The sequence below is a fragment of the Ensifer sp. GW823-FHT05D09 genome, from assembly GCF_058795755.1.
On record NZ_JBXAIA010000003.1, the window covers coordinates 615,511 to 670,979 of the forward strand.

Consider the following 55,469-nt stretch of genomic DNA (forward strand, 5'->3'; position numbering starts at 1 on the left):
CCTGCGAACGCAACTTGCGCGGCCACTCAGCTTTCTTCTTCATGTTGTCCTTCCTTGAGCGGCCCGCGCCGAAACGCGGGCCCTGGACGGCGCCCTTATGCCAGGGTGTAGGCCGTCTTGACGGTTGTGTAGAATTCGGCGGCATAGCGCCCCTGCTCGCGCGAGCCATGGGAGGAGCCCTTGCGGCCGCCGAAGGGCACGTGGAAATCGACGCCGGCGGTCGGCAGGTTGACCATCACCATGCCGGCCTCGGCATTGCGCTTGAAATGCGTCGCGTGTTTCAGGCTGGTGGTGGCGATGCCCGACGACAGGCCGAACGGTGTGTCGTTGGCGACGGCAAGCGCCTCGTCATAGTCCTTCACCCGGATCACCGAAGCGACCGGTCCGAAGATCTCCTCTTGGCTGATGCGCATCTGGTTGGTCGCCTCGGTAAACAGCGCCGGCTGCAGATAGAAGCCGGGCGTGTCGCGCTTCAGGAGTTCGCCGCCGAAGGCGAGTTTCGCGCCTTCCTGTTTGCCGATAGCGATATAGTCGGTGTCCTGGTTGAGCTGGCTCTGGTCGACCACCGGGCCGATATGCGTGCCGGCCTTCAAGGCATCGTCGATAACAAGACCCTTCATGCGCTCGCCCATCGCCTGAACGAAGCGGTCGTGAATGCCTTCGGTCACGATCACCCGCGACGACGCGGTGCAGCGCTGGCCGGTGGAGAAGAAGGCGGAGTTGACGGCAGCCTCGACGGCAACATTGAGATCGGCATCGTCGAGCACCACGAAGGGGTTCTTGCCGCCCATCTCCAGCTGGTACTTGCGATTGTGCTCGACTGAGGCGAGCGCGACGCGTTTGCCGGTGCCGGTCGAGCCGGTGAAGGTGATCGCCTGGACGTCTGGGCTGTCGAGCATCGTCTGGCCGACGACGGAGCCCTTACCCATGACCAGGTTCAAGACGCCCTTCGGCAGGCCGGCGCGCACGAGGATGTCGACGATTGCCCATGAGCAGCCGGGCACCAGTTCGGCCGGCTTGAAGACGATGGTGTTGCCGTAGCAGAGCGCCGGCGCGATCTTCCAGGCGGGAATGGCGATCGGAAAATTCCAGGGCGTGATAATGCCGACGACGCCGACCGGCTCGCGGGTGATTTCGACGCCGATACCAGGTCGCACCGAGGGGATGACCTCGCCGGCCAGCCTCAGCGCCTCGCCGGCGAAGAAGTCGAAGATCTGGCCGGCACGCACGGTCTCGCCGATGCCCTCGGCCAGCGTCTTGCCCTCTTCGCGCGACAGAAGCCGCCCGAGTTCGTCCTTGCGCGCCAGGATCTCGTCGGCGGTCTTTCGAAGGATGGCGTGGCGCTCGAGAATGCCGGAGCGCGACCAGGCCGGAAAGGCGGCTTTCGCCGCGGCAATCGCGGCCTTCGCATCCTCGACCGAGGCGCGGGCGTACTCCCCGATCACGTCATTGGTGTCGGACGGATTGATATTGGCAACGCCATCACCGCCAACCCACTCGCCGGCAATCAGGTTCTGGTGCAATGTCATGGGCCTCAGCCTCCTTCATCTTGTTTTCGCGGGCAGCCGCTGCTCGGCGGCCTGCCGCTGGCATACCAGATATATCAGAGCTGATGTATGGCGACCTGCTCGTCGCCGGCGATCGCCAGCGGGTTCCGCAGGGCGAGGCCGAATTCGGCAGCCTCGATCTCGAAGACATCCCCCTCCTCGGTGCGGATGCCATCACCGAAGGACAGCGTCGCCGTGCCGAACATGTGCACGTGGACGTCGCCGGGCTGGCGGAACAAGCCGTATTTGAAGTGGTGGTGTTCGAGGTTGGCAAAGCTGTGCGACATGTTGGCTTCGCCCGAAAGGAACGGCTTTTCCCAAAGAACTTTGCCGCCACGCAGGATGCGCGAGGTGCCCCTGACATCCTCCGGCGCCGCACCGACGCGAATTTCAGGGCCGAAGCTTGCCTGACGCAGCTTCGAGTGGGCGAGCCAGAGGTAGTTGACCCGCTCGGTCTTGTGGTCGGAGAACTCGTTGGCAACGGCAAAGCCGATGCGGAACGGCACGCCCTTGTCGGAGATCACGTAGATGCCGGCCATCTCCGGCTCCTCGCCGCCGTCCTCGGCAAAGGCAGGCGAGACGAGCGCCGAGCCGGGCGCGACGGCGGAGGTGCCGTTGCCCTTGTAGAACCATTCCGGCTGCGCACCGATTTCGCCGGGCTTCGGTTTGCCACCTTCGAGCCCCATGCGGAACATCTTCATGGAGTCGGTCAGCGTCTCCACTGCCGTCTCGGTGGTCTTCTTGTGCATGGCGTCGCGGGTTGCAGCCGAACCCAGATGTGTCAGCCCCGTGCCGGTCAGATGCAGATGCGCCGGGTCGGGATGGGTGATCGGCGGCAAGAAACGTCCATCGGCATAGGCGGTTTCGAGATCAATCGAAGCGCCAAGGCCCTTGGCCTCGATCGTATCCTTGAGGCTGCGACCGGCATTGGCCGCTTCCATCGCCAGCGCATAGACGCTCGTTGCACCGTTGACGGCACGGGCCGTTTCACCCGCAGCACGCACGGCGACCGTTATCGATCCGTCTTCGTTTCTGACTTGAGAAATCAGCACGATCCTGTCCTTTCTTGCATCGTTCGGCCGTTGCGCTCACCTGATTTCAGGCAAAACGCCGCCCCTCGGGTGGCTCGCACCGCCCAATCCGACAGCTTCGCTGTCAACCTTGGCGGCCGAGGCCGCCGGTTCCTTGTTACTGGTTCGATCCGGGCTGTTCGGTCGCTCGTCAGCCCTTGTTCTTGTTGTAGACGTCGAAGAACACGGCAGCGAGCAGCACCAGACCCTTGATCAGTTGTTGGTAATCGATGCCGATGCCCATGATCGACATGCCGTTGTTCATCACGCCCATGATGAAGGCGCCGATCACCGCGCCTGTGATCTTGCCGACACCGCCCGAGGCCGACGCGCCGCCGATGAAGCAGGCCGCGATGACGTCGAGTTCGAAGCCGACGCCGGCCTTCGGTGTCGCCGAATTAAGCCGTGCGGTGATGATCATGCCGGCGAGTGCTGCCAAAACACCCATGTTGATGAAGGTATAGAAGGTCAGTCGCTCGGTATTGATGCCCGAGAGTTTCGCTGCCTTGACGTTGCCGCCCATGGCATAGATGCGACGGCCGACCGTCGAACGCGTGGTGACGAAGGTGTAGAGGGCAATCAGCACGCCCATGGCGATGAGAACGTTGGGCAGGCCGCGATAGGTCGAAAGCTGGTAGCCGATGAAAAGCGCGACGACGGCGATGACCGCCATCTGGATCGCAAAGAAGACGAAAGGCTCGTTTTCGCTGCCATGCTGCTCGTTGACCCGGCGATTGCGCACGCCTGCATAGATGGCGTAGCCGACGAGAGCCAGCACCGCCACCAGTGCCACCATGTTCTGGATCAGGTCGGGCTTGGGGTTGAGGAAGTAGAGGAAATCCGGAACGAAGCCGGTCGAAAGCAGCTGGAATTCCTTCGGGAACGGGCCGATCGGCCGGCCGCCGAGCACCACATAGGTAAGCCCGCGGAAGACAAGCATGCCGGCGAGCGTGACGATGAACGACGGAATCTTCTGATAGGCGACCCAATAGCCCTGCGCCGCCCCCATGATGCCGCCAACGATCAGACAGGCGGGAATGACGACGATCGCCGGCAGGCCCCATTTCACCAGCATGATCGCCGATATCGCCCCGATGAAGGCGACGATGGAGCCGACAGAAAGATCGATATGCCCGGCGACGATGATCAGGAGCATGCCCAGCGCCATGATGACGATGAACGAGTTCTGCAGCACCAGATTGGTGATGTTGACCGGGCGAAACAGGACGCCGTTGGTGACGAACTGGAAGAACAGCATGATGACCACGAGCGCGACCAGGAGGCCGTATTCGCGGATGTTGTTCTTGAGATAGTCCCCGATCGAGGGTTTGTTTGCTTGGTTGCTCGTATCGGCGACCATTAGTGTTTCTCCCCTGAACGCATGATGGCACGCATGATGGATTCCTGGCTCGCTTCCGCCTTCGAAAGCTCGGCGACGATGCGGCCCTCATTCATGACGTAGATGCGGTCGCAGGTTCCAAGCAGTTCCGGCATCTCCGATGAGATCATCAGGATGCCTTTGCCCTCGGCTGCAAGCTGGTTGATGATGGTATAGATCTCATACTTCGCGCCGATATCGATACCGCGTGTCGGCTCGTCGAGGATGAGGACTTCCGGGTTGGTGAACAGCCACTTCGACAGCACCACCTTTTGCTGGTTGCCGCCGGAGAGATTGACCGTTTCCTGATAGATCGAGTGCGAACGGATGCGCAGCTTCGAACGATAGTCGGAGGCGACCTTGACCTCCTTGCGATCGTCGATGACGCCATTCGACGCCACGGCCTTCAGGTTGGAGAGCGTGGTGTTCTCCTTGATGTTGTTGATCAGCACGAGACCCAGCTGCTTGCGGTCTTCGGTGACATAGGCAAGGCCGGCATCGATGGCGCGCGGGATGGTGCTGACATCGACCGGCTTGCCGCGCATCAGCACGTCGCCGGTGATCTTGTGACCCCAGGACTTGCCGAAGATGCTCATCGCCGTCTCGGTGCGCCCTGCGCCCATCAATCCGGCAATGCCGACGACCTCGCCGGCGCGCACGGTGAAATTGACGTCGTGCAGGAACTGCCGGTCGCGGTGATGCTGGTGGAAAACGTTCCAGTTCTTCACCTCCAGCAGCGTCTCGCCAATCTTCGGCTCGCGCGGCGGATAGCGGTCTTCCATGGCGCGGCCGACCATGCCCTTGATGATCCGGTCTTCGCCGACATCCTCGGTCTGACAGTCGAGCGTCTCGACCGTTCCGCCATCACGCAGGATGGTGATCTGGTCGGCAACCTTGCGGATCTCGTTCAGCTTGTGCGAGATGATGATCGACGTCATGCCCTGGGTGCGAAACTCCATCAGGAGCTTCAAGAGCGCGTCGGAATCGTTTTCGTTGAGCGAGGCGGTCGGCTCGTCGAGGATCAGGAGCCGCACCTTCTTCGACAGCGCCTTGGCGATCTCGACCAGCTGCTGCTTGCCGACGCCGATATCGGTGATCAGCGTCGCCGGCGGTTCGCTTAAGCCCACCTTCTTCAGAAGTTCCTGTGTGCGTGCAAAGGTCTGCGGCCAGTGGATGACGCCATTGGTGGCGATCTCGTTACCGAGAAATATGTTTTCGGCGATCGACAGCAGCGGGACCAGTGCCAGCTCCTGGTGGATGATGATGATACCCAGATGTTCGCTGTCGGAGATGGTCGAGAAGCGGCGCGGCTCGCCGTCGTAGTAGATCTCGCCGTCATAGGTGCCGGCGGGATAAACACCGCTCAGGACCTTCATCAGCGTCGATTTGCCGGCGCCGTTTTCACCGACCAGCGCGTGGATCTCACCTTCGCGAACCTTGAAGCTGACATTGTCCAGCGCCTTGACGCCCGGAAACGTCTTGGTGATGCCACGCATTTCGAGAATGATATTGTCCATGTTCAGTCATTCCAGCGGCAGTCGGCAAGAGAGTACAGGCTCCCTCACCCGGATAAAAGGGCCCGCGACGGATCGCGGACCCCGATGCATGGCCTGATCAGTTGTTGATCTGATCTTCGGTGTAGTAACCGGACGAAACCATCACGTCCTTGATGTTGGACTTGTCTACGGCGACCGGCTTCAGGAGATAGGACGGAACGACCTTGACGCCGTTGTCGTAGGTCTTGGTGTCGTTCACTTCAGGCTCCTTGCCTTCCATGATCGCGTTGACCATGCCGACCGTGACCTTGGCGAGTTCGCGCGTGTCCTTGAAGACCGACGAGTACTGCTCGCCGGCAAGGATCGACTTGACCGAAGGCAGCTCGGCGTCCTGGCCGGTAACGGCAGGCATCGCCATGTCGCCCGAGCCGTAGCCGACGCCCTTCAGCGCCGAGATGATGCCGATCGACAGGCCATCATAGGGCGACAGAACGCCATCGACCTTGGCGTCGGTGTAGTTCGACGACAAAAGGTTCTCCATGCGAGCCTGGGCAACAGCACCGTCCCAGCGCAGCGTGCCGACCTGGTCCATGCCCTTCTGGCCGGACTTGACGACGATCTTGTTGCTGTCGATCAGCGGCTGCAGAACCGACATTGCGCCATCGTAGAAGAAGAAGGCGTTGTTATCGTCGGGCGAACCGCCGAACAGTTCGACGTTCTTCGGCTCGGTCGCGCCGTCGAGCTTCAGGCCCTGCACCAGCGAGGTTGCCTGCAGCACGCCGACCTGGAAGTTGTCGAAGGTGGCGTAGTAGTCGACATTGCCCGAATCGCGGATCAGACGGTCATAGGCGATGACCTTGACGCCGGCGTCGTGGGCCTTCTGCAGGATGTCGGAAAGCGTCGTGCCGTCGATGGCGCCGATGACGAGAACCTTGGCGCCCTTGGTCACCATGTTTTCGATCTGGGCGAGCTGGTTCGGAATGTCATCATCGGCGAACTGCAGGTCAGGTGTGTAGCCTGCTTCCTTGAACAGCTTCTCCATGGTCTCGCCATCGGAGATCCAGCGGGTCGAGGTCTTCGTCGGCATGGAGATGCCGACCGTGCCCTTGTCCTGCGCGAAGGCGGGTGCAGCAAACGACGCGACGGATATCGCAGCCGCTGCGAGAAGCGAGGTAATCAATTTCATCTGGTCTCTCCCAAAAATGTTGAAGCCGGCAGGCCCGCAGCCTCCCCGTCTATGCGCAGCGATCCACCGGCCCGGAGATCTTAGTCTCCGGCGGTGGATCAAGGTGAAGGAAAACCTCCCCGCCCGCATGCTCCCACATGCACTGGCACATGAGGAAAAACTGGAATCAAAAGCCATAACTGTCAAATACAATATCGCTTTGCATGCATACCATAATTGATATAATCATCAAAAACAGTGTGATTTTTGAAACATCCTGAAAACTGGATTGCCTACGATGATCAAGGACGGAAAGCCAGGCGCGACAGGGATTGCCGCCGAACAGTTCGACAGCGGACTGTTTCGCTCGGGCCTGAAGATCAATCACCTCCGGCTGATCCTGGCGATCGACGATCATCGTCGCATCAGTGCGGCTGCAGAGACCCTCGGCATCTCCCAGCCGGCCGCATCGCGCATGCTCGCGGAGATCGAGACGATCCTGAAGGCGCCGATCTGCGAGCGAGTCGCGCGCGGCGTGGAACTGACCCGCTACGGCCAGGCACTGGCGCGCCGCGCGCGCACGATCTTTCTGGAACTGCGCGAGGCCTCACGCGAAATCAATGAATTGAAGACCGGCAGCGGCGGCTCGGTGTCGATCGGCTCGGTGACCGGACCAGCACTCAACCTCGCCGTACCGGCGATCCGCCAGGTTATCACCGCCTATCCCGGCATCGAGATCAACATACAGATCGAAAACAGCAACGTGCTGACACGCGAGCTGCTTGCCGCCCGCCACGACTTCGTCGTCGGGCGCATTCCGGACGATCTCAACCCGCGGCTCTTCAACATGGTCGAGATCGGCTACGAAGAGGTCTGCCTGATCGTGCGCGACGGCCACCCGCTACTCGAAAAACCTGTCGCCGATGCCGAGGACCTCCCCGCCTACGACTGGGTGTTCCAGCCGCCGGGTACGCTGCTGCGGCGCGCGGTCGAAGACAGTTTCATCTCTGCCGGCGTAAGGCTGCCGGCAACCGTCATCAACACGTCCTCGATCATCCTGACACTGTCGATCGTGCGCAATACCAACGCGATTGCCCCGGTGGCGCTCGACGTCGCCAACCTGATCGCCGACAACGGCACGCCGGCCGGCGAGATCCGCATCCTCAAGACCGAGATCCCGATCCGCATCAAACCCTACGGCTTGATCACCGCCGAGGGACGCGCTCTGCCGCCGAGCGCCAAGCTGCTTTACGATCTCATTCTCAAGCAGGGGCGAGCCTGACCTGACTGATCAGCCCGGCATGATCACACGGACTGATCAGCCCGGCATGATCAACCATGTTGATCAGCCCGGCATGATCAACGTTGCTGATCAGCCTGGGATAATCTCCATCCGGCATTTTGCGCCGGGATAACGGAGGGCTGCATGTTTGGAATGTCGGTGTTTCAGTCCGTGCTTGAACGGCTGAAGACGGAAGAGGACGAAGGAGAGACCGCAGCGACGGCATTGGCCGCCACGCCGCGCGCGCCGTCTTGCGCAACCCCGTTCGTTGCCGGTGCCAACGAGAACGGGTCGGCTGCGCACAGCGCTGTCGAGCGCGCCTATTTCGACGCGTCCTTCATCGAGCCTCCCCCGACAGAGCCGATGCCGGCGTTTCTCAATCGCACCAGTCTTGAAGAGGTCGCCGAAGAACTGGACCTCGACGAACGGGAAACGCTCGGAACACTTGCCGCCAAGCGACGAATCTTTGCCGCGGCCAATCATCCCGACCGCCTGCCGCAGGACTATCGCGCCAATGCCACGGTGCGGATGAAACTCGCCAACATGCTGATTGACGAAGCGTCACGTCAGTTGCAGGCGGCCTGACTGTCGCTCACGCGTCGTTGTCAGCCTTGGGCGTTTCGTCCTTTGACGCGGTACTCTCGGCGCCTGCAACCTTGTCGGTCGGCTTGTAGAAGAGCAGCAGCGAAGAGCCGACATAGGCGGCGATCGCGAGCGCAATGATGCTGAAGAACGGTTGATCGTGATAGAATTCAAGCGCCGCCCATCCGGCGCAGACCAGGAAAATCAGGATCCGGCGCCACAAGGGACGGTAAAAGGCGTGGTCCGGGTCGATGAGTTTGATCATCCTGTCCTCTGGCTGTCATGCGCTTGTGATCGGCAAAGGATGTCTTGTAGGGGAAATGCACCCGCCGCCGCAAGCCCGCGGCCGCGGCACGCCCTTGACGAACGCCACCAAAATAGAATAAAAATTCCGAAAATAATTTCATCGGCCATTTCATTCCGAACAGACGGCGCGACGCGCCGCACGGGGAAAGGGTCGAGCGAGGGAGAGGAACGCGCGCGCCATCCGCTTGCGCAACAGTACCGCCAGCCGCCTTGCAACCAATTCGTGGAATTGCCCTTCCGCGGCGCCTTTGCGCGATGAGCGCTGATCATCACGCACCTTCCCGGTCACGGACCGGATTTCGAGAGAGACAGAGATGACAGTGAGATTTGGTCTTCTGGGCGCCGGACGCATCGGCAAGGTTCACGCAAAGGCCGTCAGCGGCAATCCCGATGCCGTGCTCGTCGCCGTGGCCGATGCCTTCCCGGCGGCTGCCGACGCCATTGCCAAGGCCTATGGCTGCGAAGTCCGCACCATCGAGGCGATCGAAAAGTCGGCCGACATCGACGCCGTCGTCATCTGCACGCCGACCGACACCCATGCCGACCTGATCGAGCGTTTCGCCCGCGCCGGCAAGGCAATCTTCTGCGAAAAGCCCATTGATCTCGACGTCGATCGCGTCCGGGCCTGCATGAAGGTGGTGGCCGAGACCAAGGGCAAGCTGATGGTTGGCTTCAACCGTCGCTTCGACCCGCATTTCATGGCCGTTCGCAAGGCCATCGACGCCGGCAAGATCGGTGACGTCGAAATGGTGACGATCACCTCGCGCGACCCCGGCGCACCGCCGGTCGACTACATCAAGCGCTCGGGCGGCATCTTCCGCGACATGACCATCCATGACTTCGACATGGCGCGCTTCCTGCTGGGTGAAGAGCCGGTATCGGTCACGGCGACCGCAGCCGTGCTCGTCGACAAGGCAATCGGCGAAGCCGGCGACTACGACAGCGTGTCGGTCATCCTGCAGACCGCATCCGGCAAGCAGGCGATCATCTCCAACTCGCGTCGCGCCACCTACGGTTATGACCAGCGTATCGAGGTTCATGGCTCCAAGGGCGTCGTCTCGGCGGAGAACCAGCGCCCGGTTTCGATCGAGATCGCCAATGGCGACGGCTACACCCGCCCGCCGTTGCACGACTTCTTCATGACCCGCTACACCGAAGCCTATGCCAACGAGATCGAGAGCTTCATCTCCGCGATCGAAAAGGGCACCGAAATCACCCCTTCGGGCAAGGATGGCCTCGCGGCGCTTGCACTTGCCGACGCTGCCGTGAAGTCGGTTGTGGAAAAGCGCCAGATCAGCGTCGGTTAAGGCGCAGGCATGCCCCAGAATCGAACGGCCGGGCGCGTTGCGCTCGGCCGTTTGCATTCCGGGCTACCGCTTCAGCCGTCGGCGCGCAGCGCCTCAGTCGCCCACTCGCGCGCCTGTTCCTCCTGCCCGGTGCTGGGCGCAACTCCGGGCCTGCCGGTCAGAAACCCCTGGACCTGCAGGCAGCCTTCTTCGACCAGGATCTGTCTTTGCCGCTCCGTTTCCACGCCCTCGGTCACGACAGGCAGGTTGAGGCTGTTACCAAGCGCGATGATCGCCCTGACGATGGCGTGCGCTGAAGGGTCCTTGTCGATCAGGGCCGTAAAGCTGCAATCGATCTTCAGCTTGTCGAACGGGAAGGTCTGCAGGTTGCTGAGGGAGGAATGCCCGGTTCCGAAGTCGTCCATGACGATGTGAACCCCGTGGATGCGCAGCCGTCCGAGGGTGGCAAGGACGTCTTCGCGATTGTGCAGAAGCGCAGCCTCGGTGATCTCCAGCTCCAGCCTGCGCGGCTCCAACCCCGTGCGCCGCAGGATGCCGAAGATCTGGTCGAACAGATTGGGAAGCAGGAACTGCACCGGCGAGATATTGACCGACACCGGCAAGGGCTCGTTCCATTTCGCCGCCTCCCTGCAGGCCTGCTCCAGCACCCATTCGCCGATCTGGATGATCGAACCGCTTTGCTCGGCAATGGGGATGAAGACATCGGGACTGATCAGGCCACGCTCGGGGTGCATCCAGCGCAACAGCGCTTCATAGCCCAGAACCCGGTCGCCACGCAGATCGACAATGGGTTGATATTCAAGGAAGAGTTGCCGCCGAAGCACGGCGTGACGCAAGTCGTTTTCAATCTGCCGGCGGGTGCGCACGGCTTCGTCCATCTCCGTATCGAAGAAGCAGGCAATCCCCTTGCCGGATTGTTTGGCGCGGTAGAGAGCGGTATCGGCGTTGTTGCGCAGTCGGTCGGCGGTGTCGCCGTCGATCGGGTAGATCGCGGCACCGATGCTGACGCCAACGGCGGTCGGATCGCGGTTCGTATCCATCTCCGCGGCAAAAAACGTCAGGATGCGGTCAGTCAGGTGACGGGCGGCCTCCGGTTGCTCGCCCCCGACCTGAAGGATGGCAAACTCGTCACCGCCCAGCCGGGCGACGGTATCCCCCTCGCCGACCGCCTTGCGCAGGATGTCGGCAACCTTCTTGAGGATGCGATCACCTTCGCCGTGGCCGAAGATGTCGTTGACCGCCTTGAACCGATCGAGGTCGAGGCAGAGGATGGCGAGGTGCTCGTCCTTCGCCGCCGCCGCCGCCATGGCCTGGCCAAGGCGAAGATCGAAGAAACCGCGGTTGGGAAGATCGGTCAGGGCATCGTGGTGCGCCAGATGTTCGATGGTGCGTTCTGCTTCCTTGCGCGCGCTCAGATCGCGCACGAAGATCACCTCGCATTCGCGCCCGCGATATTCGATCGTCCGGCAGGTGAACTCGACAGGAACGGACTGCCCGGCCACATCGACCAGGTCGATCTCCCCCGGGCCGTCGCCGCGATGATGGCCCTCCAGCCCTTCCTTGCCGAAGGCGAAAATGTCTGCGGGATCTCTGGCGACAAGCTCGGGAACCTTGCAGCCCGCCAAGCGTGCGAAGCGTTCATTCGCGTCAATGATGCGGCCTTCATGCACGATGGCCATGCCTTCCAGCGATGCATTGGAAAGACCGCGCAGGTCGGTCAGATGGCGGTCGACGAACACCGCGCCGAAAGCCAGGATGATCAGCATGGTCGAGGCAGCGATGACCCCACCGGCAAGCCAGGCGGGATGGATGACATCGGTTGCCGGAATATCCGGCGCCGGCACCAGCGTCGCGCCGCTCATCGAGGTGAAATGGAGGACGCAGATGGCAACGACGAGCAGCAAGGTCGAAACCACCAACCGGCGGACATTGCGCAACACATGAAAGGCATGAAGCGCTGCAGATGCCAGCAAGGTACCGGCAACCATGGCGAAGGCGGTGAACCTGGTGTCGTAGACGATGTGACCGGGCATCTCGAGCGCCTGCATGCCGGTAAAGTGCATGGCGGCGATGCCGACACCCAGGATGACGCCACTTGACGCAAGCGCGTAATGCGAGCGCGCACCAAGCCCGACGGTGAACGCGACCCAGGCAGCCGCGACGGCAACCGCAACGGAGAGCGCTGTCCCGGAGGCGCCGTAGGAAACCGTCATCCCGCCATCATAGGCAAGCATGGCAATGAAATGGGTGGACCAGACGCCGATGCCGCAGGCAAAACCACTGGCAGCGACCCAGAGATCGCGCTGATTGCCTTCACTTCGCTGGGCACGCAGCAGCAACAGCATGGTAGCCACACAGCCGGCCAGGCAAACCACGGCAGCCACCAGCACCAGACGCCAATCGTGGTCATCGCGTATGCATGCAATCACTGAAAACATGATCGTCTCCCGCGTCAATGCCACATTGACAAGGAGTTGCTAAATAACCGTAAATTGCATTAGCGTGCTTGTTCGCCCTTGATACAACCCCAAGAATGGTTGTCTCATCCCGCGCCTCACGCGCGTGCCAGTCAGGCCGTGGCGATCTCGCTATCGATCACGCCCAAGGCGCGCTCGAGATGTCCATCGAAAACGAGCCGTTGCTCGTCTAGCACAACAGATATTTCAGGCGGGCCCTGAAGCCGGAGCTGGAGTGACTGGGACACACCCTCCATCAACCCACCCTGCAGCAGATCGAAGTAACGCGTCCCGGGGCCGGTGACGTAGATCGGCATGCGCTCGTAAAGACTGAGCATGCGCGATATGCCGTTGCCGAGAGCAAGACCCGCCTGTCGAAAGGCATAGCCCGCCATCCGATGCCCCTGGCGCGCACTCGCCGCGATCTTGTCCATCTCGGCGATCGGCACGAACTTTGCCGGGATCGTGTCGGGCGGCACTTCGAAAGCTGCTCGAAGGATGCCGTAGAACCCGGCGGCCGCTTCAATGCAGCCATAGGCGCCGCACCGGCACAATCCCGCCGATGGCGCATGCAGCATGTGCCCGAAGTTTGGCGCGGTCACGTCGATCTCGCCGAACCTGCCCTTGCGGGCAACTCCGAGGCCGATGCTGTGGCCGAGCGAGATGGCGGCAAGCGATCGGAAACCGGCCTCTGGCGCGCGTTCCGCTTCCGCAGCCAGCGCCTGCGCCACCAGCAAGGTCTCATTGTTGAGCATCACCTTCGCCCGCCATTCCGGGGCAAGCAGTGCGGCAAAGTCGAGTTGTTCGCTGCCGAAGACCGGCGACCAGAGCAGACGCGCCGCGTCGTTGTCGACATCGACCAGTCCCTTGCTGCTGATGGAGACGGCAAGCACACGGTCACGCGTCAGGCGCGAACGCTGCAGCAAGCGCTCCAGCGCATCGACGAAGATCTGCGCGAAGGCGGATGTGCCGCGTTGATCGTGATTGCGGCTCTCCTCGAAACGGTCGAGCAGCGTGCCGCCGTAATCGGTCAGCGAATATTGCACTACATCGGAAGAGATGCGCACGACGATAACATAGCCGCAGTCGCGGCGCGGCGTGAACAACACACGCGGACGCCCTCGCCCGCCCTGCACCTGCTGCTCCGCTTTGACGATGACGCCTGCCCGCTCGAGCTCGGCCGTGATCGCCGAAACGGTCGCAGACGCAAGCCCGGTCGCAGCAGAAATCTCCGTATGGGAAAGATTGCGGGCACGCCTGAGCGCGGCAAGAACCAGGGCGCTGTTTTGCTGACGCACGAGCTCAGTGCTGGACTTGGTCAGCATCATACGTCCTTGCCGGTGGCGGGTCCTTCGAACACATGCCCTCCCAAAGCATCTGCCGTGCGGCGAAGCAAGGCGCTGACGGCCTTGTCGATAGCCTTGCCAATCTCTGCCACTGATTTTCTCGACTGTCGAGAAATAATCCACAGGCCATTTCGCGAGCCAGGCAATCGCAATCGCGCCGTTCGGCGTCGACAGGAGAGGTCTTGCCGCAAGTTGCATTGCACGGTCGCCGGGCAAAATCCACCGAGCCAACGGACAAGCCACCTGGAACCTTCCCGGAGATCGCTCCGGGCGTTGGTTGAAATGAAACGACAATCCTTTTCCGACTGGCCGCGGGATCACGCATTCCCTTGTGACGCTGCGGTTGTGCGCGCTGCGCGTCGGTGCATCCAGGTGTCGAATGCAACCGGGTCGCCCGTGTTGACAGGTCCGGGATTCTCTGACATTCATTTTCTCGACTGTCGAGAAAATAAAGCCGAACGATGTTACGGTGGCGTTTCGACAGCGTTGCAAGGCTGGTCGAGGATGGTGCGGGAGGTTCGCACGCTCAGCCGGCCGCCACTCGGGAGGATGAAATGAAAACCGTTTTGAAGCTGATGGCAGGGGCTGCCATCATCGCGTCGATGCATTCCGCCGCGATCGCCAAGGACCTGGTGGTCGGCGTTTCCTGGTCCAACTTCCAGGAAGAGCGTTGGAAAACCGACGAAGCCGCCATCAAGGCAGCGCTTGAGGCATCCGGCGACAAGTACATTTCCGCCGACGCACAGTCTTCCGCTGCCAAGCAGCTGACCGACGTCGAGTCGCTGATCGCCCAGGGCGCCAACGCTCTGATCGTGCTGGCGCAGGACAGCGACGCCATCGGCCCGGCCATCGAAAAGGCTGCCGCCGAAGGCATCCCGGTCGTCGGCTACGACCGCCTGATCGAAAACCCGGCCGCCTTCTATATCACCTTCGACAACAAGGAAGTGGGCCGCATGCAGGCTCGCGAAGTGTTCAAGGTCAAGCCGGAAGGCAACTATGTCTTCATCAAGGGCTCGTCTGCCGACCCGAACGCCGACTTCCTGTTCTCCGGACAGATGGAAGTGCTGAAGGAAGCCGTCGACGCCGGCAAGATCAAGAATGTCGGTGAAGCCTATACCGACGGCTGGAAGCCGGAAAATGCCCAGAAGAACATGGAGCAGTTCCTGACCGCCAACGACAACAAGGTCGATGCGGTCGTCGCTTCCAACGACGGCACCGCCGGCGGCGCGATCGCAGCCCTCGACGCACAGGGCCTCGCCGGTTCCGTTCCTGTCTCCGGCCAGGACGCCGACAAGGCAGCTCTCAACCGCGTAGCCCTCGGCACCCAGACCGTGTCGGTCTGGAAGGACAGCCGAGAACTCGGCAAGCGTGCAGCTGAGATCGCCGCGGAACTGGCAAGCGGCAAGAAGATGGAAGAAATCGCCGGCGTGACCGCCTTCAACGGCGGCCCGAAGGGCGTCGCCATGCAGTCGGTCTTCCTCGCACCGCTGCCGATCACCAAGGAGAACCTCAACGTCGTCATCGACGCCGGCTGGATCTCCAAGGACGAAGCCTGCCAGGGCGTCAAGGGCGACGTGGCTGCGTGCAAGTAAGCCACCCGGACAGGGTTGAGCTCTGACCTCAAGACAAGCGCCGCAACGCACCCCGTTGCGGCGCTTGCGCAAGGTGCGGCCGGGGCGGACAATGCGGCAAGACCTTCGGGCGCGCATTGACGAACGAGAGAAGCGCTCGACAGCTGTCTTCATCATCAGACTTGTCGCGTCCCACCCGGCCGTTTCGTGCCGGCAGACGCGATGACATCAACGAAAGAGTGGGGGGAAGGCACGTCCATGGCCGACATCACACAGGGCAACCAGACACAAAGAACCCAGGCCAACCGGGCCCGCAATGCGGACGAAAACCCGGTGAAGCGCTTTTTCCGCGCCACCGAGATCGACACCCGCCTGCTCGGCATGGTCGGCGCGCTGGCCATCATCTGGCTCGGCTTCGAGATCATGACCGGCGGGCTATTTCTGACGCCGCGAAACCTTTGGAACCTGACGGTTCAGACCTCGTCCGTCGCCGTGATGGCGACCGGCATGGTGCTGATCATCGTCACCCGCAACATCGATCTGTCGGTCGGCTCCGTGCTCGGCTTCTGCGGCATGATCATGGCGGTGATGCAGGTGAAAGTCCTGCCGCAATATCTCGGGCTCGAGCATCCTGCCATCTGGATCATCACGCTTGCCTGCGGCATTGCCGTCGGTGCTGCGATCGGCGCGCTCCAGGGTTCGATCATCGCCTTCCTCAACGTGCCGGCCTTCATCGTCACGCTCGGCGGCCTTCTCGTCTGGCGCGGCGCCACATGGTTCGTCACCAGCGGCCAGACGGTCGCGCCGATGAACTCCACCTTCCGCCTGATGGGCGGCGGCACCGAGGGATCGATCGGCGCGACAGCCAGCTGGATCGTCGGCATCATCGCCTGTATCGCCATCGTCGGGGCCATCCTTAACTCACGCAAACAACGCAAGCGCTTCGGCTTTCCGCTGCGCCCGGTCTGGGCTGAATACTTCCTCGGCATCCTCGGCTGCATCCTGGTGATGGGTGCCGTGGCGATCGCCAACAACTATTACTGGCCGGTCAACATCGCCCGCAAATATGCCGACGCCAACGGCATCGCCTGGCCGGATGGCGGCCTCCTGATCTCGCATGGCATCGCCATCCCCGTGCTGGTCGCCATCGCGGTCGGCATCGTCATGACCTTCATCGCCACCCGCCTGCGCTTCGGCCGTTACGTCTTTGCACTCGGCGGAAACCCTGAGGCAGCCGAACTTGCCGGCATCAAGACCCGCTGGGTCACCGTCAAGATCTTCATGCTGATGGGCGTGCTTTGCGCCATCGCCGCCGCGATCTCGACCGCCCGCCTCAACGCCGCGACCAATGCGCAAGGCGAACTCGACGAGCTCTACACGATCGCAGCCGCTGTTATCGGCGGCACGTCGCTTGCCGGCGGTGTCGGCACGATCGCCGGCGCGATGATCGGCGCCCTCGTCATGCAATCGCTGCAGTCGGGCATGGTGCTGCTCGGGATCGACAGTCCGTTCCAGCGCATCGTCGTCGGCGTGGTTCTTGTCGTCGCCGTCTGGCTCGACACCATCTACCGCGCCCGTGCCAAGTAAGAAGGGGTCCGACCAATGAAAGACCAACGCACTCCGCTCGTGGAAATGAAGAACATTTCCATCTCCTTCGGCGGCATCCATGCGGTCGACAACGCCTCCGTCGACCTCTATCCCGGCGAGGTGGTGGCACTTCTCGGCCACAACGGCGCCGGCAAGTCGACGCTGATCAAGATCCTGTCAGGCGCCTACAAGCGCGATGGCGGCGAGATCCTGATCAATGGCGAAGCCGCCGACATCAGCAATCCGCGCGACGCCAAGAAATATGGCATCGAGACGATCTACCAGACGCTTGCCGTCGCCGACAACGTCGACGCGGCCGCCAACCTCTATCTCGGCCGCGAGCTCAGAACGCCCTGGGGCACGCTCGACGACGTTGCGATGGAGGCCAAGGCCCGCGAAGTCATGGGGCGCCTCAACCCCAACTTCCAGCGCTTCAAGGAGCCGGTGAAGGCGCTCTCGGGCGGCCAGCGGCAATCGGTGGCGATCGCCCGCGCCATCCTGTTCGACGCCCGCATCCTGATCATGGACGAGCCGACGGCAGCCCTCGGGCCCCAGGAAACCGCCCAGGTCGGCGAACTGATCAAGCAGCTGAAGCGCGAAGGCATCGGCATCTTCCTGATCAGCCACGACATCCACGACGTCTTCGACCTTGCCGACCGCGTGTCAGTGATGAAGAACGGCCAGGTCGTCGGCCAGGCCCGCACCGAGGATGTGACCAAGGACGAGGTGCTCGGCATGATCATCATGGGCAAGGTCCCGCCCAAGGCGATCCCCGGCCCCGGCGCCATGCAGACCGCCTGACAGAAGATACCGAATGGCCCGGCAATTGCCGGGCCATTCATTTTGAAGCCGAAGTGCTCCGCCTCGGAGTAGGGAAGTGCCGCGTGAGGACGCGAAGGCAAGCCGCGGCAAGGCCCTGCCTGCCTTCCGGGCTAGCGGCACGCCCCTCGCCCGCGCAGCACGTCGATACATGTCGCAAGGCGACGCTCGCCCCTCCTCTCACCACCTGTCGAGACGTGTTCAACGGCCCGTTCGACCCGTTGCCCCGGCAGCAATTTGCAGTCCTTCGCAAATTCCCCTGCGAACTCCGTCATTTCACCATTGAAGCGGCGCGCAAGCTAAGCTATGAACCGCTCACAGCCCGCTTCGGCGGCCTCGCTGCAAACGGATGCACCCGTAGCTCAGCTGGATAGAGTGTTGGATTCCGATTCCAAAGGTCACAGGTTCGAATCCTGTCGGGTGCGCCATTTTACTCAAAAAAATCAATACCTTAGGCCAAGGGCACGGCTTCTCTTCGCTTATTGCTACGTTTTCGCCTCGTTTCACCAGGCGGAAACAGCCTCTCTCCGGCTCCGCTTGGAAAATTAAGCCCGCCTTGCCGCAAAGCAAGCATAGCGAAGTTTATACCAGCGAGCACTGATCGCGACTTGTTATGGGATTCCCTAATAGGCTGATTTCTGACGCATTGTGCCAAACGGAAGTTTGGCATGACAAGTGCGGTATCGTTACGTGGAGATTTTGACGCGCCTGCGCTCCGGCGGCTGGCGAAGAAGGCAAAGGATGCCGCCCAGGCTCGGCGGCTGTTGGCGGTGGCCTCGGTTTATGATGGCGGCTCCCGGCAGTATGCATCCGAGGTCGGCGCAGTGACGGTTCAGACCGCCCGTGATTGGGTCATTCGCTTCAACGAACGCGGCCCTATCCCTGCCGTGCGGCGTCGTGCGCTGGTGCAGAAATGATCTGGTGCAGTGGCTCGTCCAGGAGTTCAGGCTATCCCTCGACGAGACAACGACCGGCAGGAGTTGAGGGCGTTGGACTTTGCCAAGCTTCCCGCCCGTCCACCTGCCCTGCACGACCGGCGAACCATGCGGGTTATCTTCGGCGCGATCTGCCCGAAAAAGAGCAATGGTTATGGCAGCGCCGTGCAGGAAATTGCCGTTCACGTCGATAGAGAGCGCGCAGCAGAGGTGGGGCCCTCCGCGGCACCCCTCCTACAAAGAGGATGGAAATCCGCCCCGCACGTAATTCTTATTTGATCGCAACACTGTTCGACCCGGCAACGACGAGGATACAGCCTTCGACTTGTGGAAAGACTTGGGCGGCCACCGTGAAAAGTTCGGGTGGGAAATAGACTGGCAATCCTCACAATACCGATAATCGTGATTGCCGGATCGCCTTGCTTTTGTTCACGCAATGTTTGAAATATGCCGTATACAACCGTAGCAGAGCACAGTGGCGCGCGTTTCGCGTTGCCACCGTGATGAAGAAGCAAGACAAGGTCCAATCATTTTACCGGGGGAATATCGTGGGCGGCTTTTCGATATGGCATTGGCTGATCGTCTTGATCGTTTTTGTTGTGGCAATCTTCTTAATCGTCAAGTCGCGTCCGCCCGGTCCTAATCGGTTCGGTGAGATGCCCTCGTCAATGAGCTTCGGCGAGGCTATTTGGAGCTTCTTCAAGAACTACGCAAGGTTTTCAGGAAGAGCGAGCCGTTCCGAATTCTGGTATTCAATGCTCTTCGTAGTCGCCGTACTGGTGACATTGAACATCGGAGACCCAAGCGAACTTTTGGGCGCTTTGTTCTTTTGTGCGGTTTTCCTTCCCACCATCGCAGTGAGCGCACGCCGCCTCCATGACACTAACCGAAGCGGGAGACTTCAGATTCTTTCGTTGCTCGGCCCAATCGGAACTATCGCGGTTATTGTCTGGTACTGCACGAAGGCAAGCGACCAGAGCCCCGTCTTTACTCATGCCGCGTCCACGCATCCGCCATCGTCGCAGTCAGTCTAAGTGTTGGAAAGGCTTGCAAAGCTAAGCGATAGCGGCGCGATTGTTGGCGAGGAATACGACGCGGAGAAACGCAAACTTCTGCGGACGTAAGTGGACCTTCAGCGCACGCAGCCTCCTTCTCCTACTCGAAGTCGCGGAGGAATTTGGTTTGCTGACCGTCGAGATTGGAAGGTATGAGCATTATCCGGGACGCAAATTGAGCGATCAGGTGCCGCCTACGGTCGATCTTGTGCTTCCTTAAAAAGAGCTGGACCGCGCGCAAATTTGCTATGCCGATTATCAGATTTTGCGTTGGCGACCGCCGTGAATTATGAACAAATTCAATGGTGACAAGGACTTATCGAAGTACTGTCGGGTGCGCCATCTTTCACAAGTCCTTATTGGACATTGGCTTGCAGTTTGTTTTCGAGACATAGGCAGCTTTTGGCCCGAACGGGTTTTCGAGCGGTTCTGGCATGCACGTCTCGTCATTCGAATATCCCAGATCATAGTGCATGAAGGTCACGAGCCAGATGCGCTCGTCTGCTTGTTTACTTCCGACGACCTGTCCCGCAAAGCCCTTGGCCGAGCTTCACCTTCTGGCGCTTAAAGCACATGCGGCCGCACGTGATGACGGTGCCGTCGTTGTCGTGAAACGGGTCGTCGAAGCCGGGTAAACCTCAGCGGTTACCGTGCTTTGACCTGTCCTTGCCGACTGATAATGTGGCGTCAGGCAACCCAAACGTTCGAGCGGACAATTGCACTCGCGACCGTATTTCGCCGCAGCACATTGGAAATGACGCCCGCCTGGGAAATGGAGCTCCACCCTCCTCGAGTTACACACAGCTCGGCATTGCAAGGAGACACCATGAGAAACCTCGTAGCTGCGGCGGCCGCAACGTCCGCGCTCCTGATCACCAGCCCGACATTTGCCGCCGACACGGTTCCCGTCCCCACGCTCGCCTGGAACGCGTGCCCGGCAGCCAAGCAAGGTGCCGTGAGCACCGACAGCTTCCAGTGCGCCACGGCCGAAGTGCCGATGGACTACGCGGATCCGTCTTTGGGCCGCTTCAACCTAGCGCTGATCAAGGCTCCGGCGCGCGATGCGGGACAGCGGCTCGGCACGCTGTTCTGGAATCCTGGCGGCCCCAGCGACGCGGGAACAGAGTACCTCCCGGCAGCAATCCGTGGCTTTCCTGAGAAGGTGCGTGACCGCTTCGATATCATCAGCTGGGACCCGCGCGGCATGGGCGGACGCACGACACCGGTTGTCCAATGCTTTGACAGTGCCGATGACGAAGCGGCATTCTTCGCCCGGGCCACGCAAGACGGTTTCCCGGTGACGGCGAAGCAACTCGCCAAAGACGCCGCCGGGCGCACCGCGTTCAACGAGGCTTGCGTCAAACGCAACGGCGAACTCCTCACCCACGTTTCCACGGCGGACAATGCCCGCGACCTCGATCTCTTGCGCCAAGCCGTCGGCGAGGAGACGATGAACTATTACGGCACGTCCTATGGCACCTTCCTCGGCGCAACGTACATTAACATGTACCCCGACCGGGTGCGCGCTGCCGTCCTTGACGGCGCTGTGGCAGTGCCGGCATGGGCCGGCAACGCCGGCGAAAACCTTGCGCTCAGCACCTTCATCCGGCTCGGCTCCGACTTCGGTGCAGCCTCAACCATCCAGGCATTCATGAGCCAGTGCGGGGCGGTCGATGCTTCGGGCTGCGCCTTCTCGGCCGGATCTCCCGAGGCGACAAGGAAGAAATGGTCGGATCTGCTCCAGCGCGCGCAGAAGGGCTTCGCACTCGAAGGCGACACGATCGACGCCCCAAGCATCCTCGCCTACGTCGGCAGCTCGATATACGTCGTCGAACCGCTACCGGGCTTTGGCCGCTTTCCCGGTTGGGCGGCGGTGGCAGAGTTCCTGCAGCAGGCGTGGGTGGCGAGCGAAGGCAGCGGGCGACAGGTCGCCGATGGCGGTTCGGGCGATGCCGGTTCGCCGGCTGCCGCTGCCACACCGGCGAAGCCGGCAGCAGCCACGTATGTCACCAGCGCCGGACGCCAGCTTTCAGTGATCTGCGGCGAAAGCCCCAACCCCACGACCGAAGACGCCGCCGTTCAACAGGCACTGGCGAGTTATCAGCGTGCTGGCATCTCCGCATGGCCGTTTGTGGCGTACTGCGTCGGCTGGGCTGCCAAAGCGAAGGCGACCTATCTCGGCCCATGGAACAAGGCGACCGCGCCGGTGCTCGTTATCGGCAACACCAGCGACCCCGCGACCGCCTTACCCAGTTCGGTTCGCATGGCACAGGCTCTCGGGAACGCGCGACTGCTGATCGTGAACGGTTTCGGGCACACCGTGCTCATCAATCCAAGCACCTGTGCGCAGGACCACATCGCGGCCTATTTTATCGACGGCGAGATGCCGCCGACGGGCGCAACATGCACCCAGGACAAGCCCCCGTTTCCTGGCGATTAAGCAGCACCAAAAACACGACGCGCAAAAGTGTGCCGCGATGTTTCGACGACGACATGCGCAAAAACAAAAACTTAAAGCGCGCAAGCGAATCTGAAAGATCGCGACGCGCTTTCGTCCTGCACCGCATGACGCCCGACTACCCCTGTGCAGCCATACGCGCATACCGCCCCGGCGCCTCCCCCACATGGCGGCTGAAGGCCGTGCTGAACGCGCTCGCCGAGGCGTAACCAACCCGCTCGGCGACATCGGAGATTTCGGCGTTGTGGTTGCACAGCAGATCCTTGGCCATCGCCATGCGCCAGCCGAGCAGATATTCCATCGGCGCGACGCCGACATTGCGGGTGAAGCGCTCGAAGAACGCCGAGCGGGAGAGACTGGCCAGCTTCGCCAGCTCGGCCACCGTCCATGATCGCGCCGGAGTGCCGTGCATCGCCCTTATCGCTTCCGCGAGCCGTTGATCGGCAAGCCCGCGCAGCAATCCCGGCGAGGCGTCCGGCCGCTGGGTCAGGCGCAACGCCTCGACGAGCAGCACTTCGACAAGGCGGGCAAGCACCAGATCGCGCCCGGCGCGCTGCTCGCCCGCCTCCTCCGTCAACAGCCGGACCAGGAGCGAAAGCCGTTCGGCGCCGCGCACGTGCACCTGTACCGGCAGCAGCGACACCAGCAGCCCGGCATCCTCAGTTGCAAAGACAAAGTAGCCGCCGAGCAGCCGCACGCTTGGCGGAGCGTCGGGATCGCCGTGGCGAACTTCGTCGCCCTGGTCCGGCGCTGCCTTCGGATCGATGTATGTCGGCGTCACGGGCTCGAAGCCCGACAGGGTGAAGCCGGGTGTCGTCGGCAAGAGGACGAAATCACCGGCCTCAAGCACCAGCGGGTCCTGGCCGTCGACGGCAAGACGGCAACCACCTTCGAGAACGGTACAGAAGCCGGGATGGCCGAAGTCGGAATAGCGCACACCCCAGCGGCCGGCACCGCTGATGCCTTTCGTAAACACCGCGCGTGGCCTGAGCAGTGTGATGATTTCAGAAAGCGGGTCGATCATTTCAGGACTATGGCAAATAAGATACGGATTTTCAATTATATATCGTCCGATCAACGTTGGGTATCATGACATCATCAGAACCAACCAAGGACATGTCATGAAAACCGTATTGATCACCGGCTGCTCGTCCGGCTATGGCCTCGAAACCGCACGCCTCTTCCACGCCAAGGGCTGGACCGTGATTGCCACCATGCGCTCGCCGCGCGAGGATATTCTGCCGTGCTCGGAGCGTTTGCGTGTCGTGCAACTGGACGTGACCGATCCCGACAGTATTGCGGCGGCACTCGAGGCGAGCGGCCCGATCGATGCGCTGGTCAACAATGCCGGCATCGGCGTGGTCGGCGCCTTCGAGGCGACGCCGATGGCGCATATACGCAAAATCTTCGAGACCAACACGTTTGGCGTCATGGCTATGACGCAGGCGGTGATCCCGCAGTTTCGCGCCAGGAAATCCGGCGTCGTGGTCAACGTCACGTCCAGCGTGACGCTTGCCGCCATGCCGCTGGCCGCTGCCTATACCGCCAGCAAGACGGCGATCGAGGGGTTTACCGGATCGCTCGCCCACGAGCTTGCCGCCTTCGGCGTGCGCGCCAAGCTGGTCGAGCCCGGCTACGCGCCGAGCACGCAGTTTTCGCACAATACCGGCGTCAACATCGCGGACCTGATCCCGGAGACCTATGCGGCCTTCGCGCAGCCGATCTTCGCCGCCTTTGCAAACCCGGCCCTTATTACCAAGGAAAGCGATGTGGCGGACGCGGTCTGGCGCGCGGCCAATGACGCGTCGCAACAGCTGCATTTCCCGGCAGGGGCCGACGCCGTGGCGTTGGCACGTGCAAGCTGACAATCCCTGTCGGCCCCGCGTCGCCCGCAAGCAACCGTCAGCCGAGCGGCAGGCCCGCAGCGTGCACCCTGTCGATCAGCGCTTCCGTGATCGTCCGGTCGCGGAAGAACTCCTGGGTGCGGATGTAAGCGGCCGAAAGCTTCGGATCGAGCGCCTGGATCTGCGCCACCAGCTGACGTGCCCGGTCGGTATCGCCGCGCGCCATCCGCGCGGCGATACGGTAGATCAGCGTGCGCCGGGTCTGGTAGGGCAGCGCCCGCGCCACGGCAAAGAGCTCGTCGTGGCGGCCGAGCATATAGAGCGAGGCGACCCGCTCCTCGACGATCCAGACCGGCAGGAACGGATCCAGCGCCTCGGCCCGGTCGAGCAGTTCCAGTGCTCGCTCGGCTTCGTTGGCGTAGGTGTAGAAAGCTGCGCATCGTCCTGCGATATAGGCATCGTTGGGCGCAAGCTCGATCGCCCGCTCGTGATGGTGCCGCGAGGCGACAAAGTCGCCCTCCATGCATTTGATCGCGCCCATGATGCGGTGGGAGTCCGGGTCGGTGGGGTCGAGATCGAGCGCGTGGGCAACCTGCCTTTCGCCAGCCAAAAGGTCGAAATCCGGCAGGTTGCTCCAGGCGCAGACATGCATGGCGACGGGCCGGCCGAAGGACGGATCCGCATCCATCGACCGTTCGAACCAGTGCATGGCTTCGCCGATGTGGCTGTCGGCGACGCCGATCAGGCGGTGGTGGTCGAGCCCAAGCAGATAGTATTCGTAGGCCGACATGTTTTCCGGCCGCTTCAGCCGCGCGGCGACCAGTTCCGTCTGCTCTATCCGTCCGGCCACCGTCGCGGCAATCCGCGCCGTCACCTCGTCGATCACGGCAAGCAGCTCCTCGAACGGCCGCTCGATCCGGTCCGACCAGACGAGATGCCCGTTCGCCGTTTCCGACAACGAGACATTGAGGCGTACGAGGCCACCGAGCTTGCGCACCGAGCCCGAGACGACATAGCGCACCCCGAGCGCCCTGCCGACTTCGACGGGATCGCGGGTGGACAGTGCCACCGAGGCCGACCGCGAGCTGACGAAAAGGCTCTTCAGCCGGCCGAGTTCCAGGGTGAGGTCGTCGGTCAGACCTTCCGTGAGGAAAGACTGATCGTCCTGGTTGGCCGCGAAGGCGACGAAGGGCGTAACGATGACCGAATTCGGCCGCATCGACGCAGGCGGTGCCTCGCGCGTCGGCGCCGAGAGAAACCGGTGCCGGTCGATGTTCGTGCCCACCCGGTAGACGCGGATAGGATCGGCGACACCCTTGAAGCGCCGCTCGCCGACCTCCTCGAAGCCGCAGGGCGATGCCCGGCGCACCTGCTGGTACAGCGCTTCGGACACCTCGATCTCGCCGGCGCCCGCACTCGATTGCAGCCGTGCGGCAAGATTGACGCCATTGCCCCTCAGATCATCGCCGACTGCGAAAACGTCGGCCAGATGCAAGCCGAAGCGCATGTGGTTGGGCGTGGCATCCGGGATTGCCGCAAGCGAGCTGCGCGCCTCCATGGCCGCGCGAAGAGCATTGACCGGGCTACCGAACTCGGCAAGCACGGCATCGCCGGCCGTGTTGAAAACCCGGCCATCGTGCCGCACGACCGTGTCGCCCACCACCCGCAGGCACGCCGAGACGCACTCGACAGCCTCTTCCTCACGCGTTTCCATCGCCGCCGTCGACCCGACGAAATCCGCCACCATGATCGCAACCAGCTTGCGCTGCATTTCCGTCGCCTCGCCGACACACGGGTCGTGAGCGCGCAACAATAGCACAACGCAACGGGTCAAGCAGCAATAGCTACTTTAGTAAAGATTTCACAAAAACGGGAGCGCCTGGTCGCGCGCCGACATCTGGGCGACAGGCAAGGGCCATGCGATCGCAAGTTTCGGATCAAGGGCATTCAGCCCGCCCTCCGCCTCGGGCACATAGGGCTTGTCGTGCAGGTAGATCAGCTCGCAGCCCTCAGCCAGGGTCTGAAACCCATGCGCAAAGCCACCAGGGATCAGCATCGATCGCCCGTTTTCCGCGCTCAGCACCTCTCCGTGCCATTGGAGATAGGTAGGCGACCCCGGTCGCAGATCGACGGCCACATCAAATACGGCGCCGACAAGACAGGACACGAACTTCGTCTCGTCATGCGGCGGGCGCTGGAAATGCATGCCGCGGATCGTTCCCTTCAGCTCGGTCATCGTGTGGTTGATCTGGGCAATCGCACCATTGGCGCCGAAATCAGCAAGCTCCTCGCGGCAGAAGAAGCGCGAGAAAAAGCCGCGCTCGTCGCCGAAACGCTGACGCTCGATGACCACGAGATCGGGGATCGGGGTGGCGATACGATGGAAACGCGACATCGGTCTTCCCTTCGGGCGTTATGCTTTGGTCACGACCCTAACAAACCGGCCTTGGTGACATTTGCAATCGGTGGCGGGAAAGCGTTCACAGGAAACGCGCCAAGAGGCTTGGCGATAATGGCACCACGAGACGACCGCGAAGTGTTTGAGGCACACAAGAACGCGCTGACGTCCGCTCCGAACGCCGATTGCGTGTCGGTCAAGGAATAGCTCGACACGCTGGTTGCACGCAGCACCTGCGATTGTTAGAAGCTCCCCACCAGACGGACACGTTTTCGACAAATCCGTGGTGTTCTCCCGGGAGCGCTATCCGCGCAGCACGGTAAAGTGAGCGTTCGCGCACGTTACCCGCACCGAAACTGTCGAAGCGATACCGCTATAAACACTGATCTCGAGCGAGTACCTGTTGGCCAGAAATATTGTCATCTCGCAATCCATGTACTTTCCCTGGGTGGGAATGCTTGAGCAAATTCGGTTGGCGGACATATTCGTACACTACGACGATGTGCAGTTCTCGCGCGGCAGTTTCACCAACCGTGTGCAAATCAAGACCCAGAACGGCATACGGTGGCTGACCTTGCCACTCCGGGATTATCATCTGGGACAAAAGATCGACGAGGTCCAGCTCGATGATCGGACGGACTGGCGAAGCCGCCATCGCGACATTCTGCGCCAGGCCTATATGAAGGCGCCGTTCGTCAATGAGATGCTGCAGCTCGTTGACAGCGTGTTCGAGAAAGACGCATCGACGGTTGCGGATGTGGCCCGCAATTCGATGCTGGCGCTCGCGTCCCACTTCAATCTCGACAGGCCGAAATATGTCTCGTCGGATGCGCTGACAATCGGCGGAGCGAGCAGCGAGCGGGTGTACGACATTACCACGCATCTCGAGGGGTCCGCCTACATCACCGGCCATGGAGCGCGGAACTACCTGGATCACGAGCTCTTCGAGAAATCCGGCATATCGGTTCTGTACATGGCCTACGAGCGCGCACCTTATCCCCAGTTGCACGGAGAATTTACGCCGTATGTCACGGCGTTGGACCTCGTTGCTAATTGCGGTGTCGACGGTGCGAAAGTAATACACTCAGGAACCGTCGATTGGAGGGAGTTTACCCGGTGACATCCGAAAACCTGGACAAAGTCGCGTCGGAGTATCTTCCCAACGCAACAACATCGATTGAGAACAACCTCATTCTCAACTGGTATCCGCAGCGTGTCGTTTCCCGCTTTGGAAAATGCACCTCATTGCTCGATCTCGGGATCGGCCACGGCTACACGCCGCACCTGTTCAACGCGGTTTGCGACAGGCACGTGATCGTCGAGGGCTCGCAGTTCGTTATCGACCTCTTCAAGCAGAACAGCCCGGACTTTTCCGGAGAGATCGTCTTTTCCTATTTCGAGGACTTCGATACGGAAGAGCGCTTTGACGTGATTGTCATGGGTTTTGTTCTTGAACACGTTGACGACCCCGGCCTGGTTCTCGACAGGTTCAGGCGCTTCCTGAAGCCAAATGGCCGTCTTTTCGCTGCCGTACCCAACGCCAAGTCGCTGAACAGAAGGCTCGGGGTAGAACTTGGCAAGATCGACGACATTTACAGCCTCAACGCCAACGATCTCGCCCTTGGCCACAAGCGCCAATTTTGCCGGGACACGTTCCGTGCCGAACTGCAGGCGCATGGCTTCCGGGTGGTGCACGAAGAAGGGATTTACTTGAAGCCTCTGCCGTTGCCTGTTCTGCAGACCCTTCCCGATTTTGAAGCCAATCTGCACGCGATGCTGCAAGTCGGCATTGAGTTTCCAGACCTCTGCGTCGGTCTGTTGATGGAAGCTGAGCCGACATGAAGACGGCGGCCGTCATCGGCGCACGGTCGATGCTGGGTCGCCAGCTCATTGCTCGCCTGCATCTCATGGGAGTGGAGACGATCAGTGTCGGCCGATCGGACACCGACGAGGTCTTTTTCGATCTTGAGGACGGCCTGCGCGACGTGCCCGGTGGCATGTCGGCCGACGTTCTGTTCCATTGCGCGGCAAGCTTCGCCGACGACAGCCCGACAGGCGTGCGGCTGAATTATGCGGCAAATGCCGCGAGTGCTCTCGCCGTCGCCCAACTTGCACAGCAACTGCAAACCGGAGCGATTGTCTACGCTGGCTCTGTTTCATCCGACGAGACTTTGGATGGTGCAGCGATGACATCCTACGGGTTTACCAAGGGCCTGGCCGAGCAGATATTGCGCTGGCATTCGCAACGGCACGGCTTCCGGTTCTTGAGCCTGCGGTTTTCGCAGTTGTACGATATCGATGGCCAATGCTGCTCCCACCAACCCTGGTTCGGGCGCATCATTGCCTACACATCCCGAGGACTCGACATCCGAATGCCAGCCTCCCTCGGCGCGCGTAATTTCCTCCATGTCCAGGACGCAGCGGACATGATGATCCAAGCTGCCAGCTCCGATGTTTCGGGTATCCTGAATGCCGTCCACACGGAGGCGATGACCAGCGACGAGATCGCAGAGGTCGCCTATGGCGTGTTCGGGCTCGGCGGCGCCGTCGCCATCGCAGCGGAGAAGGCGCCCTTTCGCAAAGTGAATTTTCCCGATGGCGCGCCAGCGATGTCGCTGCTCGGCATGAGGTCGCTTATTGCCATGCAGGACGGCATAAAGATGATCAGGGATGCCGGCAGCGCGCCCGCATTCGGACCAATGGACGTGAACTGATGGGCGCCGGGGAAACACAATCGAAGCAAGCGATCACGGTGGTCGTGACTGCCGTCGGGGCCATCATCGGCCAGGGGATCGTGGCGTCTCTGCGAAGACTGGATGCGCCGATCCGGATCATTGGCGTCGATCGCGATGCGAACGGCATCGGCCGGCACTGGTGCGACGAATTCATAGCCAAGCCGTCATGTGACGAAGCAACGCCAGACTATCTTGAGTTCTGGCTGGAATTGCTTCAGCGCGAGGCTGTCAGCCTGGTGTTGCCTGGCCTTGAGCTCGACGTCCGCTTCTTCAACGAGCATCGCGCGTCGTTTGAGGCGACGTCCACCCGGGTTGCCCTGAACACATCGTCCTTGATCACGCTTGCCGAAGACAAATGGGACATGAACGCCGCCTTGCTTGAGGCCGGACTGGCGGTAATACCAAGCACGCTCAGCCGTAACCTTGACCAATGCATTAGCGAACTGGGTGCCTTGCCGCTCTTGCTGAAACCCCGTCGTGGCAACGGTTCGCGCGGGATCGCCCTTCTTCGGGATCAAGCCGATTTCGATTACTGGACAAGCAAGAGCCGGGACGACTTCCTCATCCAGAAATTCGTCGGCACGGATGAGCAGGAATACACGGTCGGTGCCTTTGGCCTCGGTGACGGAACGATGCTGCCCCCGATCGTCTTCCGGCGAAAATTGTCGGTCGCCGGCAACACGCAATATGCCGAAGTCATCGATGCACCTGTCGTCGAAGACGCGGTGCGTCAGCTCGCCCGACGCTTCAAGCCGCTCGGCCCCACCAATTATCAGTTTCGCCTGGACGGTACGACGCCCTATCTGCTCGAGATCAATCCGCGCTTCTCCAGCAGCACCTCCTTGCGCGCCGCCTTCGGATACAACGAGGCCGGCATGGCGCTCGATTTTTATCTGTACGGGAGAGAGCCCGCCGCACCGGAGATCAAGCGCGGCCGAGGCTGGCGATACTCCGAAGACCTGGTGGTGCTATGATCGCTGTTATTTCCGATATCCATGGCAATCTTCCCGCCCTGGAGGCCGTGCTTGCCCGCATCGACGAACTGTCTTGCAGCACCATCATTTCGCTCGGTGATGTCGTCGGATATTACGCCCAGCCGGGAGATTGCATCGAGGAGCTGAAAGCACGGGGCATCCCGAACATCATGGGCAATCACGATCATTACATCGTCAGTGGCGAAGGCTGCCCGCGCTCTAGGATGGTGAACGACATCATTGAGTACCAGAGGGGCATCATCTCCCCCGAGCAACGCACCTGGCTCGGTAAGTCGAAATCCCATCTCGTCGACGGCTCGAACTACTTCGTTCACGGAAGCTGGCAGGATCCGATCGACGAATATCTCTACAAGATATCGCCGGCGCACTTCCCGCCGGGAGCCGAACGGCTTTTCGCCGGGCACACCCATGTGCAAGTGCGCCTGGAGATCGGTGACAAGGTGTTTTGCAACCCCGGCTCCGTCGGGCAGCCGCGTGACGGCGACCCGCGCGCCGCCTTTGCGACGCTGTCGGCAAACGGCATCGAACTGCATCGGGTCGAATACGATATCGACCGGACGGCCAACCATATGCAACAGGCCGGATTTCCCTCCCGATTCTCCGAAAACCTCTATATTGGCGCGCAGATCGGCGGACGCATCGACAAGATCGTTGCGGCGGACGCAGCAAGCGACTGATGATCATAGGACAGGCAGCCCAGGCCATGAAATCCCGTATCCTCTACACCAAACCCTCGATCACCGAGCGCGAAGTCGCCTATGCGACCGATGCCGCCGCGAACGGCTGGGGCGACCGCTGCTATGACTACGTCAACCGCTTCGAGGCGGCGTTTGCGAGCCATCTGGATGTCGGCCATGCCATTTCCACGTCGAGCTGCACCGGGGCCCTGCATATGGGCCTGGCCGCACTCGGCGTCGGGCCCGGCGACGAAGTGATCCTGGCCGACACGAACTGGACGGCGTCTGCGGCACCCATCGTCCATCTCGGCGCCAAACCCGTCTTCGTCGACGTGCTCGCCGACAGTTGGTGCATCGACCCCGAAAAGGCGGAGGCTGCGATCACGCCGCGGACCAAGGCGATCATGGCGGTGCATATCTACGGCAACCTCTGCGACATGGACGCGCTGTTGGCCATCGGCGCGCGCCACAACATCCCGATCGTGGAGGATGCTGCCGAAGCCCTCGGGTCCGAATGGAAGGGGCGAAAGGCAGGCTCGCTTGGCGCCTTCGGCGCCTTCTCCTTCCACGGCACCAAGACTGTGACGACCGGCGAAGGCGGCATGTTCGTCACCAGTGACGACAAGCTTTACGAGAGAGTCCTGACGCTTTCCAACCATGGACGCGCGCGCGGCCAGAAGAAGCAGTTCTGGCCGGACGAGATCGGCTTCAAATACAAGATGTCTAACCTGCAGGCGGCAATCGGGCTCGCCCAGATCGAACGTGTGAACGAACTCGTCGATCGCAAGCGGGAGATCTTCTACGCCTACAAGGCGCAGCTTTCGGGGATGAACTCCGTTGCCATGAACCCTGAGCCGGACGGAACGAAGAACGGTTTCTGGATGCCGACGGTCGTCTTTGCCCCGGAAACCGGCGTAACGCGCGAGAAGCTGCAAGGTGCCTTTGCGGCCGAAAACATCGACGCGCGCGTCTTCTTCTGGCCTTTGAGCTCGCTTCCGCCGTTCAAGGACCAACCGGGCAACACGGTGGCCTACGATCTTCCCGGCCGGGCGATGAACCTGCCGAGCTACCACGAAATGACGAATGACGAGATTGACCGCGTCGTACAGGTCCTGCGCGACTGCATGGCGGCCTGAGGAAACGGCTCACCCGAAGGGCAGAGCCGACCGCAGCTTCTGTTTGAACGCTCGCCTGTAGGTCTTGAACAACGGCGCGACCCGGCGATCGAGGTGCAGGTCCAGTGCCCGTTTTACCTTTGCCAACTCGGGCGCAGACCACTCCCGCTCGGCGATGATCTCAAGCGCGGTCTGCTTGTACTGCTTTCGCGCTGCCAGCAATTTGTCCGGCGGCAGATGATAGTTGGCTTGCCGTTTGATGCGCTGGATGAAACGTCCGTCAGGCGACATGACCACCGCGTTGTCGAAGATCGCCGGCAGCATCATCAGATGATCGGCAGCCCACGCGAAGTCGTAATTCGCCAATCGTTTCAGGGCCAGACCGACCGCATCTCTCCTCCACAGGCCATAGACCCAGCTCGGGTGGCATCCAAGAAGAACATCGTGGATACGCTGCGCCCGCTCGTCGGTCGAAAGAGCGGGAAGTTCAAACAGCCGTTCCGTGTTGTCGATGATCCGCAGCACAGGCGCGACCGCCAGCGCCGCATCCGGCGCCTGGTCCAGAGCGCCGACGAGGCCCGCAAGGTGGTTGCGGTCGGCCAGATCGTCGTCTGCCCTCCAGCAAAAATAGGGCGCATCGGTCATGGCCTCCACCCGGAAGAAGTTCTCCATCGCAGAAACCGTGTCGGGGTAGCGCACATGCCGAAACCGTGCGTCGGCCTTGGCGACATCCGCACAGATATCGCTCGTCCCGTCGGTCGATCCATTGTCGGAAATGAGGACTTCGAAGTCCTCGAAGGTCTGGCTGCGCAGGCTATCAAGGCACTCGGCAATGAATTCCACGCCGTTATAGGTTGGCAATCCTATGCTAACTCGAGCCATCTAGCCTCTCCTGGCAATTGCATTGAAGTGCCAATTCGTGCGAAGAACCGGACGCTTCCACGCAGTCCGCCACGCCGACGAACAACGGTGCACCGTTCTAGTTCAGGCGCCTGTGTTGTCAATGTGCTGGAAGCCACCCACGGACACGGTGCCAACGGCATCGGTGCGGAGAAACACCTCGCGTCGAGGCGCGGGCAGTTAGAGGCAGTCGCATGAAAGTCGTCATCCTTGCTGGTGGTTACGGAACCCGCATCTCGGAAGAAAGCCATCTGCGGCCGAAGCCGATGATCGAGATCGGCGGACGGCCGATCCTCTGGCATATCATGAAGATCTACAGCCATTACGGCTTCTCGGACTTCGTCATCTGCCTCGGCTATCGCGGCTACATGATCAAGGAATACTTCTCCAACTATGTCCTGCATTCGTCCGATGTAACCTACGACATGGCCACGGGCGAGACGCTGTTCCATTCGAACAAGGCCGAACCCTGGCGCGTGACGCTCGTCGACACCGGCTCGGAATCGATGACCGGCGGCCGGTTGAAGCGTGTGGCCGATCACCTGGGCGACACGTTCTGCCTGACCTATGGCGACGGCGTCGCCGATGTCGACATCAAGGCCCTGACCGACTTTCACCTTCGTCATGGCAAGGAGGCGACAGTGACCAGTGTCGTGCCGCCCGGGCGCTACGGTGCCCTGGCGACCGAGGGTGGTGAAGTGCGCAGCTTCACGGAGAAGCCGGCCGGCGACAATGGCCGCATCAATGGCGGGTTCTTCGTTCTGAACCGCAGCGTTCTCGACCGCATCGAGGGCGACAGCACGTCGTTCGAGGGCCAGCCGCTGGAAGGGCTTGCACGCGACCGCCAGTTGATGGCCTTCCCCCATGACGGCTTCTGGCGGCCGATGGACACGTTGCGCGACAAGAACCAGCTCGAAGAGCTGTGGGTACGGGGATCGGCGCCTTGGAAAGTCTGGGCATGAGCCGCATTGCAAACCCGGAATTCTGGGCCGGCAAGCGCGTTTTTCTGACCGGGCACACCGGGTTCAAGGGAAGCTGGGCGCAGCTATGGCTGCGGCAGATGGGCGCCGACGTCGCCGGCTATGCATTGCCGCCGCTGGGCGAACCGTCGCTGCACACGCTGCTTGGAACGCCCACGACCGACGGGCATCTCGGCGATATCCGCGATACGGATGCGCTTGCGACCGCCGTTCAGGCGCACGATCCGGAGATCATCCTGCACATGGCGGCGCAGCCGCTGGTGCGCGAAAGCTACAAAACGGCTGCTGAGACATTCGAGGTCAATGTCATGGGTACGGTGCGCCTGCTTGAGGCCGCGCGCCGAGCCCAGGCATTGAAGGCGATCGTCGTGGTGACGACCGACAAGGTCTACCGCAACGACGAAAGCGGCCGGCACTTTCCCGAGGACGCGACGCTGGGCGGCCACGACCCCTATTCCGGTTCCAAGGCGGCTTGCGAACTTGTTGTCTCGACATGGCGCGACGCGTTCCTGCGCGAGCTCGGCATTCGGGTCGCGACCGCGCGTGGCGGCAACGTGCTTGGCGGTGGCGACTTTTCGGCCGACCGGCTGGTTCCCGACATCGTGCGCGCTGCGCTGTCCGACCAGGCGCTCGACATTCGCAGCCCCCTGGCGACGAGGCCCTGGCAGCACGTGCTTGACTGCCTCAACGGCTATTTCGTCTATGCCGAAGCGCTCCATGGCGATGAGACGACCGTCGACGCGCTGAACTTCGGCCCCTCGCCTGCCGAGCGCCAGATCCCGGTGCGCGACGTGGCATCGGCAATCCAGACGGCGATGGGCCTTCCTTTGCAATGGCGCGATACTTCGTCCGTCGACCAGCCGCGGGAAATGCAGACGCTCGGGCTCGATCCGTCCCTCGCGGCAAAAACGCTTGCCTGGAGCTCACGGCTGTCGCAGGACGAAGCGATCGCCTGGACAGCAAACTGGTATGACGGCTGGCGCAAGGGCAGCGATGCCCGCGCTTTGACGCTTGGCCAGATCGACGCATTCATGAAAGGCTGATGACCATATGTCCTACAATTGCCGCTTCTGTTCGACCCCTCTTCAGACCGTCGTTGCCGATCTGGGATCGACGCCCTGGTCCAACTCCTTTCTGGAGCCGACGGAAGAAGCGATCGCGCGTGAACGCGCATTTCCGCTGAAGGCGATGGTCTGCTCCGAGTGCCTGCTCGTCCAGACGACGGAAACCGTGCCGGCCGACGAAATCTTCACCGACGGGTATGCCTATCTCTCCTCCTTTTCCAGCAGCTGGCTCGATCACGCGCGCCGCTATGCCGACGCCATGACCGAACGGTTTAAGCTCGACAGCGCCTCGCAGGTTGTCGAGATCGCGTCCAATGACGGCTACCTGCTGCAGTATTTCGTCGCCAAGAATGTTCCGGTCCTCGGTATCGAGCCCGCAGCCAATGCTGCAAAGATTGCGATGGACCGCGGCGTGCCGAGCGAGGTCGCCTTCTTCGGCCGCAAGACGGCGACGGAGCTGGTCGCCCGCGGCATCCGTGCGGACCTGACGGCTGCCAACAACGTGCTCGCGCATGTGCCCGACATCGCCGATTTCGTCGCCGGATTTGCCATTCTCCTGAAGCCCGAAGGCGTCGCGACGTTCGAATTCCCCCACCTGCTGCGGATGATGGCAGGCCTGCAGTTCGATACGATCTACCACGAGCACTACTCCTATCTCTCGCTGGCCGCCGTCGAGCGTATCTTCAAGGCGTCGGGTCTGAAGGTCTTCGACGTCGAGGAACTGCCGACCCATGGTGGGTCACTGCGGGTGTTCGCCCAGCTTGAGAGCGGCACGCGGCCGGCGACAGAGCGGCTCGCTTCGGTACGAGCAAATGAAGAGGCGGCCGGCCTCATGACCATGGACACCTACGCGAAGTTCGACACGCGCATTGCCGCGGTCTGCCAGGGGTTCCGTGACTTTCTTGCGAATGCCAGATCCGAGGGCAAGAGCGTGGCCGCTTACGGCGCCGCCGCGAAGGGCAATACCTTCCTGAATGTCTGTGGGGTCAAGCCCGGCGAGATTGCCTTTGCGGTCGATCGCAACGACCTCAAGCAAGGAAAGCTCCTGCCTGGCACCCACATCCCGGTGCACGCGCCATCGCACCTGCAGACAGCCAAGCCCGACTATCTGGTCATCCTGCCCTGGAATCTGACTGACGAGATCGTCGCGGACAATGCGGCGATCCGGGCCTGGGGTGGACAGTTCGTCGTCGCAATCCCGGAAATTCGCATTATCTAGGATCCGCGGATCGGTGGCCGCGGTCCGCGCATCAACCAGGAAGAGCAATGTCTCGAATTGACCTTTGCATCGTCGCCACACGGCGACCGGAACTGCTTGCACAGACCCTTGCGAGCTTCTGCGACAAAGTGCTGCGTCATCTCGACATGGGGTCGGCCTACCTCAATCTCGATGCGGCCTTCGGCTCCGCCGACGACCATGCCGCCTGCATTGAGGTCGTGCGCAGTCACTTTCCCGACGCGGTGATTTTCGAGCCGGAGCAACCGGGCTTTTGCGCCGCAGTCAGACGAGTATGGTCGGCAAGCACGTCGGACTATGTCTTCCATCTCGAAGACGACTGGATTTCGCTGCGGGAAATGGGCGTGGAACTGTTTGAGCCCTTTGCCGATCCGTCCGTCATGCAGGTGTCGTTCCACACCGCCGACCAGAACTGGAACATTGCCCGCAAGGGTCACTTCCATCAGCGCAACGAATATGCGCGACTGCTCGGCATCAAGATCCCGCTGTTTCGCACTTTCCCGAAGTTCACCACCTCGCCGTCGATCCTGCGCGGCAGCTTCGCGCGCCATTGCGCCAGCCTGATGGATCTCAGCCGCGATCCTGAAAAGCAGTTCTATTCCGGGGTCAACCCGGCCATGGAAGCCTACGTCGCAAGCTATCGCAACTACATCTTCTCGCCGGAGGCAATGCCGGTCATTCGCGATATGGGGCGGGAATGGCGCGATCAGCGCAACATCCGCAAGGTGATCACCAACTCCACCTCGACTTGGGAAAACGGCAGCTGAACCCGGAGCATCCCGCTTTCGACGGAAAGTGCCGAAGGCAGGCGAGATGTTCCAGAGTCGAATGTCTGGAGCGCCGGTGGTCGGCGTTGCCCGCGTTTCTCGCGACACACGGGTATCGACCAGCCGTCACCCCGCTTGGGCGCGACGGCTGACTCCTCTACGTCAGGCAGCGGCACCCTTGCGCTGGAAGCCCTTGCTGGCCACCATCAAGTTACGAGTATACTCCTCGCCGATGCGCCCAGAGACGAGATCAGCCGACGACAGCCGCTCGACCACGCGGCCGTTCTGCATCACCGCCAGACGGTCGCACATATGGGTGACGACACCGAGATCGTGGCTGACCATGATGAAGGTCAGCTTGCGGTCGCGCCGGACCTGCTCGAGCAGGTTCAGCACCTCCGCCTGCACCGACGCATCGAGCGCCGAGGTCGGCTCGTCGAGCAACAGGATTGATGGCTCGAGGATCAGCGCCCGGGCAATGGCGATGCGCTGGCGCTGGCCGCCGGAAAGCTGATGCGGATAACGGAAACGGAAACCCGAGCCGAGGCCGACTTCGTCGAGCGCCTTCAGGATGCGCCGCTCGCCATCGGCAACGCCGTGAATTGCCAACGGCTCCAGCAACTGCCGGTCGATCGTCTGGCGCGGATGCAGCGAACCATAGGGGTCCTGAAACACCATCTGCACATCGCGATAGAACGCCTTGTCGCGGCGATTTCCGACGAGGACCCGATCATGCACGCGGATCTTGCCTGACGTCACCGGCGCAAGGCCGGCGATCGCGCGAAGCAGGGTCGACTTTCCGGAGCCGGACTCGCCGACGAGCCCGAAGGATTCGCCGGGCGCGACATCGATGCTGACATCATCCAGTGCCTTGAACTCGTCATAGGTCACGACGAGATTTTCGGCGGATACGGTGGCGGTCGTCATAGGGCCCACTCCGGTTTGCGATCGAGAACGGGCAGCGGGTGGCGATCGGAGCCGATCGCCGGCATGCAGTTCAACAGGCCCTGGGTATAGGGATGTTTGGCGTTTGCTAGATCGGACGCGGCAAGCTCCTCTACGATCTTGCCGGCATACATGACGATGACGCGGTCGCAGAACGACGACACCAGCCTGAGGTCGTGCGAGACGAAGATCAGACCCATGCCGCGCTCGGAAACCAGTTTGTCGAGGATACCAAGCACTTCGAGCTGGACGGTCACGTCGAGCGCGGAGGTCGGTTCGTCGGCGATCAAAAGCTCGGGTCCCGCCACCAACATCATCGCGATCATCGCGCGCTGTCCCATGCCGCCGGAAACTTCGTGCGGATAGAGATCGAAGACGCGGCCGGGATCGCGGATCTGCACCGCCTCCAGCATGTCGAGCGCCCGCTCGCGCGCTTCCGCACGGCCGACGCTCTCGTGGCGCGTCAACGTCTCGACGATCTGCCGCCCGATGCTCATGACAGGGTTCAGCGAGTATTTGGGATCCTGCAGGATCATGGCGATCCGCTTGCCACGGAGATCCCGCCTTACCTTCGGCGCTGCCGAAAGCAGGTCGATGCCTTCGAAGGAAAGCGTCTTGGCCGTCACCCGCGCGTGCGCCGGCGTCAGTCCCATGATCGCCCGGCCGGTCTGCGACTTGCCGGAACCGCTCTCGCCGACAATGCCGAGCCGCTCGCGGCCAAGCTTGAAGGAAACCCCGCGCACGGCTTCGACCACTCCGGTGCGGGTCGGAAACGAAACCTTGAGGTCGTCAACCGTCAGAAGCGGGCTCATTGTCCGCTCTCCCGCGGGTCGAGCGCATCGCGCAGACCGTCGCCGAGAAGGTTGAAGCCGAGGCTGACGATCAGGATCGCAATGCCGGGCATGGTGGCAACCCACCACTGGTCGAGGATGAAGCGGCGACCGGATGCGATCATCGCGCCCCATTCCGGCAGCGGCGGCTGTGCGCCAAGGCCGAGGAAGCCGAGGCCGGCGGCCGTCAGGATGATGCCGGCCATGTCGAGCGTGACGCGCACGATCAAGGACGACATGCACATCGGCATCACATGGCGAAAGACGATGCGGGTCGGCGACGCGCCCATCAGCTGCACGGCGGCGATATAGTCGGAGTTGCGAACCGTCAGCGTTTCGGCGCGCGCGATGCGCGCATAGGGCGGCCAGGAGGTGATGGCGATGGCGATGACGGCATTCTCGATGCCGGGACCAAGTGCGGCCACGAAGGCGAGAGCCAGCACCAGCTTCGGAAAGGCAAGGAAGATGTCGGTGATGCGCATCAGCACCGCATCGACCCATCCGCCGGCATAGCCCGCGACCGCGCCGACGATGAGGCCGACCGGGGCGGCGATAATTGCGACGAGCAGCACGACCGCAAGTGTCAGCCGCGAGCCGTGGATCAGCCGGGAGAGGATGTCACGACCGAGATCGTCGGTGCCGAGCAGGTAGCCGGGGGTGCCGGGCGGCAGCAGCCGGGCGTTGGCGAGATCGCCGATATAGGGCGAGTGCGGCGCCAGCACGTTGGCAAAGGCAGCGATGAACACCAGCGCCAGCAGGATCAAGAGGCCGAGAACGGCCAGCTTGTTGGCGGAAAAGCGCTGCCAGGTCATGTAGGCACGGCCGAGGCGCGCCTGCGTGCGCGATTGCGGCCGATCGGACAACAGCCATTCGCGGCGCGTCATCGGGCGGGTTTCTGTGACGGTGCTCATCGCTGGCGCGTCCTTGGGTCAAGCGTCCGATAGAGAAGATCGGACAGGAGATTGATGCCGATGAAGACCGAACCGATGACGATGGTGCCACCGAGAACGGCATTCATGTCGGCATTCTGCAGCGAATTGGTGATGTAGAGGCCAAGGCCCGGCCAGGCGAAGACGGTTTCGGTCAGGACCGACCCCTCGAGCAGACCGGCATAGGAAAGCGCAATCACGGTCACGAGCGGCACGGCGGCATTGCGCAGCGCGTGGCCCCAGATGATGCGGGTTTCCGAAAGCCCCTTGGCGCGGGCGGCAACGATGTATTCCTGCTGCAGTTCGTTCAGCATGAAGCTGCGCGTCATGCGGCTGATATACGCAAGCGAGAAATAACCGAGCAGCGATGCCGGCAGGATGATGTGGCGGAAAACATCCCACAGCACGTCCCACTGCCGCTGCCAGAGCGCGTCGAACAGGTAGAAGCCGGTGATCGGCGTAAACGTGTATTCGAAGACGATATCGATGCGGCCGGGATAGGCGACCCACTTCAGCCGGGCGTAGAACACCAGCAGCGACAGGAGCGCCAGCCAGAAGATCGGAACGGAATAGCCGACAAGCCCGATGACGCGCACGATCTGGTCGGCAATGCTGCCGCGCTTGACGGCGGCGAGAACGCCGAGCGGCACGCCGAAGATGGCGCCGATCAGGGTGCCGAGCGTCGCAAGCTCCATGGTCGCCGGGAAGACACGACGGATATCGGTCATGACAGGATTGGTCGTCAGCACCGAAATGCCGAAGTCGCCGGTCAGCGCCTGACGGACATAGATGAAGAATTGTTGGTAGAGGGGCAGGTTCAGCCCCATCGCCTCGCGCGTCCTTTCGACGACATGCGTCGGCGCCCGGTCGCCGAGGACGGCGAGCACCGGGTCGATCGGGATCACCCGGCCGATGAAGAAGGTCACGGCCAGAAGGCCAAGATAGGTGGTGACGACGATCACCAGGAACCGCAAGACGGCACCCATGATCTTCGCTGGACGGGCGCGTCGGCGCCCGCCCATCCGTTCTGTTCCGCTCATGCTCAAGGGAACTATCCTTTCGGGTTATTCCTTCGAGATGCCAGCAACGAAGTTGGTGTCGAAGCTCGGGCCGAGCTTCAGGCCCTTGACGTTGCCGCGGTAGCCGGCGACTTCGGTCTGCTGGAAGATGATCACGAACGGGCTTTCGCCGAGAACGGTCTTCTGCAGTTCCTTGTAGGTTTCCGCACGCTTGGCGCTGTCACGCTCGAGCAGGGCAGCCTTGGTCTTCTTCGTCAGTTCCGGAACGTCCCAGGCATTGCGCCAGGCAAGCGTCTTGTTCTTGCCTTCGTCGGAGTTGTCGGGGTTGGCGGTGAAGGTTTCGGCATTCGAGTTCGGGTCGAAATAGTCCATGCCCCACTGACCGATATACATGTCGTGGTTGCGGGCACGGTACTTCGTCAGCGTCTGCTTGCCGTCGCCGGGGATGATTTCCAGCTTCACGCCGGCCTGGCCGAGCGTCTGCTGGAAGGATTCGGCAATGCCGGTGACCGGCTGGCCGTTGCGCACGTCCATGGTGACGGTGAAGCCGTCGGCAAGGCCGGCCTTGGCCAGCAGTTCCTTCGCCTTGGCGACGTCGAACTTGTAGGGGTTCTCGTCAAGCGCACCCAGAACGCCCTTCGGCAGGAAGCTCTGGTGGATTTCGCCGATGCCCTTGATGAGGGTCGAGCCGATTGCATCGTAGTCGACCAGGTACTTGAACGCTTCGCGCACCTCAGGCTTGGCAAGGTTGGCGTTCTTCTGGTTGAGGCTGATGTAGTAGACGGTGCCCTTCGGCGCATTGGTCGTGGCAAGGTCGCCATTCTTCGCAACGGCGTCGAAATCGCCCGGCTCCAGGTTGCGCGCGACGTCGATGTCGCCGGCTTCCAGCGCCAGGCGCTGGCCCGAACTTTCCTTCATGTGGCGATAGATGACGCGGGCAAGTTTTGCCTGTTCGCCATAGTAGTTTTCGTTGCGCTCGAGAACGATGACTTCGTTGGCGCGCCATTCGCGCAGCTTGAACGGGCCCGAGCCGGCATAGCCGGTCTTCAGCCATTCATTGCCGAAGTCGTTGTCGTACTTGTACTCGTCGCTCGGCGTGACAGGCTTGACGTTTTCAAGCACCAGCTTCTTGTCGAGCACGGCGCCCACGGTCGCGGTCAGGCAGTTGAGCACGAAGCTCGGCGCATAGGGCTGATCGACGGTGAAGACGAAGGTCGTGTCGTCGGTGGCCTTGGCCTTTTCCGTCACGTTGTCGCCGGTAAGACCGAACTGGGTGAGGATGAAGGCGGGGCTCTTGTCGAGCTTGACGGCGCGCTCGAACGACCAGGCGACATCGGCAGCCGTCACCGGATTGCCGGAGGCAAACTTCAGGCCGGACTTCAGCTTGAACGTATAGGTCAGGCCATCGTCAGACACGGTCCAGCTGTCGGCCAGATCACCGACAACCTTGGTGGTGTCGTTGATGTCGAGGCGAACCAGCATGCTGTAGGTGTTGCCGGTGATTTCGGCCGCGGTCAGCTCGAAGGCTTCGCCCGGATCCATGGAGATGACGTCGTCGATTGCAAAGGCTTCGACCAGCGTGTCCTTTGGCGTTTCGGCAAAGGCCGGTGCGGTCGCGGCCATCACCATGGCGAGCGCCGCCGAAGCGGTCAGAAGACGAAGACGTCCATTGAGCTTGTGCATCATTTTTTGCAGTTCCCTCGTTTGCACCCCTTTCGGGGCTCTTCTTCATGGGTTCAGGCGGCCTCGTGCCAAGCCTGCCCCAGAACTCTCAGCCAGTTCTCCCGGCATATCTTTGCCAGTTCGGCGTCACCATATCCGGCGGTCTTGAGCGCCGCAACGAGCTTCTGGCCGCCCGCCGCATCGCCGATATCTTCCGGTATCGTCGCGCCGTCGAAGTCGGAACCGAGCCCGACGCAGTCGATCCCCATCCGCTCGACCATGTAGTCGATGTGGCGAACCATGTCGGAAAGCGGTGTCGCGGCGTTTTCCTGCGCGTCGGCGCGCAGCATCGTGGTTGCGTAGTTGAGACCGACGAGGCCCTTGCTTTCGCTGACGGCATCGAGCTGCCTGTCGGTGAGGTTGCGCGCAACCGCCGTCAGCGCATGGGCATTCGAGTGGCTGACGACCAGCGGCTGGTCGCTCGTCTTGGCGACGTCCCAGAACCCTTTTTCGGTGATATGGGCGAGATCGATGAGGATGCCCAGGCGGTTGCACGCCTTCACCAGCTCAAAACCGGCCTCGGTCAGGCCCGGCGCGGTATCGGGCGACATCGGGAAAGCGAAGGGCACGCCGTGGGCAAAGGCGTTGTGGCGGCTCCAGACCGGTCCGAGCGAACGCAGGCCGGCGGCATAGAACGTTTCGAGCGACGACAGATCGGCACCGATCGCCTCGCAGCCTTCCATGTGCAGCACGGATGCAAAGGTGCCCTGCCCGGCCGCATCGCGGATTTCGGCGGTCGAACGGCAAAGCTTCCAGGCGCCGGCCCGATCGAGACGGACGGCGATATCGGCCATCTCGATGGCGACGCCCAGCGACGGCAGATGCTCGAGCGGCGCGGAGAGCGGTGTGGCATAGTGGCCATTCGCGTCCGGACCCGCCAGCACCAGATCGCCCGAGGGAACGTAGATCGCGCACAGACCGCCGATCAGGCCGCCTGTTTTCGCACGCGGCGCATCGATATGTCCCTTGTCGGTACCGCCGACGAACTCGCCAACCGGGTCGCTTCCCTTGCGCGCGTTCTGCCATAGCCGCAGAAGCACGTCATTATGGCCATCGAAAACCGCCTGCATTCCGGATTTCCTTATGTTTTCAGGGAGATCGGATGAGGCATACAATGCCGCACCGAAGGAGGAAAGATCGGATGCTATTGAAACGCCGGCGCGTTTTCAATTGATATCAAGGGGTTTTACCCAACGCCCGCTGTCGCGAAATGTTGCATGTTTGCCGCACGTGCACCATCAGAGAGGGCGTGAACAGGCCGAAAAGCTATGCCGAGGGCAGAAATTCTGCCATTTCTAGGGCATGAGACTGGCCGGATCCGGGGTTATGGATCGGCGCGCCGCATGATGCGGTATTGGGGGTTTTGTTGCTGCGTTTGTTTTCTTGGGCTGGCCGACCGGGCCAAGTGGGCCGCGTCGCCACCGTTCTGCTCCTGGCGTCCGTTCTGGCAGCCTGTGCCAGCCGACCGGTCGGCGTGCTCGTTCCATCGGGAACGGCCGGCGGCGCCTCGGAAGTCGATCTGCTGGTCGCCACCACCCGCGCGCCCTCGACCGAGCCCGGCGTGCTTTTCAGCGGCGAGCGCTCAGATGAACTGTCGCTTACCGAAATTGTCGTCTCGATCCCACCCGAAAAGAGCCGCACGGTTGGTCAGGTTCAGTGGCCGAAGAAACTGCCGGCCAATCCCGAACGCGAGTTTTCGACCGTCAGTGTGACGCCGTTGAAGGGCAAGGACGACGCGCAGTCCTGGCTGAAGGGCAACCTGCCGAAAAGCCGGCGCGTGCTGATCTTCGTCCACGGCTTCAACAACCGTTATGAGGACGCGGTCTATCGCTACGCCCAGATCGTCCACGATTCGGGAACGGATGTCGCGCCGGTGATCTTCACCTGGCCGTCGCGCGCAAGCGTCTTCGACTACAACTACGACAAGGAAAGCACCAACTATTCGCGCGACGCGCTCGAAGACCTGCTGCACCGCGCGGCGCGCGACCCGAAGGTCGGCGAAATCACCGTCATGGCCCACTCGATGGGATCGTGGGTCACGGTCGAGGCGCTCCGACAAATGGCGATCCGTGATGGCCGCATCGCGCCGAAGATCACAGACGTCATCCTCGCCTCGCCGGATCTCGACGTCGACGTGTTCGGCAAGCAGATCCAGGCGATGGGCAAGGCACGGCCGAAGTTCACGCTGTTCGTGTCGCGCGACGACCGTGCGCTCAACCTCTCCCGCCGGATTTCCGGCAATATCGACCGTCTCGGTCAAATCGACCCTACGGTCGAGCCCTATCGCACACAGCTGGAAACCGCTGGCATCACCGTTCTCGACCTGACGGCGCTGAAAGGCGGCGACAAGTTGAACCACGGAAAATTCGCCGAAAGCCCTGAAGTCGTGCAACTGCTCGGCAACCGATTGATCGCCGGCCAGACGGTCACCGATTCCGATGTCGGCCTCGGGGAGCGCATCGGCGCCGTGACGCTCGGCACCGCCCAGACCGTCGGCAGCGCCGCCAGCGTCGCTGTGTCCACTCCGATCATGATCTTCGACCCGCGCACCCGCGCCAACTACGGCAATCAGGTCCGCCGCCTTGGCCAATCGGTGGAAAACACCGTCGGCTCGACTGTTGCCCCCTGAGATCGCTCCTTGTTGCGTGGTCAAGGCCCGGTAGGCTATGCTTTATCGGGCAACGGGAAAATGAAATGAATCTCAAGGAGTTCGCAGGCCAGCTGGGGCTGTCGCAAACGACGGTCAGCCGTGCGCTCAGCGGTTATCCGGAAGTCAAGAAGACGACGCGCGAACGGGTGCTGAAGGCGGCAGCCGAACTCGGCTATCGGCCGAACACCAGCGCGCTCGGGCTTGCGACCGGACGCGTCGGCACCATCGGCATCGTCTTTCGCGGCGGCGGCGATTTCGGCCCGCACACCAGCGAGTTCATGGGCGGACTCGGCAGCCGGCTGCAGCAGGCTGATGTCGATATCCTGCTTTCCACCGTCGACACACGGGAAGCGGAGCTTGCAACCTACCGCCGGCTTGCCGCCAGCAAGCGCGTCGATGCGGTCATCCTGCATTCACCCGCGGTCGACGATCCGCGCATCGCCCTGCTGACCGAGCTGCGGCTGCCTTTCGTCCTGCATGGGCGAACCGGGACCGCAGGCAATTTCGCCTTTCTCGACATCGACAATTTCGGCGCGATCCGCCAGGCGACCGATCTTTTGACCGCTCTCGGCCACCGCCGCATCGCGCTGGTCAACGGCCATCGCGGCTATACCTTCACCGAGCATCGACAGGACGGTTATGCGGCAGCCCTCGGCGCGCGCGGCATCGATATCGATCCCAACCTGCTCGGCAATGGCGACTTCACCGACGAGATGGGTTTTCGCCTGATGCAGGGGTTCTTGGCACAGGAAAACCGGCCGACGGCCGTCTTGGCCGGCTCGATGATGTCGGCGCTCGGCGCGATGCGGGCCATCCGCAGCGCCGGAATGACTGTCGGCGAACACATCTCCCTGATCGCCCACGATGACGTCTTTCCGTATCTGAGCCCCGAGAACCTGATCCCGACGCTCACCACCACGCGCTCATCGATCCGCGCTGCGGGAACGCGGATCGCCGAGATGGCTCTGGACCTTCTTCAGGGCACGCCAGCGGCCGATCTGTGCCAGGTCTGGCCGGTGGAGCTGGTCATGCGCAGTTCCACCGCACCGCCTCCGAACTGAAGCGCTGTCAAACCGAGAGTTCGCGCCTTTCGGCTTCAGTCTCCAGCGCCAGGTCCAGCACCTTCTGCAGGTTCGCGGCATGGCGGAAGCCCGGCTCAACCGTCTTGGCGTCCTTAACCGCGGCGGCAAAGCGCTCGTAGTTGGTCGGCACCGTGCCGGCATCGACATCGCGCCAGGTCGCCGTTTCGACATCCGTACCGAGGCAGGCACGAAGCGTCGAGCCATCCGGCGTATGCACCACTTCGAGAGCGCCCTTGTCCCCGTGCAGCCGAAGCCGCAACTCGTTGAGGTGGCCGGTCGCCCAGCGGCTGGCATGGATCACGCCCATGGCACCGTTGCCGAACTCGGCGGTCATGACAAAGCTGTCATTGGCGTCGAGATCATACTCGCCGATGCGGTTTTCCGGCGCCTTGTCGAAGGTCTTCAGCCGCGCAAAAATCCGCTCGGCGTCGGTGCCGGCGCCATAACCGGCAAAATCGAGGATATGGATGCCGACATCGCCCAGAACACCGTTCGAACCGTGTTTGGTCGACAGCCGCCAGAGCCACTGCGATTCCGTCGCCCAGTCGCCCCAGGCCTTGGAGACGAGCCAGCTCTGCAGATAGGAAGCTTCGAGGTGGCGCAGCCTGCCAACATCGCCGGCCAGCACCATCGCCCTCGCCTTCTGCAGCGGCGCGACATTGCGATAGGTCAGGTTGACCATGGTGACGAGGCCAGATCGCTCCGCCGCATCGGCCATTTCCGCGGCCTTGGCGTAATTTTCCGCGAGCGGCTTTTCGCACAGCACATGCTTGCCGGCAGCAAGCAATGCCAACGTCGTCGGGTGGTGCGCCTTGTCCGGCGTCACGTTCGTCGCCGCATCGAACTTGCCCCAGGCGATCGCCTCGTCGAGCGATGTGAAGGTGTTGGCGATGCCGTGTCTCTCGGCAAAGTCCTTGGCGCGCTTGGGGTCGACGTCGACCGCCCCCACCATGTCTACGCCTTCGATCCCGGCGAAGGCTTCGGCATGGCTGTTGGCCATGCCGCCGGTTCCAACAACAAGAAGACGCATAGCGATCACCTGTAGCCGGCTTCGCCGGCCTCATGCAGCTTGGGCCCACGCTCGACGATCGGCTCCAGCGCATTTTCCACCGGCACGTTCGGCGCCTCGTGGATCGCGGTGTAGCGGTTGTCGGCGTTGTAGGCCCACTTGACCGAGTTGCGGAGCACCTTCTGGACATTGCCGTCATGGTAGGTCGGGTAGGTCTCGTGGCCCGGACGGAAATAGAAGATGTTGCCGGCACCGCGGCGCCAGGTGAGACCCGAACGAAACACTTCGCCGCCGGCAAACCACGAGATGAACACCGTCTCAAGCGGCTCCGGCACGGAAAACTGCTCGCCATACATCTCTTCGTTTTCGAGGACAAAATTCTCGCCGATGCCCTCGGCAATCGGGTGGCGCGGATTGATCGCCCAGACGCGTTCACGCTCGCCGGCCTCGCGCCATTTGAGCGCGCAAGGCGTGCCCATCAGCCGCTTGAAGATTTTCGAGAAATGACCGGAATGCAGAACGATCAGGCCCATGCCTTCCCAGACGCGCTTGGCGACGCGCTCGACCACCTCGTCGCTGACCGCACCATGATCCTTGTGCCCCCACCACAGAAGCACATCGGTCGCAGCGAGTCGCGCCTCGGTCAGGCCATGTTCCGGCTCCTGCAGCGTCGCTGTCGTCGCCTCGATCGAAACGTCGGTGTTCAGCGCCGCCGCGATCGTGTTGTGCATCCCGTTGGGATAGATGCTTCTTACGACCTCATTGGTCTGCTCATGGATGTTTTCGCCCCACACGACTGTCCGGATTGGCATCGGCAAACTCCCGTTTATGCGCAGCTGTTAAAATTGAAAGCGGTTTCAATTTGTAGAACTAGTCATGCGTCAACGCCTTTGCAAGCGCTTTTTGCCCTGCCTGATGTCAGCGGCCGGATGTCGGCAGCGAGATTTTCAGTGGAACGTGGACTTGGAGAAGACGTTGAGCACGATGACGCCGCAGATGATGAGCCCGAGCCCGATCACGGCGGCAAGATCCAGCTTCTGGCCAAAAGCAAAGTATCCGACGAGTGAAATCAAGACGATGCCGAGACCGCTCCATACCGCGTAGGCGATACCAACAGGAATATAGCGCAGCGTGTAGGACAGGAAGAAGAAGGCGATGGCGTAACAGACGACCATCGTCACCGTCGGCACCAGCCGGGTAAAATGCTGTGCGGCCTGCATCGCCGAGGTGCCGAGCACCTCGAAGACGATCGCAACGACCAGGACGGCATAGAGCATGGCGGGGTTCATTTTGGTCTCCCTCCGACCTATCGCGTCGAAAGCGCTTTGAGATTGTCGGCCAGCGCGAGGCGTGCCGCGGCATCAAGGTCATGGCTCTGCATCAGGTCGGCGAGCCAGAGGCCATCTGCCGCAAACCGGGCGAGCACGCAGTGTGGCGAGGCGTCGGTTTCCGCGAACTCCTGAGAGCGGCGATTGACCCATTCGCGCCAGCGGACCTTCAGGTTCGGCTCGGCAATCATCGCGATCGTCAGCATCCGCCAGCCGGGCACGTCCGCATCGGGGTCGAGCGTCGAGCAGACATCGACATAGGCGCGGGTAAAACGCCCCTGCGCCGCCGGATCCGCGGCCATCGCCTTTTCGATCGCCGCATCGAAACGCGCGACGAGATCGTCGAACAATCCATCAAGCAGCGCCGATTTGTTGGGGAAATGATGCAGCAGCCCACCCTTGCTGACGCCGGCCGCATGCGACACCGCATCCAGCGTGATGCCTGCCACCCCCTGCTCATGCGACAGGCGCGCGGCGACCTCCAGCAATTGCTGGCGGACCTGTTCGGGTTGCTTCTTGCGGCGATGGGCGTCTGTCATGACGATATAAAGATACCGTCTGGACGGTTTGTCAAGATCGCCGCGACAATCCCGCGCCGAAACGCCGCAAAAACAAGAGGCGGAAAGCCGTTGTCCGTCAGGTCCTGGCGGGCTAGGACAAAGGCACGAAGGAAGCGGCGATGGCAGATCAGGAAACGACGACCCTCTATGACGCGATCGGCGGCGACCCAACGGTGCGTGCGCTGACCCATCGTTTCTACGAACTGATGGATACGCTTCCGGAAGCCGCACGTTGTCGCGCGGTTCATCCGCCTGACCTGTCGGGCAGCGAGGAAAAATTCTACGAGTATCTGACCGGCTGGCTCGGCGGGCCGCCGATCTATGTGGAAAAACGTGGCCATCCGATGCTGCGGCGCCGGCATTTCGTGGCCGAGATCGGGCCGCAGGAGCGGGACGAATGGCTGCTCTGCTTCACCCGCGCACTAGAAGATACGGTGGAGCACCCGAAGCTGCGGCAGATCATCCTCGATCCGATCACCCGCCTCGCCTTGCACATGCAGAACAAGGAATGACCTTACCATGCCGACACGTGGATTGCGCGCAACGACACTGTTTGTCGCCGGATTGATGGGGATTGCCGGAGTGGTCAGCGCCGCCGCCGCATCGCATGGACCCGACCCAAGGCTGCTTGCCGGGATCTCGGCCATGTGCCTCGCACACGCCCCTGCCCTTGTCGCGCTTTACGCGGCCTGGCCGAGCTTTCGCACCGCACCCGTCGCAGCCTTGCTGATCGCTTTTGGAACGGCGCTGTTTTCAGCCGACCTCGCCATGCGCCACATGACGGGACAGGGCCTGTTTCCGATGTCGGCGCCGCTCGGCGGTACGACGATCATGGCCGGCTGGCTTGCCGTTTCGCTCGGCGCCTTCCTTCCAAAGAAGGCGCCGTAACTCTTGAAAGCCATTCGCAGCGGCTGGGATCAGGCGCCTTCGACGACGGAAAAACCCTCGAACTTCGGGGGCCCTAGATACATCGACCGGTTGTCGCCTGCGTTCTTGTGGGCGGCCCGGAAATTCTCCGACTTCGTCCAGGCCGAGAAGGCATCCTTGTCCTTCCAGGTCGAATTCGACACGAAGAGCGTATACCCCTCCTCCGGCACGCTTTCGCCCCTCAGAAGATGAAACGAGAGGAAGCCCGGCATTTCGGCAAGGCTTGAATCGCGGCCCTTCCAGATGGCTTCGAAAGCCTCTTCCTGGCCGATGGCGATACGAAAACGGTTCATTGCGTAGAACATGGCCTGCCTCTTATGCGCTGTCTTTCTTGCGAGCCGGCTCGTTGGCGGCTCTCGGGAAGGCAACAATAGTGGCCTCCTGTGGCTCTGCAAGCCCAAAGGGATCCCGGCCCGGCCGGCGCGTTTCCCAGGACGGGAACTCGGTGACATTCGGGTTTTCTTCGAGCATGCGGGAGCGCCGCGTCGGCAATTCATAGAGTTCGGGCACGAGCCCATCGCCATTTTGCGCTGCCAACTTGTGCAGGCCGATCATCATGCACTTGTCCTGTCGGTCTTCAATCATGTCGAAAAATCTCCAGGCGCGCGGGCAGCCACTCGCCATCGCCGCGCGTCATGTTTTTGGGTGGTTCTAGTCGTTGCGGCTGTTGGTAAGGTCGTGCAGCGCCCGCTCGAGGCTCGACTTCGAGCCGTTGCGCAGCGGCACGAAGGCCTTGCCCCACTTCTTGCAACCGGTCTTCACGCGAAGACACGCATCGTGGCTGATGCAATCGATCGGGCAGAAGACACAGTCGACGGAAGGAAGGACGCGGTCGATGCGCGATACTGCCTCGCGCAGGCCGCCATCGTGATGCAGCAACTCCGCACCGAAAGAGCTGGCGATTTCGCGCAGATGGGCGACCTGGCAGTCGCGCCCGCCGACATAGAGGAAGCTGCGGCCTTCGAGTGTCGTCTTGGCGACCTCTTCGCGGGCCTCGACCCGTTCGGAACCGGAACGACCCTTGCCGCTCTTGGCCGCATTGTGGTGACGCTTGCCGCGCATGCAATCTTCTCCGCCTCATTGCTGCGTCAGCTACCCTCATGGCAACCGATCGCATCGGGATCGACACACACCGTTCGGTTGCGTCACGGCGGCAACTTATTAAACTTGATATTCAGAGTAAAGTATAAACATGAGTTTTGTAATCATATATTTCGAGAGGCCGCCGGGACATCTCGGCTGACCTCGCCCGGCGTCAATCGCTGGCTTCAGCCCGGATTGTAGGCGATCGGCAAACTGAAGGTCCAGCTGCTGCGACCGGCATCGGCCGGGATCGGTGGGAACGGTGCCGCACGGCGTACCGTATCGAGGGCCGCCTGGTCGAGAATCGGCGAGCCGGAACTTCCTGCCAAGCGAAGGCCGGACAGCCCGCCGTCCGCCGACACGACAAAGCTTACGGTTGCAGTGCCGGCTATGCCCTGGCGCCTGGCCTGGGAGGGATAGCGATGCTTCCTGTTGACCTTGGTGCGCACCTTGCCCTTGTAGTTGTCAAAGGAGGCATTGCCCTCGGCCGACGAAACCTTGCCTTGCCCGGATGCCGTGGCGGACTTGGCATTCTCCAGACCGTCGGCTTTGCCTTTGACCTGGCTCTGTGCCTGCTCGCCCTTGTCGCCCGACTTTTTGCGGGTGACCTTCTTCTTTTTGACCGGATCCTTCTTCGGTTCGGGTTTTTCAACCTTCTCCTTCTTCGGCTCCACGATCTCTGGCTTTTCCTCCGGCACGACGGTCTCGACCGGCGCTACGCTGGCCGTGACCACAGCTTCGGCGACCTGCAAGGTGGGAACCTGTTCCGCCGGAAGAATGACGTCGGCTTCCGTTGCCACCAGGTCATGCGGCTGCTCGGCGACGATCTCCGGCGTCGTCGACGTCAACTCTTCGACCGGCTCGATTTCCTCGGGCTTCAGCTCGTCGGGCGTGTCTTCGGTCGGCTCGACGATTTCGGATGGATCGCCGGCCTGCAGCGTTTCATCAAAGGCATCGCCGAGAAGGGCGACTTCGGTCGCCACGCCGCCCATCACGAAGGCCGGCTCGTCTTGCGGCGCCGACGAGGCGAGATACATCGCACCGCTGGCATGCGCTACGAGCGAGAAGGCGATCGCGCCGATCCATTTGATGGTATGCTTCATCTTAGCCTAACCTCCGCCGCGAACCGCGACGCAAACGCAGTACTCAATGTAAAAACCGGACATCAGCCCTTGAGTTCGACCGGCGACTTCGAGCCAGTCTTGAGTGCCTTCATGCAAGCGTCGCCCTGAACGCCCTCGCCGACGCAGGCAGGTGCGTCATTGATCAGCAGGCTCTTGACCGCCTCGCAATTGGTGCCGGGCAGATCGAACTGGCGAACCTTGGTCTTGCCGGCAGGCAGGTCGCGGAAATCGAGCACCGCCATGCGCTCGACCAGACCCTTCTGATCGAAAATCACGAATTCGAAGGAAACCTTGCTCAGGTCCTGCACGAAAGCGTTTCCGGCGACGAAAGTGAGCTTGCAGCCTTTCTGCGACGGCGCAACCTCGTTCAGCTCGATATTGAGCGCGCCGGCGAGTGCCGCCTCCTGTGCTGCAGCGCCACCTGCTGCAAGCGCAAATGCGAGGGCCACGGGAGCAATCATACGGGAAAGGTGCATCATTCTAATACCACTCGCGAACGGCGCTCCGGGCCACGGAGCGTTGAAGTCGTCGCCATCTGTCCACAAGCGTGAAGCATCTAACTTGAGTGTGGCGATCCGGTATTGCGTCCATAAAGAAATATGAGTAATGAAGTCAAGATAGTAAACGAATTGCGCGGCAGGAAATGCGGGAAAAACGCCGCGGCCCGCCATCTAGAGACGACCGAACCGTGACAGCTGATGACACTGATTATGCGCGACTTTCGCAACCTGCGGCATCCGCGCAGCGTGTCCAGCGGGTCGTCGAAAGCCGCGACCTGTTTCGCGGCGAAAACGAGATCCTCATTTCCCACGACGGCGCGATCTACCGCATGAAGATCACCCGCCAAGGCAAACTGATCCTGAACAAATAGGCGAATGACAATGACCGAGAGCCTCCGTCCCACCCCGTCCGAAATCCGCGCCTACCGCGCCGAGAACCCGAAAATGCGCGAGCGCGACATCGCGGCTCAGCTCGGCGTTTCGGAAGCAGCGCTCGTGGCCGCCGAATGTGGTTTGACCGCGGTGCGCATCGACGCGGATGCCAACCGTTTCCTTCTGCGCGCCGAGGAGCTCGGCGAGGTCATGGCGCTAACCCGCAACGAGAGCGCCGTTCACGAAAAGATCGGCGTCTTTGAAAAAATCACGACGGGCGAGATGGCGAGCATCGTTCTTGGCGAGCAGATCGACCTGCGCGTCTTCCCGAGCGCCTGGGCGCATGCCTTCGCCGTGACCAAGACCGACGACAGCGGCGAAGCGCGCAAGAGCCTGCAGTTCTTCGACAAGTGGGGCAATGCCGTGCACAAGCTGCACCTGCGCCCGGCGTCGAACGTCGCCGCCTACGACAAGATCGTCGAAGACTTCCGCCTCGACGACCAGGCGCAGACCTTTGTTGCCGACACCAGCACGCCGGCTGGCGACGACAAGCCGGAAAACGTCGTCGACGTTACCGAACTGCGTGACCGCTGGGCCAAGATGACTGACACGCATCAGTTCCATGGCCTCTTGCGCAAGCTGAAGATCGGCCGCCGCCAGGCCCTGCAGCACATCGGCGACGACTTCGCCTGGCGCCTCGACCCGTCGAGTGTCGAAACGATGATGCGCGCCAGCGCCGAGATCGAGTTGCCGATCATGTGCTTCGTCGGCAACCGCGGCATGATCCAGATCCATTCCGGCCCGATCGCCAAGATTGCCCCGATGGGCCCTTGGCTCAACGTCATGGATCCGACCTTCCACCTTCACCTGCGCACCGACCACATTGCCGAGCTTTGGGCCGTGCGCAAACCGACTGCCGATGGTCACGTCACCTCGATCGAGGCGTTGGACGCCAAGGGCGAGATGATCATCCAGTTCTTCGGCAAGCGTAAGGAAGGTTTTGCCGAGCGCCCCGAGTGGCGCGATATCGCCGAGGGCCTGGCGCGCCTCGACACCACCGTCGCAGCTTAAGGACAGCGTGATGATCAAGGGTCTCGACTTCCGCCGCCTTCGCCGCTGGGAGCTGGCTTTGGCCGCCTTCGCGGTTTCCGCTCCTTTCCTGCTGCCCGCCGTGGCGCCGGGGGCGCCGTCGTTCATCCGACCGGCGATGGCGGAAAGCATCGAGAAGCCGGACGTCTCGCGCGTCGTTTCGGTCGGCGGCGCGATCACCGAGATCATCTACGCACTTGGCGAGGAGGGTCGCCTCGTCGGCCGGGACTCGACCAGCACCTATCCGGAAGCTGCGACCAAGCTGCCCGACGTCGGCTACATGCGTCAGCTCGCCCCTGAAGGCATCATCGCGGTTAACCCGACCGCGATCGTCGCCGTCGAAGGCAGCGGCCCGCCGGAAGCGCTTGCCATCCTGAAGGAGGCCAATATCGCCTTTGCCAGCGTGCCGGAAACCTTCGACAAGGACAGCATCCCTGCAAAGATCCGCTCGGTCGGCACCTTCCTCAATGTGCCCGACAAGGCCGAAGCGCTCGCAAAGTCGGTGGAAACCGACCTTGCTGCGGCGATTGCCGATGGTGCCAAGCGCCCGGAAGGAGAGCGCAAGCGCGTTCTTTTCGTACTCAGCACCCAGGGCGGCAAGATCATGGCTTCGGGCACCGGCACGGCTGCCAACGGCATCATCGAGCTCTCGGGCGCGATCAATGCTGCCGGCCAGTTTCCGGGCTACAAGGCTCTGACCGACGAGGCGATCATCGAGGCCAAGCCCGACGTCATCCTGATGATGGATCGCGGCGGCGAGCACAGCGCCAAGGCGGCCGAACTTTTCGCCTTGCCGTCGCTGAGCCTGACGCCCGCCGCCAAGACACAGGCGCTGATCCGCATGGACGGCCTGCATCTGCTCGGCTTCGGCCCGCGCACGGCAAGCGCCATCCGCGACCTCAATGCTGCAATCTACGGGAAGAAGGCCAATGCCTCGCAGTGAGGCATTGGACCGCGGCATGCGCCTGACCGCCTTTGCTGCCGATATTCGGGCCGAATGGCGGTCCGGCAATCGTGCGCGACTGGCGCGGGTCGTTATCGTACTGCTCGTCCTCTTTGCAGCCGCCACCTTCATCAGCTCGATCATGACCGGCGCTGCCGATGCGTCGCTATCCAATGTCGTGCGCTGGCTCTTCGGCGCAAACGAGGCGGACCAGGTCCTGAGCGTTCGCGATCGCATCATCATTCTTGACATCCGGCTGCCGCGCGCCGTGCTCGGCATGCTCGT

56 protein-coding genes and 1 tRNA gene (2 of these 57 only partly in view) are annotated in these 55,469 nt (G+C 62.0%); 29 read left to right on the forward strand and 28 right to left on the reverse strand.

Going from position 1 to position 55,469, the window contains the following annotated elements:
* From araD to chvE, 6 genes are all read right to left on the reverse strand, one after another.
* Nucleotides 1–43 carry the 5' portion of an L-arabinonate dehydratase gene (gene araD, locus AC1Q80_RS13300; protein WP_492360697.1) on the reverse strand. It extends 1,697 nt beyond the left edge of the window, so 43 of the gene's 1,740 nt are visible here — the first part of the coding sequence; the start codon lies at nt 41–43; its stop codon lies off the left edge, out of view.
* Between the two features lie 52 nt (nt 44–95).
* A complete protein-coding gene (locus AC1Q80_RS13305) occupies nt 96–1,529 on the reverse strand; it encodes an aldehyde dehydrogenase family protein (RefSeq protein ID WP_492360698.1) in 1,434 nt (477 codons plus the stop codon).
* 74 nt (nt 1,530–1,603) lie between these two features.
* Complete coding sequence (gene araD1, locus AC1Q80_RS13310) at nt 1,604–2,599, reverse strand: AraD1 family protein (protein ID WP_492360699.1); 996 nt, start codon at nt 2,597–2,599, stop codon at nt 1,604–1,606.
* Nucleotides 2,600–2,768: 169 nt separating this feature from the next.
* Nucleotides 2,769–3,977: a multiple monosaccharide ABC transporter permease gene (gene mmsB / locus AC1Q80_RS13315; RefSeq protein ID WP_173423974.1), complete on the reverse strand. Its 1,209-nt coding sequence runs from the start codon at nt 3,975–3,977 to the stop codon at nt 2,769–2,771.
* Nucleotides 3,977–5,512: a multiple monosaccharide ABC transporter ATP-binding protein gene (gene mmsA, locus AC1Q80_RS13320; protein ID WP_492360700.1), complete on the reverse strand. Its 1,536-nt coding sequence runs from the start codon at nt 5,510–5,512 to the stop codon at nt 3,977–3,979. The genes mmsB and mmsA overlap by 1 nt, the downstream gene beginning before the upstream one ends.
* 97 nt (nt 5,513–5,609) lie before the next feature.
* The gene (gene chvE, locus AC1Q80_RS13325; protein ID WP_173423972.1) at nt 5,610–6,677 is read right to left on the reverse strand and encodes a multiple monosaccharide ABC transporter substrate-binding protein; all 1,068 of its coding nucleotides are present in this window, start codon (nt 6,675–6,677) and stop codon (nt 5,610–5,612) included.
* Between the two features lie 277 nt (nt 6,678–6,954).
* On the opposite strand from chvE, the gene AC1Q80_RS13330 reads away from it, so the two are divergent.
* Nucleotides 6,955–7,938, forward strand: coding sequence for a LysR family transcriptional regulator (locus tag AC1Q80_RS13330; protein WP_209791022.1), 984 nt, complete (start codon nt 6,955–6,957; stop codon nt 7,936–7,938).
* A gap of 144 nt (nt 7,939–8,082) precedes the next feature.
* A complete protein-coding gene (locus AC1Q80_RS13335) occupies nt 8,083–8,523 on the forward strand; it encodes a hypothetical protein (RefSeq protein ID WP_173423970.1) in 441 nt (146 codons plus the stop codon).
* A gap of 7 nt (nt 8,524–8,530) precedes the next feature.
* On the opposite strand, the gene AC1Q80_RS13340 is transcribed toward AC1Q80_RS13335, so the two are convergent.
* Nucleotides 8,531–8,785: a hypothetical protein gene (locus AC1Q80_RS13340; RefSeq protein ID WP_234903171.1), complete on the reverse strand. Its 255-nt coding sequence runs from the start codon at nt 8,783–8,785 to the stop codon at nt 8,531–8,533.
* Between the two features lie 355 nt (nt 8,786–9,140).
* Here AC1Q80_RS13340 and iolG point away from each other — a divergent pair, with 355 nt between their 5' ends.
* Nucleotides 9,141–10,133 (forward strand): inositol 2-dehydrogenase, encoded by a 993-nt coding sequence (gene iolG, locus AC1Q80_RS13345; RefSeq protein WP_173423969.1) that lies wholly within the window; start codon nt 9,141–9,143, stop codon nt 10,131–10,133.
* Between the two features lie 71 nt (nt 10,134–10,204).
* Here iolG and AC1Q80_RS13350 read toward each other — a convergent pair whose 3' ends face one another.
* Nucleotides 10,205–12,571 carry a bifunctional diguanylate cyclase/phosphodiesterase gene (locus AC1Q80_RS13350; protein ID WP_492360701.1) on the reverse strand — a complete coding sequence of 789 codons (2,367 nt, stop codon included), beginning with the start codon at nt 12,569–12,571 and terminating at the stop codon, nt 10,205–10,207.
* 131 nt (nt 12,572–12,702) lie between these two features.
* Nucleotides 12,703–13,914: an ROK family transcriptional regulator gene (locus tag AC1Q80_RS13355; protein WP_492360800.1), complete on the reverse strand. Its 1,212-nt coding sequence runs from the start codon at nt 13,912–13,914 to the stop codon at nt 12,703–12,705.
* Between the two features lie 575 nt (nt 13,915–14,489).
* Between AC1Q80_RS13355 and xylF the strand changes: the two genes are divergently transcribed.
* The 7 genes from xylF to AC1Q80_RS13390 all read left to right on the forward strand — a co-directional run bounded on the left by xylF (nt 14,490) and on the right by AC1Q80_RS13390 (nt 22,342).
* A complete protein-coding gene (xylF, locus tag AC1Q80_RS13360; protein WP_173423966.1) occupies nt 14,490–15,527 on the forward strand; it encodes a D-xylose ABC transporter substrate-binding protein in 1,038 nt (345 codons plus the stop codon).
* Nucleotides 15,528–15,764: 237 nt separating this feature from the next.
* Nucleotides 15,765–17,093: a sugar ABC transporter permease gene (locus AC1Q80_RS13365; protein ID WP_173423965.1), complete on the forward strand. Its 1,329-nt coding sequence runs from the start codon at nt 15,765–15,767 to the stop codon at nt 17,091–17,093.
* A 15-nt stretch (nt 17,094–17,108) separates the two neighbouring features.
* Entirely contained in the window at nt 17,109–17,894 is a 786-nt protein-coding gene (locus tag AC1Q80_RS13370) for an ATP-binding cassette domain-containing protein (RefSeq protein WP_025428054.1), read from the forward strand.
* A 369-nt stretch (nt 17,895–18,263) separates the two neighbouring features.
* Nucleotides 18,264–18,340 (forward strand) — tRNA-Arg (locus AC1Q80_RS13375).
* Nucleotides 18,341–18,580: 240 nt separating this feature from the next.
* A complete protein-coding gene (locus AC1Q80_RS13380; protein ID WP_492360702.1) occupies nt 18,581–18,829 on the forward strand; it encodes a hypothetical protein in 249 nt (82 codons plus the stop codon).
* A 521-nt stretch (nt 18,830–19,350) separates the two neighbouring features.
* A complete protein-coding gene (locus AC1Q80_RS13385; RefSeq protein ID WP_209791027.1) occupies nt 19,351–19,881 on the forward strand; it encodes a DUF805 domain-containing protein in 531 nt (176 codons plus the stop codon).
* A gap of 775 nt (nt 19,882–20,656) precedes the next feature.
* Nucleotides 20,657–22,342: an alpha/beta hydrolase gene (locus AC1Q80_RS13390; protein WP_492360703.1), complete on the forward strand. Its 1,686-nt coding sequence runs from the start codon at nt 20,657–20,659 to the stop codon at nt 22,340–22,342.
* Nucleotides 22,343–22,478: 136 nt separating this feature from the next.
* Here the strand turns inward: AC1Q80_RS13390 and AC1Q80_RS13395 are convergent, their stop codons facing one another.
* A complete protein-coding gene (locus AC1Q80_RS13395) occupies nt 22,479–23,384 on the reverse strand; it encodes an AraC family transcriptional regulator (protein ID WP_492360704.1) in 906 nt (301 codons plus the stop codon).
* Nucleotides 23,385–23,481: 97 nt separating this feature from the next.
* Here AC1Q80_RS13395 and AC1Q80_RS13400 point away from each other — a divergent pair, with 97 nt between their 5' ends.
* The gene (locus tag AC1Q80_RS13400) at nt 23,482–24,225 is read left to right on the forward strand and encodes an SDR family oxidoreductase (RefSeq protein ID WP_209791030.1); all 744 of its coding nucleotides are present in this window, start codon (nt 23,482–23,484) and stop codon (nt 24,223–24,225) included.
* 37 nt (nt 24,226–24,262) lie between these two features.
* On the opposite strand, the gene AC1Q80_RS13405 is transcribed toward AC1Q80_RS13400, so the two are convergent.
* Nucleotides 24,263–25,975, reverse strand: a complete 1,713-nt coding sequence (locus tag AC1Q80_RS13405; protein ID WP_492360705.1) for an adenylate/guanylate cyclase domain-containing protein — start codon at nt 25,973–25,975, stop codon at nt 24,263–24,265.
* Nucleotides 25,976–26,065: 90 nt separating this feature from the next.
* Nucleotides 26,066–26,599 (reverse strand): dTDP-4-dehydrorhamnose 3,5-epimerase, encoded by a 534-nt coding sequence (gene rfbC, locus AC1Q80_RS13410; protein WP_492360706.1) that lies wholly within the window; start codon nt 26,597–26,599, stop codon nt 26,066–26,068.
* A gap of 406 nt (nt 26,600–27,005) precedes the next feature.
* Here rfbC and AC1Q80_RS13415 point away from each other — a divergent pair, with 406 nt between their 5' ends.
* The 6 genes from AC1Q80_RS13415 to AC1Q80_RS13440 are packed head-to-tail and all read left to right on the forward strand — an operon-like array spanning nt 27,006 to nt 32,145.
* Nucleotides 27,006–27,722 carry a WbqC family protein gene (locus AC1Q80_RS13415; RefSeq protein WP_492360707.1) on the forward strand — a complete coding sequence of 239 codons (717 nt, stop codon included), beginning with the start codon at nt 27,006–27,008 and terminating at the stop codon, nt 27,720–27,722.
* Nucleotides 27,719–28,444, forward strand: coding sequence for a class I SAM-dependent methyltransferase (locus tag AC1Q80_RS13420; RefSeq protein ID WP_492360708.1), 726 nt, complete (start codon nt 27,719–27,721; stop codon nt 28,442–28,444). The genes AC1Q80_RS13415 and AC1Q80_RS13420 overlap by 4 nt, the downstream gene beginning before the upstream one ends.
* A complete protein-coding gene (locus AC1Q80_RS13425) occupies nt 28,441–29,316 on the forward strand; it encodes an NAD-dependent epimerase/dehydratase family protein (RefSeq protein ID WP_492360709.1) in 876 nt (291 codons plus the stop codon). The genes AC1Q80_RS13420 and AC1Q80_RS13425 overlap by 4 nt, the downstream gene beginning before the upstream one ends.
* The gene (locus AC1Q80_RS13430) at nt 29,316–30,311 is read left to right on the forward strand and encodes an ATP-grasp domain-containing protein (protein ID WP_492360710.1); all 996 of its coding nucleotides are present in this window, start codon (nt 29,316–29,318) and stop codon (nt 30,309–30,311) included. Before AC1Q80_RS13425 ends, AC1Q80_RS13430 begins: the two co-directional genes overlap by 1 nt.
* Nucleotides 30,308–31,009, forward strand: coding sequence for a metallophosphoesterase family protein (locus AC1Q80_RS13435; protein ID WP_492360711.1), 702 nt, complete (start codon nt 30,308–30,310; stop codon nt 31,007–31,009). The genes AC1Q80_RS13430 and AC1Q80_RS13435 overlap by 4 nt, the downstream gene beginning before the upstream one ends.
* Nucleotides 31,010–31,035: 26 nt before the next feature.
* Nucleotides 31,036–32,145: a DegT/DnrJ/EryC1/StrS family aminotransferase gene (locus tag AC1Q80_RS13440; protein ID WP_492360712.1), complete on the forward strand. Its 1,110-nt coding sequence runs from the start codon at nt 31,036–31,038 to the stop codon at nt 32,143–32,145.
* A gap of 9 nt (nt 32,146–32,154) precedes the next feature.
* On the opposite strand, the gene AC1Q80_RS13445 is transcribed toward AC1Q80_RS13440, so the two are convergent.
* Nucleotides 32,155–33,006, reverse strand: a complete 852-nt coding sequence (locus AC1Q80_RS13445) for a glycosyltransferase family 2 protein (RefSeq protein WP_492360713.1) — start codon at nt 33,004–33,006, stop codon at nt 32,155–32,157.
* Between the two features lie 212 nt (nt 33,007–33,218).
* Here AC1Q80_RS13445 and rfbF point away from each other — a divergent pair, with 212 nt between their 5' ends.
* From rfbF to AC1Q80_RS13465, 4 genes are read left to right on the forward strand one after another with little or no spacing between them, the layout of a single operon-like run.
* Nucleotides 33,219–33,986 (forward strand): glucose-1-phosphate cytidylyltransferase, encoded by a 768-nt coding sequence (gene rfbF, locus AC1Q80_RS13450; RefSeq protein WP_492360714.1) that lies wholly within the window; start codon nt 33,219–33,221, stop codon nt 33,984–33,986.
* Nucleotides 33,983–35,047 carry a CDP-glucose 4,6-dehydratase gene (gene rfbG, locus AC1Q80_RS13455; RefSeq protein WP_492360715.1) on the forward strand — a complete coding sequence of 355 codons (1,065 nt, stop codon included), beginning with the start codon at nt 33,983–33,985 and terminating at the stop codon, nt 35,045–35,047. The genes rfbF and rfbG overlap by 4 nt, the downstream gene beginning before the upstream one ends.
* A gap of 7 nt (nt 35,048–35,054) precedes the next feature.
* On the forward strand, nt 35,055–36,287 hold the full coding sequence (locus AC1Q80_RS13460; protein WP_492360716.1) for a methyltransferase domain-containing protein: 1,233 nt from the start codon (nt 35,055–35,057) through the stop codon (nt 36,285–36,287).
* A 47-nt stretch (nt 36,288–36,334) separates the two neighbouring features.
* Entirely contained in the window at nt 36,335–37,072 is a 738-nt protein-coding gene (locus tag AC1Q80_RS13465) for a glycosyltransferase family 2 protein (protein WP_492360717.1), read from the forward strand.
* A gap of 162 nt (nt 37,073–37,234) precedes the next feature.
* On the opposite strand, the gene AC1Q80_RS13470 is transcribed toward AC1Q80_RS13465, so the two are convergent.
* Genes AC1Q80_RS13470 through AC1Q80_RS13495 form a run of 6 tightly spaced genes read right to left on the reverse strand, consistent with a single transcriptional unit; the run spans nt 37,235 to nt 43,587 of the window.
* Nucleotides 37,235–37,999, reverse strand: a complete 765-nt coding sequence (locus AC1Q80_RS13470; RefSeq protein ID WP_492360718.1) for an ABC transporter ATP-binding protein — start codon at nt 37,997–37,999, stop codon at nt 37,235–37,237.
* Nucleotides 37,996–38,829, reverse strand: coding sequence for an ABC transporter ATP-binding protein (locus AC1Q80_RS13475; protein ID WP_492360719.1), 834 nt, complete (start codon nt 38,827–38,829; stop codon nt 37,996–37,998). The genes AC1Q80_RS13470 and AC1Q80_RS13475 overlap by 4 nt, the downstream gene beginning before the upstream one ends.
* A complete protein-coding gene (gene nikC, locus AC1Q80_RS13480; protein WP_492360720.1) occupies nt 38,826–39,758 on the reverse strand; it encodes a nickel transporter permease in 933 nt (310 codons plus the stop codon). Before nikC ends, AC1Q80_RS13475 begins: the two co-directional genes overlap by 4 nt.
* Nucleotides 39,755–40,798: an ABC transporter permease gene (locus AC1Q80_RS13485; RefSeq protein ID WP_112810653.1), complete on the reverse strand. Its 1,044-nt coding sequence runs from the start codon at nt 40,796–40,798 to the stop codon at nt 39,755–39,757. The genes nikC and AC1Q80_RS13485 overlap by 4 nt, the downstream gene beginning before the upstream one ends.
* Before the next feature lie 42 nt (nt 40,799–40,840).
* On the reverse strand, nt 40,841–42,481 hold the full coding sequence (locus AC1Q80_RS13490) for an ABC transporter substrate-binding protein (protein ID WP_209791038.1): 1,641 nt from the start codon (nt 42,479–42,481) through the stop codon (nt 40,841–40,843).
* Between the two features lie 50 nt (nt 42,482–42,531).
* Nucleotides 42,532–43,587, reverse strand: a complete 1,056-nt coding sequence (locus AC1Q80_RS13495) for a dipeptidase (protein ID WP_492360721.1) — start codon at nt 43,585–43,587, stop codon at nt 42,532–42,534.
* 335 nt (nt 43,588–43,922) lie between these two features.
* On the opposite strand from AC1Q80_RS13495, the gene AC1Q80_RS13500 reads away from it, so the two are divergent.
* On the forward strand, nt 43,923–45,146 hold the full coding sequence (locus tag AC1Q80_RS13500) for an alpha/beta hydrolase (RefSeq protein WP_173423948.1): 1,224 nt from the start codon (nt 43,923–43,925) through the stop codon (nt 45,144–45,146).
* 65 nt (nt 45,147–45,211) lie between these two features.
* On the forward strand, nt 45,212–46,228 hold the full coding sequence (locus tag AC1Q80_RS13505; protein WP_492360722.1) for a LacI family DNA-binding transcriptional regulator: 1,017 nt from the start codon (nt 45,212–45,214) through the stop codon (nt 46,226–46,228).
* 7 nt (nt 46,229–46,235) lie between these two features.
* Here the strand turns inward: AC1Q80_RS13505 and AC1Q80_RS13510 are convergent, their stop codons facing one another.
* From AC1Q80_RS13510 to AC1Q80_RS13525, 4 genes are all read right to left on the reverse strand, one after another.
* The gene (locus AC1Q80_RS13510; protein WP_173423946.1) at nt 46,236–47,279 is read right to left on the reverse strand and encodes a Gfo/Idh/MocA family protein; all 1,044 of its coding nucleotides are present in this window, start codon (nt 47,277–47,279) and stop codon (nt 46,236–46,238) included.
* Nucleotides 47,280–47,284: 5 nt separating this feature from the next.
* Entirely contained in the window at nt 47,285–48,070 is a 786-nt protein-coding gene (locus AC1Q80_RS13515; protein ID WP_492360723.1) for a ThuA domain-containing protein, read from the reverse strand.
* Between the two features lie 135 nt (nt 48,071–48,205).
* Entirely contained in the window at nt 48,206–48,547 is a 342-nt protein-coding gene (locus AC1Q80_RS13520; protein WP_173423944.1) for a DMT family transporter, read from the reverse strand.
* Nucleotides 48,548–48,564: 17 nt separating this feature from the next.
* The gene (locus AC1Q80_RS13525) at nt 48,565–49,125 is read right to left on the reverse strand and encodes a TetR/AcrR family transcriptional regulator (RefSeq protein ID WP_492360724.1); all 561 of its coding nucleotides are present in this window, start codon (nt 49,123–49,125) and stop codon (nt 48,565–48,567) included.
* 140 nt (nt 49,126–49,265) lie between these two features.
* On the opposite strand from AC1Q80_RS13525, the gene AC1Q80_RS13530 reads away from it, so the two are divergent.
* Together AC1Q80_RS13530 and AC1Q80_RS13535 are read left to right on the forward strand one after the other, a co-directional pair.
* On the forward strand, nt 49,266–49,658 hold the full coding sequence (locus tag AC1Q80_RS13530; protein ID WP_492360725.1) for a globin domain-containing protein: 393 nt from the start codon (nt 49,266–49,268) through the stop codon (nt 49,656–49,658).
* A 7-nt stretch (nt 49,659–49,665) separates the two neighbouring features.
* Nucleotides 49,666–50,034: a DUF423 domain-containing protein gene (locus AC1Q80_RS13535; protein WP_492360726.1), complete on the forward strand. Its 369-nt coding sequence runs from the start codon at nt 49,666–49,668 to the stop codon at nt 50,032–50,034.
* A 29-nt stretch (nt 50,035–50,063) separates the two neighbouring features.
* Here the strand turns inward: AC1Q80_RS13535 and hmuQ are convergent, their stop codons facing one another.
* The 5 genes from hmuQ to AC1Q80_RS13560 form a co-directional block, all read right to left on the reverse strand.
* Complete coding sequence (hmuQ, locus tag AC1Q80_RS13540; RefSeq protein WP_209791045.1) at nt 50,064–50,378, reverse strand: heme-degrading protein HmuQ; 315 nt, start codon at nt 50,376–50,378, stop codon at nt 50,064–50,066.
* A gap of 10 nt (nt 50,379–50,388) precedes the next feature.
* Complete coding sequence (locus tag AC1Q80_RS13545; protein WP_492360727.1) at nt 50,389–50,658, reverse strand: hypothetical protein; 270 nt, start codon at nt 50,656–50,658, stop codon at nt 50,389–50,391.
* Between the two features lie 66 nt (nt 50,659–50,724).
* Nucleotides 50,725–51,135: a DUF2325 domain-containing protein gene (locus AC1Q80_RS13550; RefSeq protein ID WP_492360728.1), complete on the reverse strand. Its 411-nt coding sequence runs from the start codon at nt 51,133–51,135 to the stop codon at nt 50,725–50,727.
* A 206-nt stretch (nt 51,136–51,341) separates the two neighbouring features.
* Nucleotides 51,342–52,259, reverse strand: coding sequence for an energy transducer TonB family protein (locus AC1Q80_RS13555; RefSeq protein WP_209791046.1), 918 nt, complete (start codon nt 52,257–52,259; stop codon nt 51,342–51,344).
* A 62-nt stretch (nt 52,260–52,321) separates the two neighbouring features.
* On the reverse strand, nt 52,322–52,756 hold the full coding sequence (locus AC1Q80_RS13560) for a hypothetical protein (protein ID WP_492360801.1): 435 nt from the start codon (nt 52,754–52,756) through the stop codon (nt 52,322–52,324).
* Between the two features lie 167 nt (nt 52,757–52,923).
* Here AC1Q80_RS13560 and hemP point away from each other — a divergent pair, with 167 nt between their 5' ends.
* The 4 genes in view from hemP to AC1Q80_RS13580 are tightly spaced (at most 10 nt apart) and all read left to right on the forward strand, a layout consistent with a single transcriptional unit that may run on beyond the window.
* Complete coding sequence (gene hemP / locus AC1Q80_RS13565) at nt 52,924–53,151, forward strand: hemin uptake protein HemP (protein ID WP_210264675.1); 228 nt, start codon at nt 52,924–52,926, stop codon at nt 53,149–53,151.
* Nucleotides 53,152–53,161: 10 nt separating this feature from the next.
* Nucleotides 53,162–54,223, forward strand: a complete 1,062-nt coding sequence (locus tag AC1Q80_RS13570) for a hemin-degrading factor (RefSeq protein WP_173423935.1) — start codon at nt 53,162–53,164, stop codon at nt 54,221–54,223.
* Nucleotides 54,224–54,233: 10 nt separating this feature from the next.
* Nucleotides 54,234–55,184, forward strand: a complete 951-nt coding sequence (locus tag AC1Q80_RS13575) for a heme/hemin ABC transporter substrate-binding protein (RefSeq protein WP_492360729.1) — start codon at nt 54,234–54,236, stop codon at nt 55,182–55,184.
* On the forward strand, nt 55,171–55,469 hold the 5' portion of the coding sequence (locus AC1Q80_RS13580) for a FecCD family ABC transporter permease (protein WP_492360730.1). The gene runs 826 nt beyond the window's last position; 299 of the gene's 1,125 nt are visible here — the first part of the coding sequence; the start codon lies at nt 55,171–55,173; the stop codon falls past the right edge of the window. The genes AC1Q80_RS13575 and AC1Q80_RS13580 overlap by 14 nt, the downstream gene beginning before the upstream one ends.

Bases quoted from the DNA above. Each gene is read 5' to 3' on its own strand.
- AC1Q80_RS13570 (WP_173423935.1), top strand. From the start codon at position 53,162: ATGACCGAGAGCCTCCGTCCCACCCCGTCCGAAATCCGCGCCTACCGC.
- AC1Q80_RS13470 (WP_492360718.1), bottom strand. From the start codon at position 37,999: ATGACGACCGCCACCGTATCCGCCGAAAATCTCGTCGTGACCTATGAC.
- AC1Q80_RS13400 (WP_209791030.1), top strand. From the start codon at position 23,482: ATGAAAACCGTATTGATCACCGGCTGCTCGTCCGGCTATGGCCTCGAA.
- AC1Q80_RS13555 (WP_209791046.1), bottom strand. From the start codon at position 52,259: ATGAAGCATACCATCAAATGGATCGGCGCGATCGCCTTCTCGCTCGTA.
- AC1Q80_RS13495 (WP_492360721.1), bottom strand. From the start codon at position 43,587: ATGCAGGCGGTTTTCGATGGCCATAATGACGTGCTTCTGCGGCTATGG.
- nikC (WP_492360720.1), bottom strand. From the start codon at position 39,758: ATGAGCACCGTCACAGAAACCCGCCCGATGACGCGCCGCGAATGGCTG.
- mmsA (WP_492360700.1), bottom strand. From the start codon at position 5,512: ATGGACAATATCATTCTCGAAATGCGTGGCATCACCAAGACGTTTCCG.
- AC1Q80_RS13330 (WP_209791022.1), top strand. From the start codon at position 6,955: ATGATCAAGGACGGAAAGCCAGGCGCGACAGGGATTGCCGCCGAACAG.
- AC1Q80_RS13575 (WP_492360729.1), top strand. From the start codon at position 54,234: ATGATCAAGGGTCTCGACTTCCGCCGCCTTCGCCGCTGGGAGCTGGCT.
- AC1Q80_RS13550 (WP_492360728.1), bottom strand. From the start codon at position 51,135: ATGCGCGGCAAGCGTCACCACAATGCGGCCAAGAGCGGCAAGGGTCGT.
- AC1Q80_RS13505 (WP_492360722.1), top strand. From the start codon at position 45,212: ATGAATCTCAAGGAGTTCGCAGGCCAGCTGGGGCTGTCGCAAACGACG.
- AC1Q80_RS13445 (WP_492360713.1), bottom strand. From the start codon at position 33,006: ATGGCTCGAGTTAGCATAGGATTGCCAACCTATAACGGCGTGGAATTC.
- AC1Q80_RS13530 (WP_492360725.1), top strand. From the start codon at position 49,266: ATGGCAGATCAGGAAACGACGACCCTCTATGACGCGATCGGCGGCGAC.
- iolG (WP_173423969.1), top strand. From the start codon at position 9,141: ATGACAGTGAGATTTGGTCTTCTGGGCGCCGGACGCATCGGCAAGGTT.
- AC1Q80_RS13385 (WP_209791027.1), top strand. From the start codon at position 19,351: ATGAAGAAGCAAGACAAGGTCCAATCATTTTACCGGGGGAATATCGTG.
- rfbG (WP_492360715.1), top strand. From the start codon at position 33,983: ATGAGCCGCATTGCAAACCCGGAATTCTGGGCCGGCAAGCGCGTTTTT.
- AC1Q80_RS13525 (WP_492360724.1), bottom strand. From the start codon at position 49,125: ATGACAGACGCCCATCGCCGCAAGAAGCAACCCGAACAGGTCCGCCAG.
- AC1Q80_RS13545 (WP_492360727.1), bottom strand. From the start codon at position 50,658: ATGATTGAAGACCGACAGGACAAGTGCATGATGATCGGCCTGCACAAG.
- AC1Q80_RS13350 (WP_492360701.1), bottom strand. From the start codon at position 12,571: ATGTTTTCAGTGATTGCATGCATACGCGATGACCACGATTGGCGTCTG.
- chvE (WP_173423972.1), bottom strand. From the start codon at position 6,677: ATGAAATTGATTACCTCGCTTCTCGCAGCGGCTGCGATATCCGTCGCG.
- AC1Q80_RS13440 (WP_492360712.1), top strand. From the start codon at position 31,036: ATGAAATCCCGTATCCTCTACACCAAACCCTCGATCACCGAGCGCGAA.
- xylF (WP_173423966.1), top strand. From the start codon at position 14,490: ATGAAAACCGTTTTGAAGCTGATGGCAGGGGCTGCCATCATCGCGTCG.
- hmuQ (WP_209791045.1), bottom strand. From the start codon at position 50,378: ATGTTCTACGCAATGAACCGTTTTCGTATCGCCATCGGCCAGGAAGAG.
- AC1Q80_RS13490 (WP_209791038.1), bottom strand. From the start codon at position 42,481: ATGATGCACAAGCTCAATGGACGTCTTCGTCTTCTGACCGCTTCGGCG.
- AC1Q80_RS13340 (WP_234903171.1), bottom strand. From the start codon at position 8,785: ATGATCAAACTCATCGACCCGGACCACGCCTTTTACCGTCCCTTGTGG.
- AC1Q80_RS13405 (WP_492360705.1), bottom strand. From the start codon at position 25,975: ATGCAGCGCAAGCTGGTTGCGATCATGGTGGCGGATTTCGTCGGGTCG.
- AC1Q80_RS13560 (WP_492360801.1), bottom strand. From the start codon at position 52,756: ATGCACCTTTCCCGTATGATTGCTCCCGTGGCCCTCGCATTTGCGCTT.
- AC1Q80_RS13515 (WP_492360723.1), bottom strand. From the start codon at position 48,070: ATGCCAATCCGGACAGTCGTGTGGGGCGAAAACATCCATGAGCAGACC.
- AC1Q80_RS13370 (WP_025428054.1), top strand. From the start codon at position 17,109: ATGAAAGACCAACGCACTCCGCTCGTGGAAATGAAGAACATTTCCATC.
- AC1Q80_RS13475 (WP_492360719.1), bottom strand. From the start codon at position 38,829: ATGAGCCCGCTTCTGACGGTTGACGACCTCAAGGTTTCGTTTCCGACC.
- AC1Q80_RS13465 (WP_492360717.1), top strand. From the start codon at position 36,335: ATGTCTCGAATTGACCTTTGCATCGTCGCCACACGGCGACCGGAACTG.
- AC1Q80_RS13335 (WP_173423970.1), top strand. From the start codon at position 8,083: ATGTTTGGAATGTCGGTGTTTCAGTCCGTGCTTGAACGGCTGAAGACG.
- AC1Q80_RS13425 (WP_492360709.1), top strand. From the start codon at position 28,441: ATGAAGACGGCGGCCGTCATCGGCGCACGGTCGATGCTGGGTCGCCAG.
- AC1Q80_RS13520 (WP_173423944.1), bottom strand. From the start codon at position 48,547: ATGAACCCCGCCATGCTCTATGCCGTCCTGGTCGTTGCGATCGTCTTC.
- AC1Q80_RS13510 (WP_173423946.1), bottom strand. From the start codon at position 47,279: ATGCGTCTTCTTGTTGTTGGAACCGGCGGCATGGCCAACAGCCATGCC.
- AC1Q80_RS13435 (WP_492360711.1), top strand. From the start codon at position 30,308: ATGATCGCTGTTATTTCCGATATCCATGGCAATCTTCCCGCCCTGGAG.
- rfbF (WP_492360714.1), top strand. From the start codon at position 33,219: ATGAAAGTCGTCATCCTTGCTGGTGGTTACGGAACCCGCATCTCGGAA.
- rfbC (WP_492360706.1), bottom strand. From the start codon at position 26,599: ATGTCGCGTTTCCATCGTATCGCCACCCCGATCCCCGATCTCGTGGTC.
- mmsB (WP_173423974.1), bottom strand. From the start codon at position 3,977: ATGGTCGCCGATACGAGCAACCAAGCAAACAAACCCTCGATCGGGGAC.
- AC1Q80_RS13380 (WP_492360702.1), top strand. From the start codon at position 18,581: ATGACAAGTGCGGTATCGTTACGTGGAGATTTTGACGCGCCTGCGCTC.
- AC1Q80_RS13535 (WP_492360726.1), top strand. From the start codon at position 49,666: ATGCCGACACGTGGATTGCGCGCAACGACACTGTTTGTCGCCGGATTG.
- AC1Q80_RS13430 (WP_492360710.1), top strand. From the start codon at position 29,316: ATGGGCGCCGGGGAAACACAATCGAAGCAAGCGATCACGGTGGTCGTG.
- AC1Q80_RS13305 (WP_492360698.1), bottom strand. From the start codon at position 1,529: ATGACATTGCACCAGAACCTGATTGCCGGCGAGTGGGTTGGCGGTGAT.
- AC1Q80_RS13365 (WP_173423965.1), top strand. From the start codon at position 15,765: ATGGCCGACATCACACAGGGCAACCAGACACAAAGAACCCAGGCCAAC.
- AC1Q80_RS13355 (WP_492360800.1), bottom strand. From the start codon at position 13,914: ATGCTGACCAAGTCCAGCACTGAGCTCGTGCGTCAGCAAAACAGCGCC.
- AC1Q80_RS13485 (WP_112810653.1), bottom strand. From the start codon at position 40,798: ATGGGCGGGCGCCGACGCGCCCGTCCAGCGAAGATCATGGGTGCCGTC.
- AC1Q80_RS13390 (WP_492360703.1), top strand. From the start codon at position 20,657: ATGACGCCCGCCTGGGAAATGGAGCTCCACCCTCCTCGAGTTACACAC.
- AC1Q80_RS13460 (WP_492360716.1), top strand. From the start codon at position 35,055: ATGTCCTACAATTGCCGCTTCTGTTCGACCCCTCTTCAGACCGTCGTT.
- hemP (WP_210264675.1), top strand. From the start codon at position 52,924: ATGCGGGAAAAACGCCGCGGCCCGCCATCTAGAGACGACCGAACCGTG.
- AC1Q80_RS13395 (WP_492360704.1), bottom strand. From the start codon at position 23,384: ATGATCGACCCGCTTTCTGAAATCATCACACTGCTCAGGCCACGCGCG.